This window comes from Brevundimonas kwangchunensis, assembly GCF_039523815.1.
GTDB classification, from domain to species: domain Bacteria; phylum Pseudomonadota; class Alphaproteobacteria; order Caulobacterales; family Caulobacteraceae; genus Brevundimonas; species Brevundimonas kwangchunensis.
In genome coordinates this window covers 77999-131864 of sequence record NZ_BAAAGA010000002.1, presented here as the reverse complement: position 1 = coordinate 131864, position 53866 = coordinate 77999, and the positions used below count along the sequence as shown (strand labels likewise).

General features: G+C 68.3%; 48 protein-coding genes. 30 read left to right on the top strand and 18 right to left on the bottom strand.

The annotated features are described in order from the left end of the window. Positions 1–7 precede the first annotated feature (7 nt). Positions 8–580, bottom strand: a complete 573-nt coding sequence (locus ABDZ95_RS05510; protein ID WP_343791503.1) for an OmpA family protein — start codon at positions 578–580, stop codon at positions 8–10. Between the two features lie 218 nt (positions 581–798). Here ABDZ95_RS05510 and ABDZ95_RS05505 point away from each other — a divergent pair, with 218 nt between their 5' ends. The 4 genes from ABDZ95_RS05505 to ABDZ95_RS05490 all read left to right on the top strand — a co-directional run bounded on the left by ABDZ95_RS05505 (position 799) and on the right by ABDZ95_RS05490 (position 6446). Beyond that, a complete protein-coding gene (locus tag ABDZ95_RS05505) occupies positions 799–1617 on the top strand; it encodes a hypothetical protein (RefSeq protein ID WP_343791501.1) in 819 nt (272 codons plus the stop codon). Between the two features lie 43 nt (positions 1618–1660). Further along, entirely contained in the window at positions 1661–2017 is a 357-nt protein-coding gene (locus tag ABDZ95_RS05500) for a hypothetical protein (protein ID WP_343791499.1), read from the top strand. 116 nt (positions 2018–2133) lie between these two features. Then, positions 2134–3285, top strand: a complete 1152-nt coding sequence (locus tag ABDZ95_RS05495; protein ID WP_343791498.1) for an efflux RND transporter periplasmic adaptor subunit — start codon at positions 2134–2136, stop codon at positions 3283–3285. A gap of 2 nt (positions 3286–3287) precedes the next feature. Then, positions 3288–6446, top strand: a complete 3159-nt coding sequence (locus ABDZ95_RS05490; RefSeq protein WP_343791497.1) for an efflux RND transporter permease subunit — start codon at positions 3288–3290, stop codon at positions 6444–6446. Positions 6447–6513: 67 nt separating this feature from the next. Here the strand turns inward: ABDZ95_RS05490 and ABDZ95_RS05485 are convergent, their stop codons facing one another. Next, positions 6514–8352, bottom strand: coding sequence for a hypothetical protein (locus tag ABDZ95_RS05485; protein WP_343791496.1), 1839 nt, complete (start codon positions 8350–8352; stop codon positions 6514–6516). A 10-nt stretch (positions 8353–8362) separates the two neighbouring features. Then, positions 8363–9088, bottom strand: a complete 726-nt coding sequence (locus ABDZ95_RS05480; RefSeq protein WP_343791495.1) for a DUF305 domain-containing protein — start codon at positions 9086–9088, stop codon at positions 8363–8365. Between the two features lie 208 nt (positions 9089–9296). Between ABDZ95_RS05480 and ABDZ95_RS05475 the strand changes: the two genes are divergently transcribed. Continuing rightward, positions 9297–10391 (top strand): gluzincin family metallopeptidase, encoded by a 1095-nt coding sequence (locus tag ABDZ95_RS05475; RefSeq protein ID WP_343791494.1) that lies wholly within the window; start codon positions 9297–9299, stop codon positions 10389–10391. 15 nt (positions 10392–10406) lie between these two features. On the opposite strand, the gene ABDZ95_RS05470 is transcribed toward ABDZ95_RS05475, so the two are convergent. From ABDZ95_RS05470 to dcm, 3 genes are read right to left on the bottom strand one after another with little or no spacing between them, the layout of a single operon-like run. Then, positions 10407–11621: a type II restriction endonuclease gene (locus tag ABDZ95_RS05470; protein ID WP_343791492.1), complete on the bottom strand. Its 1215-nt coding sequence runs from the start codon at positions 11619–11621 to the stop codon at positions 10407–10409. Beyond that, the gene (locus tag ABDZ95_RS05465) at positions 11608–12072 is read right to left on the bottom strand and encodes a very short patch repair endonuclease (RefSeq protein WP_343791490.1); all 465 of its coding nucleotides are present in this window, start codon (positions 12070–12072) and stop codon (positions 11608–11610) included. The genes ABDZ95_RS05470 and ABDZ95_RS05465 overlap by 14 nt, the downstream gene beginning before the upstream one ends. After that, positions 12065–13258, bottom strand: a complete 1194-nt coding sequence (gene dcm, locus ABDZ95_RS05460) for a DNA (cytosine-5-)-methyltransferase (protein WP_343791488.1) — start codon at positions 13256–13258, stop codon at positions 12065–12067. The genes ABDZ95_RS05465 and dcm overlap by 8 nt, the downstream gene beginning before the upstream one ends. A gap of 162 nt (positions 13259–13420) precedes the next feature. Between dcm and lepA the strand changes: the two genes are divergently transcribed. The 3 genes from lepA to ABDZ95_RS05445 all read left to right on the top strand — a co-directional run bounded on the left by lepA (position 13421) and on the right by ABDZ95_RS05445 (position 19689). Then, positions 13421–15229, top strand: coding sequence for a translation elongation factor 4 (gene lepA / locus ABDZ95_RS05455; protein ID WP_343791486.1), 1809 nt, complete (start codon positions 13421–13423; stop codon positions 15227–15229). A 187-nt stretch (positions 15230–15416) separates the two neighbouring features. Then, the gene (locus ABDZ95_RS05450; RefSeq protein WP_343791484.1) at positions 15417–16571 is read left to right on the top strand and encodes an efflux RND transporter periplasmic adaptor subunit; all 1155 of its coding nucleotides are present in this window, start codon (positions 15417–15419) and stop codon (positions 16569–16571) included. A gap of 16 nt (positions 16572–16587) precedes the next feature. Beyond that, positions 16588–19689, top strand: coding sequence for an efflux RND transporter permease subunit (locus ABDZ95_RS05445; protein ID WP_343791482.1), 3102 nt, complete (start codon positions 16588–16590; stop codon positions 19687–19689). A gap of 60 nt (positions 19690–19749) precedes the next feature. On the opposite strand, the gene ABDZ95_RS05440 is transcribed toward ABDZ95_RS05445, so the two are convergent. The 4 genes from ABDZ95_RS05440 to ABDZ95_RS05425 all read right to left on the bottom strand — a co-directional run bounded on the left by ABDZ95_RS05440 (position 19750) and on the right by ABDZ95_RS05425 (position 27183). Then, entirely contained in the window at positions 19750–22356 is a 2607-nt protein-coding gene (locus ABDZ95_RS05440) for a TonB-dependent receptor (RefSeq protein WP_343791480.1), read from the bottom strand. Between the two features lie 306 nt (positions 22357–22662). Beyond that, a complete protein-coding gene (locus ABDZ95_RS05435; protein WP_343791478.1) occupies positions 22663–25299 on the bottom strand; it encodes a TonB-dependent receptor in 2637 nt (878 codons plus the stop codon). A 251-nt stretch (positions 25300–25550) separates the two neighbouring features. Beyond that, positions 25551–26738 carry a Na+/H+ antiporter NhaA gene (gene nhaA / locus ABDZ95_RS05430; protein WP_343791476.1) on the bottom strand — a complete coding sequence of 396 codons (1188 nt, stop codon included), beginning with the start codon at positions 26736–26738 and terminating at the stop codon, positions 25551–25553. Between the two features lie 112 nt (positions 26739–26850). After that, positions 26851–27183, bottom strand: a complete 333-nt coding sequence (locus ABDZ95_RS05425) for a hypothetical protein (RefSeq protein WP_343791474.1) — start codon at positions 27181–27183, stop codon at positions 26851–26853. A 59-nt stretch (positions 27184–27242) separates the two neighbouring features. Between ABDZ95_RS05425 and ABDZ95_RS05420 the strand changes: the two genes are divergently transcribed. The 16 genes from ABDZ95_RS05420 (at position 27243) to ABDZ95_RS05345 (ending at position 41948) form a co-directional block, all read left to right on the top strand. Further along, a complete protein-coding gene (locus ABDZ95_RS05420) occupies positions 27243–28697 on the top strand; it encodes a protein adenylyltransferase SelO (protein ID WP_343791472.1) in 1455 nt (484 codons plus the stop codon). A 289-nt stretch (positions 28698–28986) separates the two neighbouring features. Then, positions 28987–29409 (top strand): DoxX family protein, encoded by a 423-nt coding sequence (locus tag ABDZ95_RS05415; RefSeq protein WP_343791470.1) that lies wholly within the window; start codon positions 28987–28989, stop codon positions 29407–29409. A 117-nt stretch (positions 29410–29526) separates the two neighbouring features. Further along, positions 29527–30012, top strand: a complete 486-nt coding sequence (locus ABDZ95_RS05410; protein WP_343791468.1) for a MerR family transcriptional regulator — start codon at positions 29527–29529, stop codon at positions 30010–30012. A gap of 2 nt (positions 30013–30014) precedes the next feature. Further along, positions 30015–31799 (top strand): acyl-CoA dehydrogenase C-terminal domain-containing protein, encoded by a 1785-nt coding sequence (locus ABDZ95_RS05405; protein WP_343791466.1) that lies wholly within the window; start codon positions 30015–30017, stop codon positions 31797–31799. A 1-nt stretch (position 31800) separates the two neighbouring features. Next, positions 31801–32139: a hypothetical protein gene (locus ABDZ95_RS05400; protein WP_343791464.1), complete on the top strand. Its 339-nt coding sequence runs from the start codon at positions 31801–31803 to the stop codon at positions 32137–32139. Further along, a complete protein-coding gene (locus ABDZ95_RS05395) occupies positions 32136–33299 on the top strand; it encodes an acyl-CoA dehydrogenase family protein (RefSeq protein WP_343791462.1) in 1164 nt (387 codons plus the stop codon). The genes ABDZ95_RS05400 and ABDZ95_RS05395 overlap by 4 nt, the downstream gene beginning before the upstream one ends. Positions 33300–33366: 67 nt before the next feature. Further along, positions 33367–33651, top strand: coding sequence for a GIY-YIG nuclease family protein (locus ABDZ95_RS05390; RefSeq protein ID WP_343791460.1), 285 nt, complete (start codon positions 33367–33369; stop codon positions 33649–33651). 55 nt (positions 33652–33706) lie between these two features. Next, a complete protein-coding gene (locus tag ABDZ95_RS05385; protein ID WP_343791458.1) occupies positions 33707–34426 on the top strand; it encodes a 16S rRNA (uracil(1498)-N(3))-methyltransferase in 720 nt (239 codons plus the stop codon). Between the two features lie 75 nt (positions 34427–34501). Continuing rightward, the gene (locus ABDZ95_RS05380; RefSeq protein WP_343791456.1) at positions 34502–35863 is read left to right on the top strand and encodes a glutamate--cysteine ligase; all 1362 of its coding nucleotides are present in this window, start codon (positions 34502–34504) and stop codon (positions 35861–35863) included. Between the two features lie 26 nt (positions 35864–35889). Further along, on the top strand, positions 35890–36267 hold the full coding sequence (locus tag ABDZ95_RS05375) for a VOC family protein (RefSeq protein WP_343791454.1): 378 nt from the start codon (positions 35890–35892) through the stop codon (positions 36265–36267). A gap of 80 nt (positions 36268–36347) precedes the next feature. Then, a complete protein-coding gene (locus ABDZ95_RS05370; protein WP_343791452.1) occupies positions 36348–37946 on the top strand; it encodes a PAS domain-containing hybrid sensor histidine kinase/response regulator in 1599 nt (532 codons plus the stop codon). Then, complete coding sequence (locus ABDZ95_RS05365) at positions 37943–38389, top strand: hypothetical protein (RefSeq protein ID WP_343791450.1); 447 nt, start codon at positions 37943–37945, stop codon at positions 38387–38389. Before ABDZ95_RS05370 ends, ABDZ95_RS05365 begins: the two co-directional genes overlap by 4 nt. A gap of 13 nt (positions 38390–38402) precedes the next feature. Further along, positions 38403–39152 carry a DUF72 domain-containing protein gene (locus tag ABDZ95_RS05360; RefSeq protein WP_343791448.1) on the top strand — a complete coding sequence of 250 codons (750 nt, stop codon included), beginning with the start codon at positions 38403–38405 and terminating at the stop codon, positions 39150–39152. Positions 39153–39206: 54 nt separating this feature from the next. Then, positions 39207–40277, top strand: coding sequence for an NAD(P)-dependent alcohol dehydrogenase (locus ABDZ95_RS05355; RefSeq protein ID WP_343791446.1), 1071 nt, complete (start codon positions 39207–39209; stop codon positions 40275–40277). Between the two features lie 93 nt (positions 40278–40370). Beyond that, positions 40371–41096 (top strand): acetoacetyl-CoA reductase, encoded by a 726-nt coding sequence (gene phbB / locus ABDZ95_RS05350; protein WP_343791444.1) that lies wholly within the window; start codon positions 40371–40373, stop codon positions 41094–41096. Between the two features lie 99 nt (positions 41097–41195). Beyond that, a complete protein-coding gene (locus tag ABDZ95_RS05345; protein ID WP_343791442.1) occupies positions 41196–41948 on the top strand; it encodes a DUF4908 domain-containing protein in 753 nt (250 codons plus the stop codon). On the opposite strand, the gene gloB is transcribed toward ABDZ95_RS05345, so the two are convergent. Then, positions 41945–42667: a hydroxyacylglutathione hydrolase gene (gene gloB / locus ABDZ95_RS05340; protein WP_343791440.1), complete on the bottom strand. Its 723-nt coding sequence runs from the start codon at positions 42665–42667 to the stop codon at positions 41945–41947. The two genes, ABDZ95_RS05345 and gloB, sit on opposite strands and share 4 nt — an antisense overlap. Before the next feature lie 45 nt (positions 42668–42712). Between gloB and ABDZ95_RS05335 the strand changes: the two genes are divergently transcribed. The 5 genes from ABDZ95_RS05335 (at position 42713) to ABDZ95_RS05315 (ending at position 47385) form a co-directional block, all read left to right on the top strand. Next, on the top strand, positions 42713–43474 hold the full coding sequence (locus tag ABDZ95_RS05335; protein ID WP_343791438.1) for a methyltransferase domain-containing protein: 762 nt from the start codon (positions 42713–42715) through the stop codon (positions 43472–43474). 11 nt (positions 43475–43485) lie between these two features. Beyond that, positions 43486–43989, top strand: a complete 504-nt coding sequence (locus tag ABDZ95_RS05330) for a SixA phosphatase family protein (RefSeq protein ID WP_343791436.1) — start codon at positions 43486–43488, stop codon at positions 43987–43989. Next, on the top strand, positions 43986–44342 hold the full coding sequence (locus ABDZ95_RS05325) for a DUF952 domain-containing protein (RefSeq protein ID WP_343791434.1): 357 nt from the start codon (positions 43986–43988) through the stop codon (positions 44340–44342). Before ABDZ95_RS05330 ends, ABDZ95_RS05325 begins: the two co-directional genes overlap by 4 nt. Then, positions 44333–45370: a quinone-dependent dihydroorotate dehydrogenase gene (locus tag ABDZ95_RS05320; RefSeq protein ID WP_343791432.1), complete on the top strand. Its 1038-nt coding sequence runs from the start codon at positions 44333–44335 to the stop codon at positions 45368–45370. The genes ABDZ95_RS05325 and ABDZ95_RS05320 overlap by 10 nt, the downstream gene beginning before the upstream one ends. A gap of 68 nt (positions 45371–45438) precedes the next feature. Next, positions 45439–47385: an ATP-binding protein gene (locus tag ABDZ95_RS05315; protein ID WP_343791430.1), complete on the top strand. Its 1947-nt coding sequence runs from the start codon at positions 45439–45441 to the stop codon at positions 47383–47385. On the opposite strand, the gene ABDZ95_RS05310 is transcribed toward ABDZ95_RS05315, so the two are convergent. Beyond that, positions 47346–47795: a very short patch repair endonuclease gene (locus ABDZ95_RS05310; RefSeq protein WP_343791428.1), complete on the bottom strand. Its 450-nt coding sequence runs from the start codon at positions 47793–47795 to the stop codon at positions 47346–47348. The genes ABDZ95_RS05315 and ABDZ95_RS05310 overlap by 40 nt on opposite strands. Before the next feature lie 13 nt (positions 47796–47808). Next, complete coding sequence (locus tag ABDZ95_RS05305) at positions 47809–48294, bottom strand: peroxiredoxin (RefSeq protein ID WP_343791426.1); 486 nt, start codon at positions 48292–48294, stop codon at positions 47809–47811. Positions 48295–48424: 130 nt separating this feature from the next. Between ABDZ95_RS05305 and ABDZ95_RS05300 the strand changes: the two genes are divergently transcribed. Continuing rightward, the gene (locus ABDZ95_RS05300) at positions 48425–48994 is read left to right on the top strand and encodes a YqgE/AlgH family protein (protein WP_343791424.1); all 570 of its coding nucleotides are present in this window, start codon (positions 48425–48427) and stop codon (positions 48992–48994) included. Here the strand turns inward: ABDZ95_RS05300 and ABDZ95_RS05295 are convergent. From ABDZ95_RS05295 to ABDZ95_RS05275, 5 genes are all read right to left on the bottom strand, one after another. Continuing rightward, positions 48991–50658, bottom strand: a complete 1668-nt coding sequence (locus tag ABDZ95_RS05295) for a putative bifunctional diguanylate cyclase/phosphodiesterase (protein WP_343791422.1) — start codon at positions 50656–50658, stop codon at positions 48991–48993. The genes ABDZ95_RS05300 and ABDZ95_RS05295 overlap by 4 nt on opposite strands. A 32-nt stretch (positions 50659–50690) precedes the next feature. Next, positions 50691–51281 carry a GNAT family N-acetyltransferase gene (locus tag ABDZ95_RS05290; protein ID WP_343791420.1) on the bottom strand — a complete coding sequence of 197 codons (591 nt, stop codon included), beginning with the start codon at positions 51279–51281 and terminating at the stop codon, positions 50691–50693. 171 nt (positions 51282–51452) lie between these two features. Continuing rightward, complete coding sequence (locus ABDZ95_RS05285) at positions 51453–52664, bottom strand: M16 family metallopeptidase (protein WP_343791418.1); 1212 nt, start codon at positions 52662–52664, stop codon at positions 51453–51455. A 50-nt stretch (positions 52665–52714) separates the two neighbouring features. Next, the gene (locus tag ABDZ95_RS05280) at positions 52715–53440 is read right to left on the bottom strand and encodes an SURF1 family protein (RefSeq protein ID WP_343791417.1); all 726 of its coding nucleotides are present in this window, start codon (positions 53438–53440) and stop codon (positions 52715–52717) included. Continuing rightward, a partial coding sequence (locus ABDZ95_RS05275; RefSeq protein ID WP_343791415.1) for a DUF983 domain-containing protein occupies positions 53441–53866 on the bottom strand: 426 nt, incomplete at its 5' end. It lies immediately after the preceding gene.

Below are 53866 nucleotides of genomic sequence, written 5' to 3'. Positions count from 1 at the left end.
GGATGTCCTAGCTCAGGACGACGATGGCGACGCGACGATTCTGCGCGCGGCCCTCGCGGGTGTCGTTCGAGGCGACCGGAGCCTCCTCGCCGTACGAGATGGTGGCCATCCGGTTCAGGGCGACGCCCTGACGGCTCAGCGAGCGACGAACAGCCTCGGCGCGGGCGGCGCCCAGTTCCTCGTTGCCGGCGGTCGTACCGGTCGAGTCCGTATAGCCCTGGATCTCGAGATAGACGTTGCGGTTCTCGCTGCGCAGGCGCTGGGCCAGTTCGGCGAGGCGCTGTTCGGCTTCCGGCGACAGGGCGTGGCGGTTGGTCGGGAACTTCACCGAGTCGTCCGAAAGGACGACCTCGTAGAGGAACTTGCCTTCGGCGAGCTTGTGCGCGGCGTTGGCGCGCTCGAGGGCCTGCCCGGCGGTGCCTTCGACACCGGTCACGCGGGTGTCGACCTCGGTCACCCGCGCATCCACGATTGCGTTCTGGTCACGCACGAAGCGGTGGCTGGCGCAGCCGCTCGCCGCGACGCTGGCCGCAAGGATTACGCCGGTCAGGGCCGTCAGCCTGAGTTTCGATCGGTTCAAGGTCCGTCTCCATTCGTCATGGGGGCGCCCACCCCCCGGAAGTTTTCCCGATCCTGACAGCTACGGTGGGAGTCACGGCGACGTGATGACGCGATCAGGGCCAGATTCCGGCAGCTTGACCATTGTAATAGCCAAGCTTTTCAGCGCGACGGGCGCCTTTTTCCTGACGTTTCAGGCGCCCATCGTCCGCGACCTTCGAAGGACGGCGCGGAGACCGCATGACCGGGAAGAAGCCCAAGGCGAACCGATCCGGCGCGCGCTGGGCGGCGGGAGCGATCAGCGTCGGCCTGCACATGGGCGTGCCCCTGCTGCTGCTTCTGGTCCCCGCCGAACCGACGCCGAGGCCAGAACCGGCGGCCGAGCCGATCCTCGTCGATCTGTTCACCCCGCCGCCCCCGCCTCCGCCCCCGCCGGTTCCGGAGCCCGCGCCCGGCGAGGCGGCGCCCGAAGACGCCGGCGCCGCGTCAGGACCGCCGACGCCCGAACCGCCAGCGACGCCGCCTCCCCTGAGGCTGCGCGAAGCGCCGCCGACGCGGCAGGTTCCGCCGGTTCCCATCGCGCCCTCCACCGCGCCGCCCGCTCCAGTGCCCATGGCCTCTCTCAGCGCCGCCCAGCTTTCGGGCGCGGCGCGCGCAGGCTCGGGTTCCGGTCTCTCGGGTGGCGGCTCGGGCGGCGGCAACGGGAACGGCTCCGGTGGAGGCGGGGCCTGCGACATGGTCAAGCGATTGCAGGATGCGCTGCGCGACGACGACGATCTGCGCGTCGCGGTGGCTCAGGCCCATGGCGACCTCGCCTCCAGCAGCCGTGCCCTGCTGATCTGGGACGGCGACTGGATCCAGAACCCCGGTCAGGAGGGCAAGGGGCTGGCAGGACTGCGTCAGGCCATCGCCGCCGAGGTCGCCTTCTCCCCGCGCGAATGCCGGACCCAGGCCGTGCGCGGGCTGGTGCTGCTAACCCTGGCCGATGCGCCGGGCGCGCCGAAGGTGGCGCTGGGCACCGGGTCATGGCGCTGGAGCGACCTGACCGGCGCGCGCTAGTCGGTCGCAAGACAGCGGTCCCACGTCATGCTAGATCGCCCCCATGCCCGCCTCGCGCGACATCTTCCGACGCTATGGCTTCATCGGCGCCCTGCTGGTGATGCTGTTCGCCGTCGCTCAGCCCGTCTGGGCCGCGCCGTGCGAGCCTGCGCCGGTTGTTGCGGGCATCGAACAGAGCATCGCCACGGCCTCGACCACCGCCGATCCTTGCGCCGATGACTGTCAGGACTGCGCGCTCGCCTGCGCCCACGGCTGCTGCCATCCGCACGCCGCAGCGCTGATCGGAACGGCCTTCCCGCCCGTGCCCGCTGTCCGCTTCGCCCTGAGCGAAGGCTGGACCAATGCCGTGCCCGCGCCCCAGGGCCGGATCGCCGGCCCCGACCGACCTCCACGCGCCTGATCCCCGGCCGCGCCTCGCGCCCGGCCGACTGAACCCAGACCGCTGCGTACGCCTTCGCGTGCGCGGCTCCCTGCGACCTCAGGCCGATCCCGCGCGGATCGGCGGGACAGACGAGCATGAAGATCGAGAAACACTGGCTCATGACCGGAGCCGCCGTGGTGGCGGCGCTCGGCGTGGGCTTCGCGGCGGCCCGCATGCTGCCTGCGACCACCGCCTCGCCCGCCGCGGCGGAAGAAGGGCATAGCGAAGGGGAAGAGGGCGGCGGCCCCGTCGTCGCCCTGACACCCGAGGCCGCGGCGCAGGCCGGGGTCACCGTCATTGCCCTGCAGCGCGGCGGCGGGACCGAGCTGAAACTGCCCGGCCGCGTCGCCTTCGCGCCCGGAGCCGAGGCCTCCGTCGACGCCCCGTTGGCCGGGGCCGTCACGCGGGTCCACGTTGGCCTGGGCGACCGGGTGTCCATCGGTTCGCCGCTGGTCACCTTGCGCAGTCCCGAAGGCGCCGCGTCGCGCGCCACGGCCGACGCAGCGCAGGCCTCGGTCGACGCCGCCCGCGCCGCCGAGCGCCGCGACCGCACTCTGTTCGAACAGGGCTGGGTCTCGCAGGCGCGGCTGGACGTCACCGCCGCCGAGGCCCGCCGGGCTGAGGCCGAGCTGCGCGCCGCCCGCGCCCGCGTCGGCGCCTTCGGCGCCCCGGGCTCGAACGGCCTGACGGTCGTGCGCAGCCCCATCGCCGGAGTCGTCACCCGCCTCAGCGCCGCGCCCGGACAGGTGCTGCACGAGGAAGCCCTGCAGGTCGCCGCCGTCGCCGATCCGCGCCGGGTCGAGCTGGTGTTCGAAGCGCCGCCCTCGGCCGCCGACCTGATCCGCACCGGCGATACGCTGGAGAGCACCATCGCCGGATCGCAAGCCGTGACCGGCGTCGTCACCGCCGTCGCCCCGGCCAATGAGAACGGCGTCGTCATCGTCCGCGCCCGCGCAACCGGAGAGGTCCCGCCGGCCGGCTCGGTCGTGTCGGCCCGGGTCTCGGCCGGGACCGGGACGGGCGCCTGGTCCGTGCCGCTGGACGCCGTGCAGACGGTCGAGGGTGTCGCCTCGGTCTTCGTCGTCGAGGCCGACGGCTTCCGGGCCCGGCCTGTCGTCACGGGTCGGGCGTCTGATGGACGCATCGAAATCCTGTCCGGCCTGACCGGAACCGAGCACATCGCCGGCGCCGGCGCCTTCCTGCTCAAGGCCGAACTGGCCAAGGGCGAAGCGGACCACGGGCACTGACCATGCTGGACCGCATCATCGACGCCTCCGTCCGGTTCCGCTGGTTCGTCATCGCCATCGCCTTCGTGCTCGCCCTGCTGGGCGCGCGCGAACTGATGAAGCTGCCGATCGACGCCGTGCCGGACATCACCAACCGGCAGGTCCAGATCACCACCGTCGCCCCCGCGCTGGGGCCGGAGGAGGTGGAACGGCAGGTGACCTTCCCGCTGGAGACCGCGCTGGCCGGCCTGCCCGGCCTGACAGAGACCCGCTCCCTGTCCCGGCACGGCTTCTCGCAGATCACCGCCGTCTTCACCGACAGCGCCGACATCTATTTCGCCCGCAACCTGGTGAACGAGCGCCTGCAGGCTGCGCGCGAGGACCTGCCCGAGGGGCTGACGCCCTCGATGGGTCCAGTCGTGACCGGTCTGGGCGAGGTCTACATCTGGACGCTGGAGTTCACCGGCGCCGCCGCCCGGCCGGGCGTCGCCTATGTGATGCCCGAGGGCGAGCGGCTGGTCACCGATCAGGAGAAGGCGACCTACCTGCGCACCGTTCAGGACTGGATCGTCGCGCCCCAGCTGAGGACCGTGCCCGGCGTCGCCGGCGTGGACGTGCTGGGCGGCTATGTGAAGGAATACGCCATCCATCCCGACCCGGCGCGACTGGCCGCCTATGGCGTCGGTCTGGTGCAACTGGTCGAGGCGCTGGAGCATGCCAACCGCATCGCCGGCGCCGGCTACGTCAACCGCGCGGGCGAGGCCTACATCGTGCGCGCCGACGCCCGGGTGAAAAGCCTTCAGGAGCTGGCCCAGACCCCGATCCTGAACCGTGGCGGACAGGTCATCCGCGTGTCCGACGTGGCCACGGTCGAGATCGGACGCGCGCCTCGCCTCGGATCGGCCAGCGCCGACGGCCGCGAGACCGTCATCGGCACCGCCCTGATGCTGCAGGGCGAGAACTCCCGCACCGTGGCCGATCGCGTCGGCCGCAAGCTGGAGGAAATCGCGCCCAGCCTGCCGCCCGACGTCATCGTCCGCCCCGCTCTGGACCGAACCGAACTGGTCGAGGCGACGATCAAGACGGTCGAGCACAACCTGCTCGTCGGAGCCGGACTGGTCATCGCCGTGCTGTTCTTCGCCCTGGGCAATGTGCGCGCGGCGATCATCACGGCGCTGGTCATTCCACTGAGCTTCCTGTTCGCCGCCTCGGCGATGAACCGGTTCGGCATCAGCGCCAATCTGTTGAGCCTCGGGGCGCTCGACTTCGGCCTGATCGTCGACGGGGCCGTGGTGGTGATCGAGAACACCCTGCGCCGCCTCGGCCTGAAGCGGGAGGAGACCGGACGCGCCCTGACCGTGTCGGAGCGCCTGTCCGTCGCCGCCGCCTCGGCGCGCGAGATGGCCCGGCCCGCCGCCTTCGGTCAGGCGATCATCCTGCTGGTCTACGCCCCCCTGCTGATGTTCGAGGGCGTCGAGGGCAAGATGTTCGGCCCGATGGCGATCACGGTCATGCTGGCCCTCGCCGGCGCCTTCGTCCTCAGCTTCACCTTCGTGCCGGCCATGGCCGCCCTGTGGGTCAAGGAGCCGAAGGCGGACCACGAGGAGACCCGCCTGACCCGCGCGGCCAAGGCGCGCTACACGCCGATCCTTCGCGCCGCCGTCGCCCGTCCGAGGGCCGTGCTCGCCGGCGCCGGCGTGGCCCTGCTGGCGGGGCTGATGGCCTTCCTGATGCTGGGCCGCGAGTTCGTGCCGACGCTGGATGAGGGCGATGTGCTGGTGCAGGCCCTGCGCGTGCCCTCCACCTCGCTGGAGCAGAGTCAGGAGATGCAATTCCGCGTCGAGCGGACCCTGATGGCCCAGCCCGAGGTGTCGCATGTCTTCACCCGCACCGGCACGGCCGAGGTGGCGTCCGACCCCATGCCGCCGTCGATCTCGGACACCTTCGTCATGCTGAAGCCGCGCGCGGAATGGCCCGACCGCAGCGTGACCAAGGCCGAACTGGTCGCGCGCATGGAAACCGAGCTGCGCAAGCTGCTGGGCAATGAGTACGAGTTCACCCAGCCCATCGAGATGCGGTTTAACGAACTGATCGCGGGCGTCCGCTCGGACGTGGCGGTCAAGGTCTATGGCGACGACTTCGCCGCCATGAGCCGCACGGCCGAACAGGTCGCCGGCATCCTGCGCGGCATCGAGGGGGCGGCGGACGTGCGGGTCGAGCAGATCTCCGGCCAGCCGACCATCACCGCCACCGTCGACCGAACCGCAGCCGCAGCGCAGGGCGTCCACGCCAGTGATGCGGCCGACGCCCTGGCTATCGGTCTGGCGGGACGGCAGGCGGGTCAGGTCAACGAGGGCGACCGGCGCTTCGACGTCGTCGTGCGCTTGGCCGACGACCTGCGCAATGACCCGGTGATCATGACCCAGCTGCCAGTCATGCCCGAGGACGCAGCGGCCGGCGCGCCGGTCATCCCCCTGTCCTCCGTCGCCCGTTTCGACACGGCCGAGGGGCCGAACCAGATCAGCCGCGAGAACGGCAAGCGCCGCATTGTGGTGCAGGCCAACGTTCGCGGCCGCGATCTGGGCGGCTTCGTGCGCGAGGCCCAGGCGGCCGTGGCGAAGGACGTCCGTCCACCGGCCGGCGGCTGGCTTGACTGGGGCGGCCAGTTCGAGAACCTCGAACGGGCGTCGGCGCGACTGGCCCTGATCGTCCCCATCGTCTTCCTGACCATCGGAGCCCTGCTGGTCATGGCCTTGAGATCGTGGCGGGACGCGGCGCTGGTCTTCGCCGGGGTGCCTCTGGCCCTCGTCGGCGGCGCGCTGGCGCTGGCCGCGCGGGGCATGCCCCTGTCGATCAGCGCGGCGGTCGGCTTCATCGCCGTGTCCGGGGTCGCGACCCTGAACGGGCTGGTGCTGATGCAGGCCATCCGCCAGCGGCTGGACGCCGGCGCTCCGCCCCTCGAGGCCGCGGTCGAGGGCGCCACGGCGCGCCTGCGCGCGGTGATCACCACGGCGCTGGTAGCCGTCCTCGGCTTCGTGCCGATGGCCTTCGCCTGGGGCCCGGGCGCCGAGGTGCAGAAACCGCTGGCCACCGTCGTCATCGGCGGCCTGACCACGGCGACGGTGCTGACCCTTCTGGTCCTGCCGGTGCTGGCCTCGCTGGCCCGGCCTCAGCCGCGATAAGGCCCTCAAACGAAAACGGCGGGGCCGAGGCCCCGCCGTTCATCGTCGTTATCCGCTGACCCTCGGATCAGGCCGACAGTCGCTGGAACACCGCAGCGAGGGCGGTGATCCGGGCGCGGTTGACCGTAGTGGCCTTCTCGGCGGCGGCGGTCAGGCTGCTGGCCACGGCGGCGGCGTTCCGCTTGTTGGCGCGACCGTTGCGCCAACCGGTGATCGCCTCGCCGGCCTGACCGGCCAGTGCGCCCTCAAGTGCGTTGGAGCGGTTCAGCTGGTCCAGATAGGCCTGGGCCACATCCGGCGAGTCTTCCCAGTTGATGCGGGTCTGCAGCTGCGGGTTGATCTCCCCGGCCATGACGCTTTCGGCCACGGCGATCTCGGCGGCCGACAGCTGGTCGGTCGGCTCCAGCTTCAGCACGTCCAGACCGCGGGCGATCTCGCTGGAGTAGATCCGGCCGTTGAACCAGTAGGCCGACCACGAACCGCCGACGTACAGGCGCTCGCTGCTGATCGGGCCGCGGTCGAAGTAAGCGATCTCCATCGGACGCGCCGGATCGGTGAAGTCCATGATCGAGACGCCGCCCTGGTACCAGGCCTGCACCATCAGGTCGCGGCCGGGGACCGGGATCAGATTGCCGTTGTGGGCGACGCAGTTCTCGGTCGCGCCCTGCGCTGACGGCAGCTTGAAGAAACTGCGGCCGGTCAGGGTGCGGTTCTCGATCGTGGCGATCATGTTGGCGCCCCAGGTCGCCGGGTCCTCGGCCCGGCAGCGTGCGCCGATGCCGCCGCCCCACTCGTCGGTGAAGACGACCTTGTCGCCGGCGTTGTTGAACGTCGCCGAGTGCCAGTAGGCCATGTCCGGATCGAAGATGTCCGAGGTCCGGCGCGGGTTCTCGGGGTCCGAGATGTCCAGCAGGATGCCGTTGCCGCTGCAGGCGCCGCCGGCCAGACCGATCTCCGGATAGACGGTGATGTCGTGGCACTGGTTGGTCTGCGCGGTGTTCTGGCTGGCGATGCCGGCGCGGCCGCCGCGCCACAGGCCGGCGACGCGGCCCGTCGTTGCGTCGGCGAAGATGCGCGGGCGGTTGACGATCCGCGCGGCCGAAGGATTGTCCAGCTCGACCTTGATCACATCAATCGAGAACAGGGCCGTCTCGGGGTTCTGGTCCGGCTGGCCGTCGGTGCAGATGTCCAGCTCGGCGGTCTTGCGGACGTCGGCCGTGCCCTGACCGTAGACGTACAGGACGTTGGCGTCGGTCGGATGCGGCAGCAGGGTGTGGGTGTGCGAGCCGCGGCAGGTCTGGACCGCCGCGATCTGGCGCGGGGCGTTCAGGTCGCTGATGTCGAAGATGCGCACGCCGCGGAAGCGCTCGGCCAGCGTCTCGCCATCGGTCGTGGCCGTGCCGCAATCCAGACGGCCGCGGTTCTCCTCGACCGACATGAACAGCAGGTTGCCGTGCACCGACACGTCGCCCTGACCGCCGGGGCAGACCACCGACATCACCAGCCGGGGCTCGCCGCCCGAGATGTCATAGGCGTTGAAGCCGTTGAAGTTGCCGACGAACAGCTTGCCGTTCGACACGGCGAGGTCGGTGTTGGCCATGCCCAGCGGGCTGAAGCCCGGATTGCCGCGCGCCGACGCCATCATGGCCTCGCCCTCCTCGCGGTTGCGCGGCGGAGAGAACATGGTTTCCGAGGTGCTGAAGCCCGGCGCGTGCGGCAGGGCGTATTCCAGCGTCATCCCGCGCGTCGCCTGCGCGGCGTCGGTCAGCCCGGCCGACAGGGCCGAGCGCGCGTCGGCCTGGATGGTCTGGGCCTGTGGCGGGGCGGCCTGGGCGAGCGCGGCGCTCCCCGCGGCCAGAACGCTCAGCGCGGCGGCTGAGGAAAGCAGAAGGCTGCGAACGGTCATGGCCGGACTTTCAGTGATGATGATCGTGGGAATGGGAAGGGGCGGAAGGGTCGGCGGGTCCGAGGTCGGACAACAGGGACTGCATGCGCAGGATCTCGGCCGACTGGTCGGCGACGACGGCGGCGGAGAAGTCGCTCAGCATCGTGTCCTCGGCCGCGTCGGGGGTCGCCATCAGGTCGCGGACCATGTCGATGGCCCCCTGATGGTGCTGGATCATGCCCGTCAGGAACAGGCGGTCGAACTCGGCCCCGCTGGCGGCGGCCAGCGCGCGCATCTGGCGGGGCGTCAGCATGCCGGCCATGACCGGGGTGTCCTCCGGGCTGGGCGCACCATGGCCGGCGTGCGCGCCGTGGTCCATGCCGGCATGTCCGCCATGCGCGCCGTGATCCATGCCCGGCATCTCCAGCGGAAGTCCCCGCCCGGTCAGCCAGCCGCGCATCAGCTCCATCTCCGCCTCCTGGCTGAGAGCGATGCGGCGGCCCAGCAGGTTGACGCGGGCGTTCTCCCCGCGAGTCGTCTGCAGCGCCACCATCTCCACCGCCTGGGCGTGGTGGACGATCATGTGCTGCATGAAGGCGACGTCGGCGGGGGTGAAGGTCGAGCGCCCCAGCGCCCGCGCCTGCTCGGCGGTGATGACCCGCGACGGCGCGCCCGGCGCGCCGGGCTGGAAGATCGGCGGCGGCGTCTGCTGCCCCGCGATCACGCCCGCCAGAATGAGTCCCGCAACGCCGTACACCCACGCACCTCCCTGTCGCCCTCCCCCGAGGACGGGCGCAGACTAGGGGCCGACCTTCACCGGGGGCAAGGCCGTTAGTCCCGAGCCCGCATTACTTATTGGTCAGGCGCCCGCGTTTTCGCTCCCCATCCTGCGACCGAAGGCCGTCCTGCGCCGTCGAGCGGCGCCGCAACGGGCGCATGCTGCCCGCCCCGAACGGAGGCGCGCCATGCCGATCCGCCTGACCCATCCCGCCGCCGTCGCCGGCCTCGTTCTGGCCCTGACGCTCGCCGCCACAGCCCCGCCCGCCGCCCGCGCCGACACCTCCGCCGCCGCCAGACGCGTGGCCGATCTGCGCGCCAGCCTGACCGACGTCCGCACGATCGAGGCTCGCGGCCTGCAGCCCCTCGCCGCAGACCTTCAGGCCATCGCCGCCCTCGCCGACCGCACGGCGATCTCGGCCTGGCTGGGGGCGGAGATGCGGCTGGCCCGGCCCGACGCGGACGCCGAAGCCCCCGGCGACGCCCTCCCCGCCCTCGCCTTCGTCCCCGATCCGGACGGCGGCATCGCCCTGCTGCCCGAGCTGCACCCCGGCGGTCCGGCCCTGTGGGTGGAGGAGTTGCTGAGGGAGGGCGCCGTCAGCGCCGGCGTCCTGCACCGCTGGCACGCCACCCATATTCTGGAGCTGACCGGCCTCGACGCCCCCGCCGCCCGCGCCGACCGGGTGCTCGCTCTGGAGATCGCACTGGCCCGCTCACTGGCCCGCGCCCTCGCGGACGATGCGTCACCCCCGGAATCCCCCGCCTCCGTCGTCTGGACCCGGGCGGAGCTGGAGGCCCGCGCCCCCGGCATGGACTGGAGCGCCTTCCTGACCGCCGCCGGTCTGGCCGACAGCCCCCGCATCGCCGTGCGCCGGCCTCAGGCCCTCGCCGCCCTGTCCGCCCGTGTCGCCGACCAGCCCCCGGCCGTCTGGCGCGACTGGCTGACCTTCCATCACCTGAGGCGGCACGAGCCCGTCCTGCCCCTCGCCTTCCGGCAGGCCTTCGCCCAGGCCGAGGAGGGGCTGCTGTCCTCCGTCCTCGCGAGCCCGCCCCCACGCCGCGAGGTCGCCGACCGCGCCGTCGCCGCCCTGCTCCCCGCCGACCTCGACCGGCTGGAGCGCGACGGGCGGGACCCCGACCGCCTCCGCCCCCGCCTGCCCGTCACCGCCCCCGTCATCCGCCTCGACGAGGCCTACGCCAACATCCGCCGCGCCGACACCCACGCCCTGACCTGCACCCACCTCCGCGCCCGCTCGGGTTTGCCGCGGGGGAGGGCGTGTTGAGGGGCGTGGGTCATGTCAGGCGAGCGTGCGGACTTCGTAGATGAAACTGTCCAGCGTCATCAGCTCGGAGCGAATGTCCTGCGGGTACTTGTCGATCAACGCTGCCGGCACGACGAGTTGGACGTTCGCCGCTTTCATCTCTGCGAACTGGCTGGCCGAGACCCCCTCCTGCAGTGTGAGCAGGTGCTTGGTCTGAACCCTGTCCGCCTCATTCAGAATCTGGCGCCATCGATCACGCGCGGTCGTCTTGGCCGCGAGCATCCTGAGACGGTCCGCAGGAAAGGATGGGTCTGAGTAAGCCTGAGCCGAGGGAAACAGGAAATCCGGCTTCTTGCCGTTCTCAGACTGTCCGCCGTGGCTGAAGGAAAGCCCATCAACCAAGCCCTCCTCGATAAATATCTCCCGGGCCTGCAGCTCAAGTGATCGTCCTGATCGCGATTTTCGTCTCTGAAGGATGGTTTGCGCCAGCCCGAGGAACTGACCGAGGCCTGCGAAGCCCGCCGCGACCTTCGGCGCCTCGACCGCCTCCTCGACAGCCTTGAAAATCTCGAACTCGCAGTCGCGCCGACGCAGGAGCCGGACGTCCGGCTTCTCGCTTTGAAGAGGGCGCAACTCCACAGCCTTCCGGACGATATCCGCAGCCGACGGGAATCCCGTCAACCAGGAATCGGGCATCTGTGAAGGGCGTAGCTGGCATGATGCGAAGGCAGAGCCGGTCGAGAACAGATCAATCGGCTCCCCCGGCCGCCAGATCAGAAGCCGGCCAGGCTCTACTGGTCCGAGAACGTCTCCGAACACCTCATCCTCGTATCCGTCGCATACCCAGACATGCAGGGAACTGGCCGGACCTTCGGCGCCGTTCTCGAAAACGAAGACGGCCAGCGCGCCGGTACTGGCAGGATCGAGGACAGCTGAGTCTGCCCCACCCCATCCCGTGACCCGCGTCTCATTGCGCGTCTTCCCGAAGAGCTTCCCGTTGTACCAGATCGGCGTCACTGTCCGAACGTCAGGGTGGGAATCGATGAACGCCTCAAGGGCGACGCGAGGGTTCAGGACGCTCTCGTCGTGCAATGCCGGCAGCACGCGGAAGAGGAGATCCTTGGGGAAATAGGGGCCTGCCTGATGAGCCTTGGTTTGCAGGGTATCGTTGGCGGACAGGCGCTTCGCGAACCAGACATGCTCTGGCTGGGCGAACTGAGCGATCCAGTCAGGAAGGCTAGTCACCGGCATTGTCGTTCCCCCGAACCGATAGCGTCAGCACATCAGACACCAGCCAAGCCTGCAGAGTGTCCAGGACATCCGGCAGCTGCAGCCTGTGGCGCCCCTTGATCGCACATTCCCACACCGTCGCCACACGCCAGCCCTCGGCCACCAGCCGTTCTTCCGCCAGTCGGTCGACCTTCCGGTTCCGTGCGATCTTCGCCTGCCAGAACTCCGGGCGGGTCTTTGGCCATTTGAACAGATGGCAGTCATGGCCATGCCAGAAGCAGCCATGCACGAAGACTACCGCACGGTGCTTTGGCAGGCAGATATCCGGTTTGCCTGGCAGGTCGCAGTGCAGTCGGTAGCGGAAGCCGCGGGCGTGAAGCGCCTTGCGGATCAGCAATTCCGGCTTCGTGTTCTTGCCCCGGATGCCGGACATCATCCGGCTCCGGGTCGCCGGGTCGACGACGTCAGCCAACCGGAGCCTTCGGCGTCTTGCCCAGAGCGGCGAAGAGCGCGGGCTTCATATGTTCGGCCACCGCAGTGACAGCCGGCACGACGACCGAGTTGCCGAACTGACGATAGGCTTGGGTGTCCGACACCGGGATGACGAAGTCCGCCCCGCGGGGGCTGTCGAAACCCATCAAACGCGCGCATTCGCGCGGGGTCAGGCGGCGTGGCGCCGGCTTGTCGTCCTGCTTGATCAGGATTTCCGAGCCGTCCTTGTAATAGCGAGCCGACAGGGTGCGGGCGACGTCGTCCGGCCCGACCAGACCGAAACCGAAGCCGTTTCCGGCGGCTTGGTGCTTTTCCTTGTACCGCTGCAGATAGTTCCAGAGGTGATCGGTCAGGGTGTACTTATCCGCAACGCGGCCGGAGTTGCCGACCGTGTATTTTTGGTCCGGAATCTCGCTCTCGTCGCCTTCGCGATGGAGGATTTCAACCAACCTCGGCGCGGCGTCCGGCATCTTCATATCCGCGAAGCGGAAGCCCTGATCCTCGCGGAAGCCGACGATGAAAATCCGTTCGCGATGCTGTGGCGTCCAATGCCGGCCATCGATGACGCGGAAGTCGATCGTGTAGCCGAGCTCGTCCTTGAGGACTTCCTTGATCTTCTGGAATGTTCTGCCCTTGTCATGACCGACGAGGTTCCGGACGTTCTCGAGCAAAAAAGCCGTCGGTTTGTGATGCGCGATGATGCGCGCCACGTCGAAGAAGAGCGTGCCTTGGGTCGTATCCGCAAAGCCGTGCGCCCGACCCAGCGCATTCTTCTTCGACACCCCTGCGATGGAGAACGGCTGACAGGGAAACCCCGCCAGGAGCACGTCGTGGGCCGGGATGTCCGCGACATCGACCTTGGTGATATCGCCGTTGATCTCGTGATCGTCGTTGGGGAAGTTCGCCCGATAGGTCTGCTGGCTATACTTGTCCCACTCGGACGTGAAGACGCATTGCCCGCCGATGGCCTCGAACCCGCGACGCAGCCCGCCGATCCCGGCGAACAGATCGATGAAGGTGAAGTCCGCCTCGGTCTCGTCCCGATGCGGACGAACCAGCTCAAGCTTCGGCGCCGGCTTAGCGTCGCGCTCGATGAAGCCCAGCTTCACCGCCTTGTCCGCGACCGCCTGGCCAGCCTGCTTCACCATGAGGGCATACTCCGACACGGCAAACTCCGCGCTCTCTCAGCCTGCCAGACTGCCGGGATTCCGCCAGGAGAACAAGATGAGAACGTTGGCAGGAACACGTCACCTGTAGATATCCGCTGTCAGTTGGACTTCGCCTCCCCGCTCGCGCTTTTCCGTCCGGCGTGCTAGGCGCGCCGGACCATGACGACCCCTCCGATCGAACGCATCCGCAACTTCTCCGTCGTTGCGCACATCGACCACGGCAAATCGACACTGTCGGACCGGCTGATCCAGGTCACCGGCGGCCTGACCGCGCGCGAAATGTCCGCTCAGGTCCTCGACAACATGGACATCGAGAAGGAGCGCGGGATCACCATCAAGGCGCAGACCGTGCGCCTGACGTACAAGGCCAAGGACGGGCTCGAGTATGTGCTGAACCTGATGGACACGCCGGGGCACGTCGACTTCGCCTATGAAGTCTCGCGCTCGCTGGCGGCGTGCGAGGGCTCGCTGCTGGTGGTGGACGCCTCGCAGGGGGTGGAGGCCCAGACGCTGGCCAACGTCTATCAGGCCATCGACAACAACCACGAGATCGTGCCGGTCCTGAACAAGATCGACCTGCCGGCCGCCGAGCCCGAGCGGGTGCGCGCCCAGATCGAGGACGTGATCGGCATCGACGCCTCGGACGCCGTCATGGCCTCGGCCAAGTCGGGCATCGGCATCGAAGAGGTGCTGGAGGCCATCGTCACCCGGCTGCCGGCGCCCAAGGGCGATGTGAACGCGCCGCTGAAGGCGATGCTGGTGGACGCCTGGTACGACCCGTACCTCGGCGTCGTGCTGCTGGTCCGCGTGTTCGACGGGGTGCTGAAGGCCGGGCAGAGGGTCAAGTTCATGCAGAACGGCTCGACCCATCTGGTCGACCGCGTCGGCGTCTTCCTGCCCAAGAACACCCCGGTCGAGAGCCTCGGGCCGGGCGAGGTCGGCTTCATCACCGCCCAGATCAAGGAAGTGGCCCACGCCGCCGTCGGCGACACCATCACCGACGAGAAACGCCCCACGGCCGAGCCGCTGAAGGGCTTCAAGGACGTGCAGTCGGTGGTGTTCTGCGGTCTGTTCCCGGTGGACGCGGCCGACTTCGAGGACCTGCGCGCGGCCATCGCCCGCCTGCGGCTGAACGACGCCAGCTTCACCTATGAGATGGAGAGCTCGGCGGCGCTGGGCTTCGGCTTCCGCTGCGGTTTCCTGGGCCTGCTGCACCTGGAGATCATTCAGGAGCGGCTGAGCCGCGAGTTCAACCTCGACCTGATCGCGACGGCGCCGTCGGTGGTCTACAAGATCAACCAGCGCGACGGCACGACCATCGACCTGCACAATCCGGCCGACCTGCCGGACGTGATGCAGATCCTCGAGATCGAGGAGCCGTGGATCAAGGCCGTGATCATGACGCCGGAGGAATACCTCGGCGGCGTCATCAAGCTGTGTCAGGACCGCCGCGGCGAGCAGAAGGAGCTGACCTGGGTCGGCACGCGCGCCATGGTCGTCTACGAACTGCCGCTGAACGAGGTGGTGTTCGACTTCTACGACCGGCTGAAGTCGATCTCGAAGGGCTATGCCTCGTTCGACTACGAGCTGACCGACTACAAGGCCGGCGATCTGGTCAAGATGAACATCCTCGTCAACGCCGAGCCGGTCGACGCCCTGTCGATGCTGGTGCACCGCGGTCGGGCCGAGACCCGCGGCCGCGGCATGGTCGAGAAGATGAAGGAGCTGATCCCTCCGCACATGTTCCAGATCCCGATCCAGGCCGCCATCGGCGGCAAGATCATCGCCCGCGAGACCGTCCGCGCCCTGCGCAAGGACGTGACCTCCAAATGCTACGGCGGCGACGCCACCCGGAAGAAGAAGCTTCTGGAGAAGCAGAAGGAAGGCAAGAAGCGGATGCGCCAGTTCGGCAAGGTCGAGATCCCGCAGGAAGCCTTCATCGCCGCGCTCAAGATGGACGAGGATTGATCGCGTTCCCCGCGACGTCCGCCACTGATTTCGTTACGGATTACTTCTTCTTAAGGCGTCGCTTTGCCCGTTTCGCGGGCGGGCGGAAATCTGTATTCAACGGCGGATGACAACCGGACGCCGTGATGCGGCGTTCCTCACGCATGGGCGGCGGGCTCCCTCCCCGTCGGCTTCAAGGGGATTCCACGTGTCGATCCGTATCCGTACCCGCTGGGCCGGCGCCGCCGTGGCGCTCATGACCGCAACCGTCGCGCTGGCCGCCTGTGGCGGGCATGGCGGGGAAGAAAAGGAGAAGGCTCCGGCAGGGACCCAGACGGTCAGCGTGCAGGTCGCCGCGACCGAGAACCTGCCGCGCTCGGTGACCGCCTCGGGCACGGTGTCCGCTTGGGAAGAGGTGCCGGTGGGCGCCGAGACCGGCGGGCTGGTCGCCACCGCCGTGCTGGTCGACGAGGGCGCCTATGTGCGGCAGGGCCAGCCTCTGGTGCAGATGAACACCGCCCTGCTGGACGCCCAGGTGCGCCAGCAGCAGGCCGCCGTGCAGACGGCCGAAGCCAATGCGGCGCGCGACGACGCGGCGCTGGGCCGGGCGCAGGAACTGAAGGAGCGCGGCTTCCTCAGCCAGGCGTCGCTGGACACGGCGCTGGCGAACCAGCGGGCGTCGCAGGCCAATCTGGCCGCCGCGCGCGCCTCGCTGGGCGAGACCCGCACCCGCCTGTCGCAGGCCACCATCCGCGCGCCCGTCTCGGGCCAGATCATCAGCCGCAGCGTGACCCGCGGCCAGATCATCGCCGCCGGGACCGAGCTGTTCCGCATGGTGCGCGACGGCCGGCTGGAGCTGGACGCCCAGGTGCCGGAGACGGAGCTGGCGCTGATCCGCTCGGGCCAGAGCGCCGAGATCACCTCCAGCCAGGCCGCGCCGACGACGGGCACCGTCCGCATCGTGACGCCCGAGGTGAACGCCGAGACCCGGCTGGGTCTGGCCCGCATCTCTCTGGCCCCCGGTTCGCAGCTGAAGCCCGGCATGTTCGCCCGCGCCCGCATCGACGCCGGCAGCGCCCCGGCCACGGTCGTGCCGACCGCGGCGGTCCTGTACCGCAACAACCGCGCGGGCGTGTTCGTCATGCAGAACGCCAACACCGTGCACTTCCAGCCGGTGACCGTGGTGAACCGCCAGCAGACGCGCACCGCCGTCTCGGGCCTGAACCCCGGCGCGCGGGTGGTGGTCGAGGGGGCGGGCTTCCTGAACGAGGGAGATCGCGTCCGGGTCGCCACGGCGGCTCCGGCGGCGCGTCAGCCGGCCGCAGCGGCCGCGCCGGCCGCCGCCCGCCCCGCAGCCAACTGATCGGAGGGAGAGCGTCATGAACCAGATCTCCTCCTGGTCCATCCGGAACCCGATCCCGATCATCCTGCTGTTCGTCCTGCTGACGCTGGGCGGGATGGTCGGCTTCATGGGGATGCGGATCAACAACAACCCCGACATCGACTTCCCGCTGGTGTCGGTCACGGCAGCCCGGCCGGGCGCCGCGCCGGCCGAGATGGAGGTGCAGGTCACCCGGCTGATCGAGGACTCGATCGCGGGCCTGTCCGGGGTGCGCCACATCTATTCGAACGTGTCGGACGGCGTGTCCTCGACGACCATCGAGTTCGAGCTGGGCACCGACACCGAGCGGGCGACCAACGACGTCCGCAACGCCATGAGCGGCGTGCGCGCCTCCCTGCCGCAGGACATGCAGGAGCCGACAGTCCAGCGCATCGACATCACCGGCGACGCCCTGATCACCTATGTGGTCCGCTCGCCGACGATGACGCCGGAAGAGATCAGCTGGTTCGTCGACAACGAGGTCAGCCGCGCCCTGCTGGCGCTGGGCGGCGTCGGCGAGGTGAACCGGTCGGGCGGCGTGGATCGTGAGATCCGGGTCGAGCTGGATCCCCAGCGCCTGTCCGCCTACAGCGTGACGGCCGCGGAGGTCAGCCAGGCGCTGACCAACGTCAACAACAACCTGCCCGGCGGCCGCGTGACCGTGGCCGGCTCGGAGCGGGCGGTGCGCACCATCGGCGCGGCGACCTCGGTCGAGCAGCTGCGCGAGACCCTGGTGCCGCTGGGCGACGGCAAGACCATTCGCCTGGGCAACCTCGGAACCGTCGAGGACAAGTGGAGCGAGCCGCGACGGATCGCCCGCTACGACGGTCAGGAAGCCGTGACCTTCAACTTCCTGCGCTCGCGCACGGCAAGCGAGGTCACCGTCTCGGCCAAGGTTCGCGACGAGGTGGCCAAGATCGACGAGGCGCACCCGGAGCTGACCATCGAGGAAGTCACCTCGAGCGTGAAGTACATCGAGGAGAGCTATCTCGCCTCGCTTGAAGCGCTGGGGCTGGGCGCCCTGCTGGCTGTGATCGTGGTGTTCATCTTCCTGCGCGACTGGCGGGCGACCCTGATCGCGGCGACGGCCATGCCGATGTCGCTGATCCCGACGTTCGCGATCATCGGGCCGATGGACCAGTCGCTGAACGTGGTGACCCTGCTGGCCCTTTCGCTGACCATCGGCATTCTGGTCGACGACGCCATCGTGGAGATCGAGAACATCGTCCGGCACATGCGGGACGGAAAGGCGCCCTATGACGCCTCGATCGAGGCGGCGGACGAGATCGGTCTGGCCGTCGTGGCGACGACCGGCACCATCATCGCCGTGTTCGCCCCGGTCGGCTTCATGCCAGGCATCATCGGCCAGTTCTTCAAGGCCTTCGCGCTGGCGGCCTGCATCTCGGTCTTCTTCTCACTGGTGGTGGCGCGGACGCTGACGCCGCTGATGGCCGCCTATCTGCTGCGCCACACCAAGCACGAGGACCGCGATCCGCCGTGGATGAACGGCTATCTGCGCAGCCTTCGCTGGTCGCTGGCCAACCGCTGGAAGGTCTTCTTCCTCGGCATCATCTTCCTGGTCGGCTCGGTCGCCCTGTCGGTCGCGGCGAAGATGTCGTTCGAGTTCATGTCGCCCGCCGACGAAGGCCGCGCGGCCTTCCAGGTGGAGACTCCGCCCGGATCGACCCTGGCCCAGACCGACGCCATCGTGCAGCAGGTCACCGAACGGCTGGAAGCGCGCCCTGAGGTGACGTCCGTCTATGCGGCCGTCGGCGGTCAGGACGTCAATCAGGCCAACATCTATGCGGACATGGTGCCCAAGGGTAAGCGCGAGCTGAGCCAGCAGGCCTTCGCCCGCGAAATGGTCGACGAGCTGAAAGCCATCCCCGGAGCCCGGATCCGGGCCGGCATCGCCCAGCAGGGCGGCGGACCGGGCGACGGCACCAGCTACACCTTCTCCATCCTGGGCGATAACCCGGCTACCCTCGAGGAGGCCGCCCGCAAGGTGGAAGAAGAGATGCGCGGGGTTCCGGGTCTGGCCAATGTGGTCAACACGGCCGCCATCGCGCGACCGGAGATCGTGGTCACGCCTCGCACGGACGAGGCCGCACTGGCCGGCGTGTCGGCAGCCTCGATCTCGCAGGCGGTGCGCGTGGCCACCATCGGGGACATCGACCAGAACCTGCCGAAGTACAATCTGGGCGACCGGCAGATCCCGATCCGCCTGCAACTGACGGAAGCGGCCCGCGAGGATCTGACGATCATCGAAAACCTGCGCGTGCCGGCCGCCGGCGGCGGACAGGTGCCGCTCAGCGCGGTCGCCGACGTCGCCTTCGGCGCCGGTCCGGCCACGGTCAGCCGTCAGGATCGTTCGCGGATCGCCTCGATCACCGCCGAACTGGACGGCATCACCACGGGCGCCGCCGGTCAGGCCGTGCAGCGCCTGCCCTCGGTGCAGAACCTGCCCGCGGGCGTGCGCCAGGTGCCGGCCGGCGATGCGGAGTTCATCCAGGAGATGGTCACCGGCTTCGCCATCGCCTTCCTGTCGGGCATCCTGCTGATGTACGCCGTGCTGACGCTCCTCTTTAAGAGCTTCGCCTATCCGGTGACCATCATGGCGGCGCTGCCTCTGGCCATCGGCGGGGCGTTCATCGCCCTGGTCATCGGGGGCAAGAGCTTCTCCATGTCCGCCCTGATCGGGGTGCTGATGCTGATGGGGATCGCGGCCAAGAACTCCATCCTGCTGGTCGACTATGTGATCATGGCCGAGAAGGACGGGATGAACCGGCACGAGGCCATCATGGACGCCGCCCACAAGCGGGCCCGTCCGATCCTGATGACCACCTTCGCCATGGGCGCGGGCATGGTGCCGATCGCCATCGGCATCGGCGCCGACGTCGAGTTCCGCTCACCCATGGCGGTGGCGGTGCTGGGCGGCCTGATCTCGTCGACCTTCCTGTCCCTGCTCTACATCCCGGCGATCTTCACCATCGTCGACGACATCGCGGGCTGGATGCGGCGTCAGGGCGGCAAGCTCTTCGCCGGTCAGCGCACCGTGCCGGGGCCGAAGGAGCCGAAGCCCGCCGATCTGAACGGCTGACAATAAAAGCCGGCCGGGGATCGCTCCCCGGCCGGTTCTGCTTTGAGCGCCCTGGTCGCCCTAGTAGCGGACGCGCAGGGTCAGCCCGTAGGTCCTCGGGTGAGCCAGGAAGGCGTTGTAGGTCAGGGTGTCCAGCGCCGGATTGTAGAAGGTGCCGTTCGGCTGCACCGTCGAGGCGAAGGCGTTGCCCTGGATGAAGCCGTTGTAGACGACCTGATAGTACTCCTCGTCCGTCAGGTTCTGGACCCAGAGCTCGCCGGTCCAGCGTTCGTCCTCGGTGCCCAGCGAGATCCGGCCGTTCAGGACCGTGTAGGCGTCCTGCATCTTGAACGGCAGCAGGTCCGAGCCTGTGTTGTACTCGCTGGTGTATTTGGCCGCGAGGCTGAAGCCGGCGCGCATGCCGTTGCCCACCGGCCGATCGAAGTTGATCGAGGCCGTGCCCGACACCTCAGGCGCGAACGAAGCGCGGTTCCCCGGCAGCAGCGAAAGCTGCGGGAAGTTGCCCGGGTTGGCCATGTCGGCGGCGGTGAACTCGCCGTACTTCGCATCGATGAAGGTCATGCCGCCCTGCAGGCTCAGCCCCTCGATCGGGGTGAACCACAGGAAGTCCATGTCCACGCCGCGCGACGTCAGCTCGGGGATCGACTCCACCACGAAGGAGGTGCCGAGGAAGGTGTTGAGCTGGAAGTCGGTAAACGTCTGGTCGAAGTAAGAGGCGTTCAGCAGAAGGGTGCGATCCAGCAGCGTCATCTTCACGCCGGCCTCGTAGCTGTCGACGACCTCCGACGGGAAGAACAGCGAACTGGTCGGGGTGATGCCCGACTGGACCCGGTCGAGGTTGTAGCCGAACGACTTGTAGCCGCGGGCGTACGACAGATAGGTCATGACCGACGGGTTGAACCGGTAAGACGCCTTGACCGTCCCGCTCAGCTGGTTGCCGTCGCGGGTCTCGTCGATGTCGCGGTTCTGGAAGGCCGAGTTGGTCCACGGCAGGCAGAAGCGGCCGAGGATGGCCGAGGTGTTGGCGCCCAGAACCGCGCCGATGGCTGCTGCGTTGGCCAGCGCGCCGTTACAGGCATTCTCGTTGCCCGGCGTGTTGCGCTGCGTGCCTTCGACGCTCTTGTCGTCCATCGTGTAGCGCAGGCCGAACGTGAGATCGAAGGCGTCGGTCACATGCCAGGTGTTGTTCGTGAAGACGGCGAACGAGGAGGAATCCTGGCTGTAGTCGTCCTCATATGCTCGGCCGATGGTGAAGCCGGGGCCGGTCGGCGCATTCGCCCCCGTACCTGTGCCGCCCGAGGTCAGGCAGCCCTGGAAGCCGGCCGCCGTCTGTCCCGCGCGCGTGAAGCAGCCGATGGTTCCGGGGCTCATCGGGATCGCCGGATTGATCTGATTGAGCTGGGACGTGATCAGCAGCGACATCATCGCCGTGTAGTCGGCGCCCATGTAGAAGGTGTCGCCCCGCTCGATGCTCTCGGCCGTGGCGAAAACGCCGAACAGCCAGTCGAGCTTGTCCGTACGGCCCGCCAGACGGATTTCCTGGCTGAGGTTATCGACGTCGTAGCCGAAGTTGCCGTCGTTGATCCGGTAGGCCAGATCCGCGCCGGTGTAGTCCGACTCCTGGCCGTTCGACGACGTCCAGCGGCGAATGGCGCTGATGGAGGTCAGCTGCGAGCCGCCGAACAGATCCGGCAAGTCGACGTTGGCCTCGATCGAGATGCCGCTGTCCTCGATCACCTGATCGCTGGCGCGGTTGGCGTAGGCCTGACGCGAATAGGGCAGCTTGCCGAAGCCGGCGGCCGGCGGACGCTGGCCCAGGCCGTTCGAAAGCGCATCAATGAACGGATAGGTCGGGCCGGTGCGAACCTGGACGCCCGTACAGCAGTACTCGTCGCGCGAGGAATAGTCGGCGATGACGCGAACCGAGGCGTTGTCGCTTGGCGTCCACAGCAACTGGCCGCGGACGGTCCAGAAGTCCTGGTTGTTGTCGTCGGTCTCGGTGCGCGGACCATCGCCGGTGTCGACATTGTAGAAGCCGTCGCGAACGCGGCGGCCGGCGTACAGGCGCATGGCCATCTGGTCGTTGATCGGCCCGGTGACGGAGCCGGCCGCGCCCATGGCGCCGTAGTTTCCGATGGTCAGCTCGGCGTTGTAGCCGGGCGTGAAGGACGGCGACTCGGTGATGATGTTGATGACGCCGGCCGAGGTGTTCTTGCCGAACAGGGTGCCCTGCGGTCCTTTCAGAACCTCGATGCGGCTGAGCTCGCCCAGATCGCCGAAGCCGACCGAGTTGCGCGAGCGATAGACGCCGTCGATCACGACGCCGACCGAGCTTTCCAGACCGGGGTTATCGCCCACGGTGCCGACGCCGCGAATACGGGCGGTCGTGGCGGCCTCGGACGAGTTGGAGGTCACCACCAGGCCCGGGGTGACGATCTGCAGGTCCTTGATGTCGCGGACGCCGGCGTCCTCGAGCATCTCTCCCGACAGGCTGGTGACCACGATCGGCACGTCCTGAAGGCTCTGCTCGCGCTTCTGGGCGGTGACAATGATGTCGTCGATGGTGGTGGGCCCGTCCTGGGCCGCGGCGGTTCCGGCCAGGCCGAAGGCGCAGGCGCCCACGACGGCGCCCGAAACGGTGGCGCGAAGAAGATTGATCAGACGCATGGCAGCTCCCCGGCATGGGGCGTCGTCATGACGGCGGCCCCGGCGTTTCCCTGTTCGCCGGCCACGCCTTGTTCTGGTTGCGTGCATGGATCCGGACGAACGCCATCCTCACGCGCCTCCAAACCGTTCGGCGCGCTGAACACCGCCTTCGTCCGAAAGCTGACCACCCGGCGCTGCCGGATAGTCATTCACCGCAATCCTTGCAGGGTGTGTCGTCCCAATTGCCCTTGGGGAAACTCCTCAAAACAAAACCGGCCGGGGATCGCTCCCCGGCCGGTCGAACGCTCCGCCGTGCGGCGAAGGCGATCAGTACTTGAAGCGCAGGCTCACACCCCAGGTGCGCGGCGCGCCCAAGAAGGCGTCGTAGGTCTGGGTGTCCAGATTGCCGTTGTAGAAGGTGCCCGGGTTGGTGCCGCCCGTCTGCAGGGTGCTCTGGAAGGCAGTGCCTTGCAGCGGACCGTTGTAGGCCACCTGGATGTATTCCTCGTCGGTCAGGTTCTGGGCCCACAGGTCGACAGTCCAGCTGTCATCCTCGGCGCCCAGCGAGATCCGGCCGTTCAGGGTGGTGAAGGCGTCCTGCATCTTCCAGGGCAGCAGATCCGAGCCGGTGTTGTACTCGCTCATGTACTTGCCCGACAGGCTGAAGCCCGTGCGCAGGCCGTTGCCGATGCTGCGGTCGTAGTTGACCGAGGCCGACAGCGACCATTCCGGAGCGAACGAGGCGCGGGCGCCCGGCAGCAGCGACAGCTGCGGGAAGTTGCCCGGGTTCGTCAGATCAGCGGCGGTGAAGTTGCCGTATTCGGTGTTGGTGTAGGTCACGCCGCCCGACAGGCTCAGGCCGTCGATCGGGGTGAACCACAGCATGTCCGCATCGACGCCGCGCGAGGTCAGCTCGGGGATCGACTCCACCACGAAGGCGGTGCCGAGGAAGGTGTTGAGCTGGAAGTCGTTGAACGTCTGGTCGAAGTAGGTGGCGTTCAGCAGCAGGGTGCGGTTCACCAGCGTCATCTTCACGCCGGCTTCGTAGCTGTCCACGACTTCCGACGGGAACAGCAGCGAGGCCACCGGGGTGATGCCGGTCTGCACGCGGTCCAGGTTGTAGCCGAACGACTTGTAGCCGCGGGCGTACGAGGCGTAGGCCATGACCGAGTCGTTCAGGCGGTAGGACGCCTTGATCGTGCCGCTCAGCTCGCCGTCATCGAAGCTTTCCTCGATGTTGCGGTTGGTGAAGGCGGCGTTGGCCCACGGCAGGCAGGCGTTGCCGATGATGGTCGGCGCGGCGGCTGCACCCAGGGCGCCGGCGATGGCGGCGGCGTTGGCGCCGAAGGCGGCGCAGGTCGCGCCGTTGCCGTTGACGTTACGCTGCTGGGCGCTGAGGGACTTGTCGTCCATCGTGTAGCGCAGGCCCAGGGTCAGATCGAACTGGTCGGTGACGTGCCAGGTGTTGTTCGTGAAGATCGCGAACGAGGTCGAGTCCTGGTCGTAGTGGTCGGCCACGCCCTGGCCGACGACGAAGCCCGGGCCCGAGGCCGGCGACAGCGGCGAGCCGTACAGGCAGCCCTGCAGGCCGGCTGCGGTCTGGCCGGCGGCGGTGAAGCAGCCGACGCGGCCCGGGTTGACCGGGATCGGTCCCGGAGGGGTCGGCAGACCGGCCGTCGCGGCGTTCAGCTGGGCCGTCAGCAGCAGCGACAGGAACGGACCGTAGTCGGCGCCGAAGTAGTAGGTGTCGCCGCGGCCGATGCGCTCACGCGTGGCGAAGACGCCGACCAGCCAGTCGAGGTTGTCGGTCGCGCCGGCCAGGCGGAATTCCTGGGTCAGGTTGTCGACCGAGTAGCCGTACTGGCCGTTCTGCTCGCGATAGAGGATGTCCGCGCCGGTGTAGTCGATATCCATGCCGATATCGCCGTTCCAGTCGCGCCACGAGGTGATCGAGGTCAGGGTCGCGCCGCCGAACAGGCCCGGCATGTCGACGTTGGCCTCGACCGAGACGCCCATGTCCTCGACAGCCTGGCCGGTGCCGCGGTTGGCATAGGCGTGACGCGAGAACGGCAGGGCGCCGAAGCCGGTGGCCGGCGGACGCTGGCCGGTGCCGACCGCGAGGGCGTCGACGAACGGATAGGTCGGGCCGGTGCGGATCTGCACGCCCGTGCAGCAGTATTCGTCACGCGTGGTGTAGTCGGCGATGACGCGGACCGAGGTGTTGTCGTTCGGCAGCCACAGCAGCTGGCCGCGGAAGGTCGAGAAGTCCTGGTTCTGGTCGTCGGTCTCGAAGCGCGGACCGTCTCCGCGCTCGACGTAGTAGAAGCCGTCACGCTCGCGGTGACCGGCGTACAGGCGGAAGGCCAGTTGGTCGGTGATCGGGCCGGTGACCGAGGCCGAGACGCCGACGGCGCCGTAGTTGCCGACGGTCAGCTCGCCGCTGGCGCCCGGCGTGAACGACGGAGCTTCGGTGAGGATGTTGATGACGCCGGCCGAGGTGTTCTTGCCGAACAGGGTGCCTTGCGGACCCTTCAGGATCTCGATGCGGCTCATTTCGCCCAGGTCGCCGAAGCCGACCGAGTTGCGCGAGCGATAGACGCCGTCGATCACGACGCCGACCGAGCTTTCCAGACCGGGGTTGTCGCCGACGGTGCCGACGCCGCGGATGCGGGCGGTCGTCGAGGCTTCCGACTGGGTCGAGGTGACGGTCATGCCCGGGGTCAGGATCTGGAGATCCTTGATGTCGCGCACGCCGGCGTTCTGCAGGGCCTCAGCCGGAAGGCTGGTGACCACGATCGGCACGTCCTGCAGGTTCTGCTCGCGCTTCTGGGCGGTGACGATGATGTCGTCGATGGTCGTGGGGCCATCCTGCGACTGGGCCGCGGCGGTTCCGGCCAGGCCGAACGCACAGGCGCCGACGACGGCGGCCGAAACGGTAGTCCGAAGAAGATTGGTAAGGCGCATGCACGGCTCCCGACGTAGGCCGGGACCGCTTGTCGCGGCGCCTCGGCGTTTCCTGATCCCTTGGCCCGCCCTCTGCGTGGAGAGCCGGATTCCAAGTAATTTGGGTAACTCAGGGCCGGGAAGGCGACAAGGAGTGCGACACCTCAGGAACGCATTTGAAACAGCGGTTGACGTAAGTGTGACGCAAAAGCGACGCAAACCGCTGACCCTAGGTCAATATTTGCGCTGTCCTTGCGAGGATTGGTACCGCGTTAGGCGAAATTCTTGCGACGCCTTGCCGCAACGCCAAGAATCGCCCCCGCAGCCAGGGCGGAGAGCAGCGAGCCGCCGAGGACGCCCAGCTTGACCTCGACCTGTTCCGGAGAGTCGATCGCGCCGGGGAAGGCCAGCACGCCGATGAACAGGCTCATGGTGAAGCCGATGCCGCACAGCAGGCTGACGCCGTAGAGCTCCAGCCAGGTCGAACCGGAGGGCTTGTTGCCGATCTTGAGCGCCGAGGCCAGCCAGGCCGCGCCGAAGACGCCGATCTGCTTGCCGAGGAAGAGGCCCAGCGCGATGCCGATGACCAGCGGCGCGGTCGCCTGCTCCAACGACAGACCGGCGAAGCTGACGCCCGCCTTGGCGAAGGCGAACAGCGGCAGGACCAGCCACGAGACGTAAGGGTGCAGGTCGTGCATCGCCTCCTTCAGCGGGCTCTGGCCGTCTTCCTTGCGGGGATTCACGGGTACGATGGCCGCGAAGGCGACCGCGGTCAGGGAGGTCGAGAGACCGGCCTGCACCGTCAGCCACCAGACCCCGGCGAAGCCGAGCACCCAGAACGGCGCCGGGACCTTGCGGAAGCGGGCGGCGACGCCTCCGGCGATCAGCAGGCCGGCGACGCCGAGCAACGGCATCAACTGGACGCCGCTGGAGAAGAGGACGGCGATCAGGGCGATGGCGCCGAGGTCGTCGACGATGGCAAGGGTCAGCAGGAAGACCCGCAGCGACGAGGGCAGGTTGCGCGCCACGACGGCGAAGACGGCCAGGGCGAAGGCGATGTCGGTCGCCAGAGGAATGGGCCAGCCCTGATGCGGCCCGCCGAGCGCGCCGGAGATGCCCAGATAGACCAGGGCCGGGGCGATCATGCCCCCTGCCGCGGCGATCACCGGCGTGGCCAGCTTCTTCGGATCGCTGAGCTCGCCGCGCAGGATCTCGTATTTGATCTCCAGACCGACGACGAGGAAGAAGACCGCCATCAGGCCTTCCTTGATCCATTCGGAGATCGTCATCTCGAGCATCAGCGGCCCGAGCTGCAGCAAGTGCTCGCTCTTGAGCCAGGCGAAATAGGCTGGGCCGAGCGCGGAGTTGGCGACGATCAGGGCGGCAAGGGCCGCGACGCCAAGCGCACCGCCCGAGGCGGCTTCAGTCTTCAGGAAATCGAGTGTGAATTTACGGGCCACGGCGTCCTCCGGAAACGGATTGGGTCGTGGCGTCAGGTTATCGACGGACGCCGGACCGGATTCGCGAAAAGGCGCCGGCCTGGCCGGGGCGAGCCCGACCTGATGTCTGTCATCAGGATACCTTCCTTGCCCGGGCGATCAAGGCAATCAGGACCATATTCAGCGCCGAGGCAACCACCGCCAGCACCAGCATGACCGACGGCGCGCCAACAGTGACGACCTGCGTCGCGGCGGCGACGGTGAAGATGCCGAGCGCGTAGGCGTTGGCGCCGGTGAGCAGAATCCGCGCGCCCTTGTCCGGCAGCAGGGCACCGACCACCAGTAGAAGGGCCAGAAGGATGTCCGGAATGACGAAGGCCGGGTCGGCCATGGCGCCCGTGATGATCGGGATCACCGTTCCCACGGCGACGGCGAGGGACGAGCCCCGCAGGACGAGCATCAGCATGGCGATCTCCTGTGCGGCCGGACCTTGCGAAATGAGGCGGCGACGCGCAACTGCACCGAATGCCGCTGTCCCCCGATTATCGCCCCGTGCCCCGCTTCGCCCTGCTGGGCGATGAGTATGGAGATGCTGTCGAGGCGGCGAAGTTCCCCGAGACCATCCTGCGCTTCCGCAACGATCGTGCAGCGGCGACGGTCGGTCTCGACACGCTGACGGACGACGAGTGGATCGCCCACTTCGGCCGCTTCGATCCCCTGCCCGGCCAGCCGGGGCCGGTGGCCATGCGCTATCACGGGCATCAGTTCCGGACCTACAATCCGGACCTGGGCGACGGGCGCGGCTTCCTCGCGGCGCAGCTTCGGGAACGCGCTCAAGCAGCGAGCGGCCGCGTCGCGAGCGATAGCGCAGAAGGACGGCTGCTTGACCTCGGCACCAAGGGCTCGGGCACGACGCCGTGGTCGCGAACGGCCGACGGCCGGCTGACTCTGAAGGGCGGGGTGCGCGAGGTGCTGGCGGCGGAGATGCTGGAGGCGCTGGGCGTGCCGACCAGTCGAGCCTTCAGCCTGATCGAGACGGGCGAGGCGCTGGAGCGGGGCGACGAACCCTCCCCCACCCGCTCGGCGGTGCTGGTGCGGCTGTCGCACAGCCATATCCGCTTCGGCACCTTCCAGCGCGCCGCCTACTTCCGTCGCGCCGACATGGTGGAGACGCTGGTCGAGCATGCGCGCGCCCTCTACCACCCCGAGGTGGCGGCCGGAGACGTCCCCGGCTTCCTGACCGCCGTCGTCGAGGCCTCGGCCCGGCTGACCGCCCGCTGGGTCGCCGCCGGCTTCGTCCACGGGGTGCTGAACACCGACAATCTGAACGTCACCGGCGAGAGCTTCGACTACGGCCCGTGGCGGTTCCTGCCGTCCTATGAGCCCGGCTTCACGGCCGCCTATTTCGACCAGACCGGCCTGTACGCCTTCGCCCGCCAGCCCGAGGCCGTGTTCTGGGCCCTTACACAGCTGGGCGGAGCGCTGAAGCTGGTCGCCGACGCCCAGCCGCTGACGGATGCGCTGAACGGTTTCGGCCCGGCCTACATCCGCCATCTGCGCGCGGCCTTCCTGAACCGGCTGGGTGTTAAGAGCCTAGGCGAGGCGGCCGATCAGCGTCTGCTGGATTCGACCCTCGCCCTTCTGCGAGAAGGCGGCGAGGCGATGCGCTGGGAGCCGCTGTTCTTCGACTGGTTCACGGGCTTCGCCTCCTCGGCCCGCGCCCTGTCGGGGCCGCGCGCCGCGCTCTATCAGAGCAAGACCTTCGCCGACTTCCGCTTCGCCCTGTTCGATCACGAACCGGACCGGCCCGAGCGGCTGGAAGCGCCGATGTTCGCGGCGTCCGAACCCGAGGAAATGCTGATCGACGAGGTCGAGACGATCTGGGCCGCCATCGCCGCCGGTGACGACTGGAGCGTGTTCGAGCGCAAGGTCGAACGGCTTCGCGCGGCCGGTTCGGCTTGGTCGCTGCAAGGCTGCTGACATCAGGTTGGCAGCAGCGTGGCGGTAGAGCTGACGACATCGGGGCGGTCGCTCCGGCGTCGATCAGGAGAGTCCCGCCATGCCGTGCCCGACCGCGCTTAACGCCCCCGCAAGGCCTGCTGCATTACAGCGATTTATGAATACGGCCACGCTTGGGTCGAAGTCGCCTGTCACAGTTAAGTCACGGATGGTTACAGCCGCGCTTGCCCCCCTTGCGAAGCGCGATCCTGAAACCGATCTCGCCACTGTTACCAATAACAAGAGCGTTCCTCTCCGGGCGTCGTCGAAAATGGCTTCTCACACCTTCACCCCGGCCCGCTCGCGGCTGAATGCGAGCTACCTGAACCTCACCCTGTGGACCCTGCAGGGCTGGCTGACGATGTTCTTCGTCGCCGCCGGTTACGCCAAGCTGACCGAGCCGTTCGCCAATCTGGTGGACCTGATGCGCTGGCCGGCCCTCGTTGCCGAAAACTTCGTGCGCGGCCTCGGCGTCGCCGAGATCGTGCTGGCGATCCTTCTGCTGGCTCCGCTGGCGTCGTGGAAGCACGGCCGCCCGCTGCTGGTCATGGCCGCATCTGGCCTGCTGGCGCTGGAAAGCGTCATGCTGCTGGTTCACCTGACCGGCCTGGACGTCGGCCCGGCGATCACCAATGCGATCCTGATCGCGATGACCGCTCCGGTGCTGTGGTTCCGGGCGCGCGAGGTCCGCTAGGTTCCGCCGACAATCGATCGGACGACGGCCGCAGGGTTTCGCCCGGCGGCCGTTTTCGTATGCGCGTCGGAAAACCTTCCCTTTACGTCCGCGTCAACTTCGACATAGAGTGCGGTCATGGCGACCGCCGACGATCACCGCACCTATTCGATCCGCCAGCTCTGCCGCGAGTTCGGAGCGACGGCCCGCGCCTTGCGCTTCTACGAGGACAAGGGTCTGCTTAATCCGGCGCGGAAGGGTCAGACCCGCGTCTATGACGCGCGCGACCGCGCCCGGCTGAAGCTGATCCTGAGAGGCCGCCGCATCGGCTTCAGCCTGCAGGAGATCCAGTCGATGCTGGATCTGTACGATCGCAAGGATCACAACGCCCACCAGATGGCGGTGGCGCTGCGCCAGCACCGCGCCCAGATCGCCGCGCTGAAACAGCAGCTCGAGGACATCGAGGGCGCCATCGAAACGGCCGAGGAGGCCTGCCGCTGGATGGAGGAGAAGCTGGGCGAGCACCGCCCCGACCTGCTCCCCGGCGCCGAGGAATATGCGAGCCTGATGAAGGCCCGCCTCAACACCGACCACCACTACCAGCCCTTCAAAGCGAGAGCCTGACCATGGCCTACAAGGCGCCCGTCCGCGACCTGACGTTCATCCTGAGCGAAGTGCTGGAGATCGATCGTTACACCAATCAGCCCGGCTTCCAGGACGTGTCGTCCGAGCTGGCCCAGCAGATCCTCGAGGAAGCCGGACGCTTCGCCGAGGAGGTCATCGCCCCGATCAACAACCCGGGCGACAAGGAAGGCTGTCACTGGGCCGAGGGCGGCGTGGTGACGACGCCGAAGGGCTGGAAGGAAGCCTATCATCAGATGGTAGAGGCCGGCTGGCCCTCGCTGATGATGGACACGGCCTACGGCGGCCAGGGCATGCCCTCGGTCATCGGCTCGGCCGTCGGCCAGTTCACCGCCGGCGCCTCGGCGGCCTTCTCCATGTATCCTGGCCTGACCGCCGGCGCCTGGGCCGGCATTCACGCCAACGCCTCGGAAGAGATCAAGCAGAAGTATCTGCCGAAGATGTCGACCGGCGAGTGGACCGGCACGATGAACCTGACCGAGCCGCACTGCGGCACCGATCTGGGCATGGTCCGCACCAAGGCCGTGCCGAACGGCGACGGCAGCTATTCGATCACCGGCCAGAAGATCTGGATCTCGGCCGGCGAGCACGACTTCGCCGACAACATCATCCACACCGTGCTGGCCCGCGTCGAAGGCGCGGTGCCGGGCATCAAGGGCTTGTCCCTGTTCGTGGTGCCGAAATTCCTCGTCAACGAGGACGGCTCGGTCGGCGAGCGCAACAGCCTCGAATGCGCCGGCCTCGAGCACAAGATGGGCATCCACGGCAACGCCACGGCCGTCATGCAGTACGACGGCGCCAAGGGGTGGCTGATCGGCGAGGAAGGCCGGGGCATGAACAACATGTTCGTGGTCATGAACGAGGCCCGCCTCGGCACCGGCCTGCAGGGCCTGGCCATCGGCGCCGCCGCCTATCAGGCCGCCGTGGAGTTCGCCAATGATCGCCTGCAGGGCCGCTCGCTGACCGGGCCGAAAAACCCGGACGGCCCGGCCGATCCGATCATCGTCCACCCGGACGTGCGCCGCATGCTTCTGGAGGCCCGCGCCTTCGTCGAGGGCGGTCAGGCCTTCATCCTGTGGACCGCGCTGCAGGCCGATCTGGAGAAGTCCGAGGACGAGGCCGTCGCCACCAGGGCCAAGGACTACATGGGCCTGCTGACGCCGGTGCTGAAGGCCTATCTGACCGACAAGGGCTTCCACGTCGCGTCGCTGGCCATGCAGGTGCACGGCGGCTCGGGCTACACCGAACACTTCCCGGCCTCGCAGTATCTGCGCGATGCGCGGATCACCATGATCTACGAGGGCACCAACGGGATCCAGGCGCTGGACCTCGTCGGCCGCAAGCTGCCGGCCCAGGGCGGTCGCGCCATCATGAGCTGGTTCGCCGAGATCGACGCCTTCGTGTCGGAGAACGGCCAGAACGAAAGTCTGAAGCCCTTCGTCGACGGCCTGGCCGACGCGAAGAAGAAGCTGCAGGATGGCACCATGTGGATGATGCAGAACGGCATGGCCAATCCGGACAACGCGGGCGCGGCCTCGACCGACTATCTGAACATCTTCGGCATCACCGCCCTGGCCTATATGTGGGCGCAGATGGCCAAGGTGGCGCAGGCGCAGGTGGACGGCGGTTCGACCGATCCGTTCTACGCCAACAAGCTGATGACCGGCCGCTACTTCGTCGAGCGCATCCTGCCCGACGCGGGCGCCCATCTGGCCAAGCTGAAGACCGGCGCGGATGTGCTGATGGCCATGCCGGCGGATCAGTTCTGATATGGATGAGATGCGCTGGCCGGCAGTCGGGATTGGCCTGCTGATCGCGGCTGGCGCGATCATCGTTGGAACAATCCGTTCGCGGAGCGTCAACAAGGCCGATCCCTTGCAGGCACGGCTGGCGGGCCATCTCGATACCTACGCTCGCTCCCCCAAGGACGATGCCGCCTTTGATCAGCTGAAAGCCGGGCTGACGGCTGAGCTGAAAGGTCGCTCGGTTCCAAAGGATGAGTGGGACTTCAGGGTCTCCAGCGCGTCAGGCCTTGTTGACCCCGCACTAAGCCGCCAGCACCTCCAGTCTCTCGTAGACGCCATCACTCGTTTGAATTGGTCCCGATGAACGTCCTCAACGTCCCCGAACCCGATTTTATGCAGGACGAGGAGATCACCCTCTTCTCGGACAGCGTCGCCAAATGGATCGACGAACACGCGCCGCCGGAGAAGATGCAGCAGTGGATCGCCGACTCGTCGGTGCCGCGCCAGCTGTGGAACGACGCCGGGGCTGCGGGCCTGCTGGGCCTGTCGCAGCCGGAAGAGGACGGCGGCTTCGGCGGCGACTACCGCCACGAGGTGGTGCTGATGCGCCAGCTGGGCTGGAAGGGCGCGGACCACTTCGGCATCTCGCTGCACAATGCGATCGTCATGCCCTACGTCTGGCACTACGGCACCGAGGAGCAGAAGGCGCGCTGGCTGCCCCGCCTGCAGTCGGGCGAACTGGTCGGCGCCATCGCCATGACCGAGCCGGGCGCAGGCTCGGACCTGCAGGGCGTGAAGACCACCGCGATCAAGCAGGGCGACCACTACGTCCTGAACGGCTCCAAGACCTTCATCACCAATGGCCAACTGGCCAACTTCATCATCGTGGTGGCCAAGACCGATCCGGCTGAGGGCGCGAAGGGCACCAGCCTGATCGTGCTGGAGACCGACGGCGCGGCCGGCTTCGAGCGCGGCCGGAACCTGCACAAGATCGGCATGGAGGCGAACGACACCTCCGAGCTGTTCTTCAACGACGTGAAGGTGCCGCTGGAGAACGTCATCGGCGGCGGCGAGGGCCAGGGCTTCATCCAGCTGATGCAGCAGCTGCCGCAGGAGCGGCTGAACATCGCCATTCAGGGCGTCGCGGCGGCGGAGCGCGGGCTGGAGTCGACGCTGGCCTACGTCAAGGACCGCAAGGCCTTCGGCAAGCGGATCATCGACTTCCAGAACACTCAGTTCAAACTGGCGGAGGTGAAGACCAAGCTGACCGTCGCCAAGGTGTTCGTGGACCACTGCATGGGCCTGCACCTCAAGGGCCAGCTGGATGCCGCGACCGCCTCGATGGCCAAATACTGGGTCACCGACATCCAGGGCGAGGTCATCGACGAGATGCTGCAGCTGCACGGCGGCTACGGCTACATGAACGAGTTCCCGATCGCCCAGCTGTACAAGGACGCCCGCGTCCAGCGCATCTACGGCGGCACGAACGAGATCATGAAGGTCTTGATCGCGCGGACGCTCTAGTCGATATACAACCTATCCGCTCATCCCCGCGAAAGCGGGGACCCAGTTCTGTTGGGAGGCGCGGAGGTTGGACTTCTTCACATACATCGTTGCGAGCCAGCGCAACGGCACGCTCTACACCGGTTCCACGGACGCGGTGCTGGTCCGCACGCGACAACATCAGAACAAGCGTTTCGGCGGCTTCACCTCGCGTTATGGCTGCAGCATCCTCGTGTGTTACGAGCGGCACCCTACGCGTCATGCCGCCTTCGTCCGCGAGCGGCAGATCAAGAAATGGAATCGCGTCTGGAAGCTCGAACTGATCGAACGGACAAACCCGGGCTGGCGCGATCTCTTCGAAGACTTCACATGAGGCTCTCACTGGGTCCCCGCTTTCGCGGGGATGAGCGGAAATAGTGGTTCCCCCCATGGTCAGATTGCACATTCCCCAGCCCCTCTCTTCCGGCGCCGCCTTGGCGCCGACGCTCGATCAGTCGCGGTATCTGACGCAGGTGATGCGGCTGAAGGCCGGGGATGAGCTGGCGGTGTTCAACGGCAGGGACGGCGAGTGGCGGTGCGTCGTCGCCGAGGTGCTGAAGAAGGGCGTGGTGCTGCGGGCGGAGGAACAGGTCCGCGGGCAGGTCACGCCGCCGGACGTGCATCTGCTGATCGCCACGGTGAAAAAGGCCGCGCTGGAGTTCGCGGTGGAGAAGGCGACCGAGCTGGGCGCGGCGCGGATCCGGCTGGTGACCACCGCCCGGACCCAGCCGCAGCACCTGCGCCTCGACCGGCTGGACGCCATCGCCGAGGAAAGCGCCGAGCAGACCGGGCGGATGGATGTGCCGGCCGTCGACAAGCCCGAGAAGCTGGACACCCTGCTGGACGGCTGGAATGCGTCACGGCGGCTGATGTTCTGCGACGAGACCGGCGGGGCGCCGGCGATCGGCGCGGTGCAGGCGGCGGGCGGCGGATCGTGGGGCATCCTGATCGGGCCGGAGGGCGGGTTCACGCCCGAGGAGCGCGACCGGCTGCGCGCCCTGCCCTTCACCACCGCCGTGTCGCTGGGGCCACGGGTGCTGCGCGCCGACACGGCCGCGACGACGGCGCTGACGCTGTGGCAGGCGGCGGTCGGCGACTGGGATCGCTGACGGAAAGAAACATACCCCTTGAGCGGCGCCCCTCCGTCGCCCATCTAGCCGCCACACGAGGGGCGAAAAACGCACATGGCCGACTACGAGCCGCTGACCCGGGACCAACTGATCGGCGCCATGTCGAAGGGCATGAAGCCGCGCGATCAGTGGCGCATCGGCGCCGAGCACGAGAAATTCGGCTTCGACCGTTCGACCCTGCGTCGCCCCGCATATGACGGCGACAACGGCATCCTCGCCATGCTGACGGGCTTGCAGCGCTTCGGTTGGAGCCCGGTGGAGGAAGCCGGTCATGTGATCGCCCTGGAGCGGACCAATGGCGACGGCCTGACCTCGTCGATCAGCCTGGAGCCGGGCGGACAGTTCGAGCTTTCGGGCGCGCCGCTGAAGGACGTCCACGAGATCTGCAACGAGACCGGCCAGCACCTGATGGAGGTCAAGTCGGTGGCCGACCAGCTGAACCTGGGCTTCCTCGGGACCGGCTTCGATCCGATGTGGAAGCGCGAGGACGTGCCGGTCATGCCCAAGGGCCGCTACGTCATCATGCGGGCCTATATGCCGAAGAAGGGCTCGCTGGGCCTCGACATGATGCTGCGCACCTGCACCATCCAGTCGAACCTGGACTTCGAGTCCGAGGCCGACATGGTGGCCAAGTTCCGGGTGTCGCTGGCGCTGCAGCCGATCGCCACCGCCCTGTTCGCCAACTCGCCCTTCACCGAGGGCAGGCCGAACGGCTTCCTGACCGCCCGCGCAAACGTCTGGACCGACACCGATCCGGATCGCACGGGCATGCTGGACTTCGTCTTCCAGGACGGCTTCGGCTTCGAACGCTACGCCGACTATGCGCTGGACGTGCCGATGTATTTCGCCAAACGCGGCGAGACCTATGTCGATCTGTCGGGGCAGTCGTTCCGCAGCTTCATGACCGACGGGCTGGACGCCCTGCCGGGCGACCGGGCCACGCTGAAGGACTGGGGCGATCACCTGACGACCCTGTTCCCCGAGGTGCGTCTGAAGCAGTACCTCGAGATGCGCGGCGCCGACGGCGGCCCTTGGAGCCGCATCTGCGCGCTGCAGGCCCTGTGGGCCGGCGTGCTGTACGACGCCCCGTCGCAGGCGGCGGCCTGGGACCTGGTCAAGGACTGGGCCGTCGAGGACCACGAGCGCCTGCGCCGCGACGTGACCCGTCTGGGCCTCAAGGCCGAGGTCGCGGGCCGCACCGTGCAGGACATCGCCGTGGATCTGGTCGAGATCGCCAAACAGGGCCTGAAGAACCGCGCCCGCTTCTCGGGCGGCATGGTCGACGAGCGGGGCTATCTGTCCGAGCTGGAAGACATCGCCGACAGCGGCATCACTCCGGCCGAGCGCCTGCTGGAGCTCTACCACGGCGACTGGCAGGGCGACCTGACACGCCTGTACCGCGACTTCGCCTACTGAAATCCGGAAAGGGCAGGGAGACCGCCATGACGACCACCCTGACCGCCATGCTGCACGTTCCGGATGTCGAGCCGACGGCGGCTTGGTACGCCCGCCTCGGCTTCACGATCGACGGAACCGCCTCGGATGGGGATGAGACCATCTGGGCGCGTCTGACCCTCGGAGATCAGGCGATCATGCTGAACTGCGGCGGCCGACCGCCGGAGCACGACCGCCGCGACGTGGACCTCTACATCGGCGTGGACGACATCGACGCCCGACGCGCAGAGCTGCCCGAGGAGATCGAGGTTATTCGTGACCTCTATCTGGCCTATCACGGCACGCGCGAGTTCATCATTCGCGATCCGAACGGCTTCTGGATCACCTTCGGCCAATGGGTCGGAGAGCCCGAAGCGTCCGACTGACGCGCAGCCGACTTATGTCGGCAATGCGACCTTAACGGTAACGTCCTAGACATTCCCCTCTGAGTGCGTCGGGGATCGTCATGAGTTGCGCCGTTCTGGAGGATCCCGCCGTCGAGGCATTCCGGGAAGCCGGCGCCGATGACGAACTCCACGCCTTCTTCGATGTCTCCCTCGACCTCCTGATCATCCGAGACATCGAGGGCTTCATCCTGCGCGTCAGCCGCTCGTGGGAACGCGCCCTGGGCTATGCGCCCGAGGAGATGCTGGGCAAGCGGGTGCTCAGCTTCGTCCACCCTGACGACATGCCCGGCACCCTGCACAGCGTGGTCGAGGTCGAGCATCGTCGGAACGGCGATCCGGTGCTGGGCCACATCAACCGCTACCGACACAAGGACGGTCACTACATCACGGTCGAGTGGCGGGCGCAGCGGCTGGGCGACCGGATCTACGCCGTGGCCCGCGACGTCACCGACCGCGTCGCCGCCGATCAGGCTCTGCGCGAGGCCAAGGCCGCCGCCGAGGCCGCCAATCAGGCCAAGAGCGACTTCCTCGCCAATATGAGCCACGAGATCCGCACGCCCCTGAACGGGGTGATCGGCATCGTCGACGCCCTGTCACGCACTGCGCTGTCGCCCGAACAGGCCGAGATGGTCGGCCTGATCCGCAGTTCGGGCGTGACGCTGGAGCGGCTGGTCTCGGACATTCTCGACGTCTCCAAGATCGAGGCCGGCCAGCTGGATCTGGAATCCCGCGCCTTCGATCTGGACGAGGCGCTGGAGCCGCTGGACGTCATGGGCGCCCGCGCCGGCGACAAGGGGCTAGCCTTCGAGGTCAAGCGCTCGCCCGACGCCCGCGGCGTCTTCGTCGGCGACAGCACCCGCATCCGTCAGGTGCTGGGCAATCTGCTGTCCAATGCGGTCAAGTTCACCGCCGAGGGGACCATAACGGTCCGCATCGAAACCTGGTCCGAGGACCCCGAGGGTCTGGGCGACGCGCACCATCTGGCCATCACGGTCGAGGACACCGGCATCGGCTTCGATTCCGGCCACGCCCTGCGTCTGTTCGAACGGTTCAACCAGGCCGACGGGACGATCACACGGCGGTTCGGCGGGACCGGTCTGGGCCTGTCGATCTGCCGCTCGCTGGTCGAGATGATGGGCGGACGGATCGAGGCGCGGTCGACGCCGGGCGTCGGCAGCCGCTTCCACTTCGTCCTGCCGCTGAACCGCGCCGGCAGCCTAGCGGACTACGACGCCCGCGACGTGGACGCCCCGCCCCTGCCCGCGCCCGACGCCGACCGGCCGCTGCGGGTTCTGCTGGCCGAGGATCACCCGACCAATCAGCGCGTGGTGCAACTGATCCTGGGCGGCGCCGGCATCGAACTGGTCATAGCCGAAAACGGGGCCGAGGCGGTCGCCGCCTTCGAGGGCGCGACCTTCGACATCGTGCTGATGGACATGCAGATGCCGGTGATGGACGGCTTGACCGCCACCCGCGCCCTGCGCGACATCGAGGCCGCCTCGCCCGGCCGCGTGCGCACCCCCATCGTCATGCTGAGCGCCAACGCCATGGCCGAGCATCGCGCCCAGGGCGCCGAAGCCGGCGCAGACCACCATGTCGCCAAGCCTGTCACCGCCGCCAGCCTGATGGCCGGGATGCAGGCGGTGCTGGAAGGGTGAGAGACTTCAACGCCGACATCGTGACCTGGGCAGCCGGTTCGGTGATCGCCCTGATCGTCGGCCTGACCCTGTTCGGACTGGAGATGACGGCCTCGAAGATCGTCGCGGAAAAGGCGATCCGGGAGGCCTTGAACGACCCGGACATCCCGCTGCGGAGCGTCACTCTGGAGCGGGGACCGAGCCACCGCACCGGCCTCGTCTGCGGCGTGATCGACGGGGACGCGTCACGCCGGTTCGCCGTCGTCCTGAGGCCCGGTCAGGGAGACTACGCCTCCCTCGCCTTTCTCACCGGCACGCTCAGAGCTCGCCGGGTGATCGTTCCCGAGCTCGCCGCGCCGCGCCAGTACCTCGATCTCGAAGCCCTCCGGCTGTGCGACAGGGCAGCCCGACAGGTCCGACTTCCGCTTGCCGGGTCGCGGCGGGCGGCCTACCTCCTTTGGTGACAGGGAGGATCTCATGACCGGAACCATTCGCGTCGGCATCGGCGGCTGGACCTTCGAGCCGTGGCGCGGGACCTTTTATCCGGACAAGCTGAGCCAGAAGAAGGAACTCGCTTACGCCAGCGAGAAGCTGACCTCGATCGAGATCAACGGCACCTACTATTCCGGCTTCAAGATCGACACGTGGATGAAGTGGCGCGACGAGACGCCGGACGACTTCGTCTTCGCTGTGAAGGCCAGCCGGTTCTGCACCAATCGCAAGGTGCTGTCGGAGGGCAACGAGAGCCTTGAGCGCTTCCTCGATCAGGGCCTGACGGCGCTGGGTGACAAGCTGGGGCCGATCAACTGGCAGTTTATGGCCACCAAGAAGTTCGACCCGGTCGATTTCGAGGGCTTCCTGAAGCTGTTGCCGAAGGAGAAGGACGGCGTGCGTCTGCGCCATGCACTGGAGGTCCGCAGCCCGACCTTCGACACGCAGCAGTTCTACGATCTGGCGGCGAAGTACGGCTGCGCCATCGTGTTCGCCGAGGACGACGAAGCGCCGGAATGGCCGAGGATCGACCAGCCGACCGCCGACTTCACCTACGCCCGAATGATGTCCTCGAAGCCGGACGAACCGACCGGCATGACCTCAGCCGAGCTTGACGGGATCGCTAAACAGACCCGCGACTGGGCGGAACGCGGCGACGTCTTCGCCTATTTCATCGCCGGGGCGAAGGTGCGTAACCCGGCCGCAGCGATGGCTCTGATCGAAAAGCTGGGCTGAGGCGTTGCCTCTGCGCTTCCTCCCCCTACCTGTAGCGCCACAGGAGACCTGACCATGCCCATCGCCACCCGCGCCTTCGCCGCCGTCGCTTCCGACAAGCCGCTGGAGCCTTACAGCTTCGACCGTCGCGATCCGGGCCCGGACGATGTGGCGATCGAGATCCAGTTCGCCGGCATCTGCCACTCCGACCTGCACATCGTGAAGAACGATCTGGGCAATACCCGCTATCCGATCGTGCCCGGCCACGAGATCGCGGGCGTGGTCACGGCGGTCGGCGCCAATGTTTCGAAGTTCAAGGTCGGTGACCGCGTCGGCGTGGGCTGTATGGTCGACAGCTGCCGCACCTGCGCTTCGTGTCAGGAAGGCGAGGAGCAGTACTGCGTGCCGGGCATGACCCAGACCTATGGCTCGCCAGATCCCAAGGGCGCCGAGGTCGGCCAGAAGATCACCCAGGGCGGCTACTCCGACGCTATCGTGGTGGACCAGAATTATGTGCTGTCGGTCCCGGACAGCATTCCGCTGGACGCCGCCGCGCCTCTGCTGTGCGCCGGCATCACCACCTATTCGCCGCTGAAGCACTGGAAGGTCGGACCCGGCTCGAAGGTCGCCGTCATCGGTCTGGGCGGTCTGGGTCACATGGCGGTCAAACAGGCGGCGGCTCTCGGCGCGGAAGTCACCGTCGTGTCGACCTCGGATCGCAAGAAGGCCGACGCCGAGCGGATGGGCGCGAAGCATTTCCTGATCAACTCGGACAAGGCCGCCATGCAGGCCGCCGCCGAGAAGTTCGACCTGATCATCAACACCGTCTCGGCCACCCACGAGATCGCCAGCCACGTGCAGTTACTGGCGCGCGACGGCACCATGGTGATGCTGGGCCTGACCACCGAAGGCCTGCCGGTCTATGCGATGGGCCTGCTGTGGCGTCGCCGCTCGGTCGCCGGCTCGCTGATCGGCGGCATCCGCGAGACGCAGGAGATGCTCGACTTCTGCGCCGAGCACGGCATCGCCTCGGACATCGAGGTGATCGGGCCGGACCAGATCAACGAAGCCTATGAACGTCTGGAGAAGTCCGACGTGCGCTATCGCTTCGTCATCGACATGACCCGTCTGGCGAAAGCGGCATAACACCGACTTCCCGCGCAACGTGTCGCGAGCTAAAGCGTATGCCTAGCAGGCGGCCCGCTCGAGAGGCCGCCGCGTCAGGACAAGGAAGCGCTCATGGCTCGCGTCGCACTGGTGACGGGTGGTACCCGCGGTATCGGCAAGGCGATCGTCCAGCGGATGAAGGAAGACGGCCTTCTGGTCGCCGCCGGCTACTCGGGCAATACCGAGGCCGCCGAGGCGACCGCCCGCGAGTTGGGCGTTATGGTGGTGAAGGGCAACGTCGGCTCTTATGAGGACTGCGCCCGCGCCGTCGCAGACGTCGAGGCCGAACTGGGCCCGATCGACGTGCTGGTGAACAACGCCGGCATCACCCGCGACGGCTTCTTCCACAAGATGAGCGCCGACCAGTGGTCCGACGTGATCCGGGTCAACATGGACAGCGTGTTCAACATGACACGCCAGGTGATCAACGGCATGCGCGACCGCGGCCACGGCCGCATCATCAACATCTCCTCGATCAACGGCCAGAAGGGCCAGATCGGCCAGACCAACTATTCGGCCGCCAAGGCCGGCATGATCGGCTTCACCAAGGCGCTGGCGCTGGAAAACGCGCGCAAGGGCGTGACCGTGAACTGCATCGCGCCGGGCTATATCGACACCGAGATGGTGGGGGCGATGGACGAGAAGGTTCTGGCGGGAATCGTGGCCCAGATCCCGGTCGGAAGGCTCGGAAAAGGCGAGGAAATCGCCGACATGGTGTCCTGGCTGGCCGGCGAGCGTGCCGGATATGTCACAGGGTGTACCCTGTCACTGAACGGCGGTCAGTATCTCGTCGGCTAGACCCGCCCCGCCCAAAATCCGCCGCGTGTCGATTCCACCTGTCTGTCCATGGAGTTGACGGCAAAGGTCAGAACGGCGCTGAGGCCGCTTCCGACCACGATGGCGATCGCCGTCGTGGCCGTCGCCCTGTCGTTCGCGTCCGGCGTCGTCGCCCAGGAGCGCGGCAATGCCCAGGCCGAGCAGAGCCGTGATCTTCGCCTCCGCGGCGGGGTGTCTCCGGTGCTGCCGGCCGCGGGACGTTACGTTTCCGATTCCGGCGAAGGCTTCACCCTGGATCGTTCGGGTCAGCGTCCGCTGCTGCGGTTCGATCGCCGGGACGAAACCTGGGTGCTGCGCCCCACGGCGGCGCCGCGCGGGGACATCATCTATCGCAACGACGCCGGCCAGCAGATTCTGCGCGTGACGCCCGGCGGCGGCATGACGGTCTATACGACCCGCACTCCCGGCGGTTCGCCTGTCTCGTTCGCCGGCGAGGGCGAGAACCTGGCGCCGCCGACGCTCGGTCCCGCCCAGCTGTTCCAGCTGATGACCCGCCGCAGCGCCATGCTCAGCAGCGCGCTGGGCCGCCTGATCGAGATCAATATCGACACCGGACAGGACGCCGAGGGACTGACCGTGGAGGCGTTGATCCTGTCGACGGACGCCGTGCTGCGGATCGCCCGCTCACCGACCAGCCGGTCGACGCTGACCCAACTGCGCCGCATCGTGATCGTCGAGGGTTCGCGCCCGTCGGTGGCCTACTCCCGGGGCGACCTGCGCATCGTCGTGGCCCCGGATCAGGGCGTGGCGGGCCGTCCGTCGTCGGCCCGCGTGATCCGCGCCTTCCTCGTGCAGGAAGCGCCCCGGCGCTAGAAACTGTCCTTGCCGGCCCTGAGGGCGGCGAAGGTTTCGGCGTCCCTCGCCCGGACGAACGGGTTGAACCGCTTTTCGGAACCTATGGTCGTCGGCACGGTCGGCTCGCCGCGGTCGCGCATCGCGAAGATCTCCGCCGCGCGCGCCGCTGTCTCCTCGCGATCGTCGACGCTGAGCGTGAAGCGGGCGTTGGAGGCGGTGTATTCGTGGGCGCACCAGATGACCGTCTGGTCCGGCCATGAGGCGAGGGTCTGGAGGCTGGTCCACATCTGCTCCGGCGCACCCTCGAACAGGCGACCGCAGCCCAGAACGAACATCACGTCGCCGACGAAGGCCTGGGCGTCTGCGACCGAGCGATAGACGATATGGCCCAGGGTGTGGCCCGGCGCGTCGGTGATCTCGAACGCGGTCTCGCCCAGAATGACGGTGTCACCGCCCTTCACCACGCGATCCAGCGGCGCGGCGCGACGGACCTCCTCGGGTCCGACGATCTCGCAGCCATGCGTGGCCTTCAGGGCGGCGTTCCCTTGCGTGTGATCCGGGTGCCAGTGGGTGTTCAGGATCAGATCCAGCCGCCCCCAGCCCGACTGCGCCAGATCAGCGAGAATGGCGTCGGCGTCGGGTGTGTCGACAGCCGCGACCATGCCGGTCGCGCCATCGCGGATCAGCAGGCCATAGTTGTCGCTCAGGCAGGGAAAGAGGCGGACGTCGAGGGTCATGCCAGCATTCTGGCAGCGGCGTCCCGCGGGGTCTATGCTGGCGCCATGCGCCGCAGCATCGATGACCTGAGGATTTTCTACGGCGAGCCCGCGGGAGCGACCGCGCGGCGAATGCTGGCGCGTCGGCTGGAGGATGCCTGGGGCGAGGCCCCGAACTGCGACGTGCTGGGCCTCGGCTACGCCACACCGTGGCTGGAAGCCTTTGTGGGCGCCCGCCGCATCGTCGCCGCCATGCCGGGCGGACAGGGTGTCGAACAGTGGCCTCTCGTGGGCCGGAATCGGACCTTGCTGGTGGACGATCGCCGCCTGCCCTTCGCCGCCGGATCGTTCGACCGCATCCTGCTGGTCCACGCGCTGGAGGAGGCGGACGACGCCCAGGCGCTGATGACCGAGGCAGTGCGCGCCCTCGCCCCGGCCGGGCGGATCATCCTCGTGGCGGCCGCGCGTGGCGGACTGTGGTCGCGGTCCGAGAACACGCCCTTCGGCCATGGTCGCCCCTTCACCCGTCGCCAGCTCGAACAGCTGGTGCGCGAGGCGGGGCTCGAGCCGACGGCATGGAGCCAGACGCTCTATGTGCCGCCGTGGGGGCCGATGCTGCCGATGGCCGATGGACTGGAGCAGGTCGGCCGCCGGCTCATGCCGGGCGCGGCGGGCGTGATCCTGCTGGAGGCCACGCGACAGGCCTATGCGCGCATCCAGGGAGGAGCCGCCGCCACGGTGCAGGTCCTGTCGCCACTGCCCGCGTTGAAGCCTCAACCTGCCGGTCGTGTCGGTGGTGATCTGGCCAGTCGGCGCGAACGCCCCTAAAGCAGCGGGCCATGCAGCGACTGATCCTGATGCGCCATGCCGAGGCCGAGCGCGCGGCTTCCTCCGGCCGTGACCGGGACCGCGTCCTGTCCGCCCGGGGCCGCGACGACGCTGCCCTGATGGGCCGTGCGCTGGCGAAGCGAGGCCTGCGTCCAGACCACGCCGTCGTCTCCCCCGCCGCCCGCACCAGCGAGACCTGGGAGCTGGTGCACGAGGCCATGGGCGACGTGCAGGTGACCCAGCCGGACGCGACCTACAACGGCTCGGCCGACACCCTGCGCCGCTATGTCGAGGACAAGGCCGACGAGGCGGGCTGCCTGATCGTCGTTGCCCATAATCCGGGCGTCCATCAGCTGGCGGTCGAATACCTGATCGAGGGCGCGGCCTCGCCCGCCATCGTCGACCGGATGACCGGGGGCTTCCCGCCCGGCGCGGCGGCTATCTTCTCGGTCGATGTAGCCGAGCGGCTGACATTCGAGGGCTTCCTGCAGCCTGCCGACCTGACCGCCGAATGAGCGAGGTCGCCTGGAAGCTGGCGGACGTCGCCGAGTGGGAGGCCGCGCGGGCATCGGGCGCCTATGCCGGGTCGGCGCTCGATCTGGCCGACGGCTTCATCCATCTGTCGACCGGCGCGCAACTGGCCGAGACGGCGCGCAAACACTACGCGGGTCGCCGGGATCTGGTGCTGGTCGAGGTGGCGCTGGCCGACCTCGGCGACACGCTGAAGTTCGAGCCGTCGCGCGGCGGCGACCTGTTCCCGCACATCTATGGCGCCCTGCCCTTCAGCGCAGTCCGCGGCGAGCGACGGCTGCATGTTGACGAAGCAGGCGTGATGCAGTTCGACGATGGAGCGACCGGATGGGGCTGACCGACCTGGGCGCCGCCCTGCTGCGGACGCTGGAGCCCGAGACGGCCCACAATCTGTCGATCCGCGCCTTGCAGTGGACGCCTCTTCCACCGGCGCCGGCTGACGATCCGATCCTTGCGACGACGGTGGCCGGTTTGCGCCTGCCCAACCCGGTCGGGCTGGCCGCCGGTCTGGACAAGAACGGGGTCGCCCTGCACGGCCTCGCGCGTCTGGGCTTCGGCTTCGTGGAGTGCGGCTCGGTCACACCGAAGGCCCAACCGGGCAATCCGAAACCGCGCCTGTTTCGCCTGTCCGAAGACCGGGCGATCATCAACCGGATGGGATTCAACAACGCCGGTCTGGACGCCTTCGCCGACCAGTTGGCCCGCCGTCCGCGCCACGCCGTGGTCGGGGCCAATCTGGGGGCCAACAAGGATACCGAGGACAAGGCCGCGGACTACGTCGCCGGTCTGGTGCGGGTGAAGGGGCTGGCGGACTACGTCACCGTCAACGTGTCCTCGCCCAACACGCCTGGCCTGCGCGCGCTGCAGGGTCGGGCGCAACTTGATGACCTGCTGGGCCGTCTGGCCGAAGCCCGCGGCGGCGACGCCACGCCGGTCTTCCTGAAGGTGGCTCCTGACCTAGAGGACGGCGAGATGGCCATGATCGTCGAGGCGGCGATCGATCACCGGATCGACGCCCTGATCGTGTCCAACACCACGCTGGATCGCCCGGCCTCGCTGCGCTCCGCGGACAAGGGCCAAAGCGGTGGCCTGTCGGGCGCGCCGTTGAAGAGCCGGGCGTCGCTGGCGCTGCGTTCGGCGGCCGAGGCATCGGGGGGACGACTGCCACTGATCGCCGTCGGCGGCATCGAGTCCGGCGCCGACGCCTGGGACCGGATCCGGGCGGGCGCCTCGGCGATCCAGATCTATTCGGCCCTGATCTACGAGGGCCCCGGACTGGTCGGACGCATCAAGCGCGATCTGGCCGCGCGCGCCCGCGCCGAGAGCTTCTCCACCATCGCCGAAGCCGTCGCAACCGCCCGTTGACGGAGCGTTAGGGCAACCTCGGGATACTGACGGGAAGGGCGAACCATGCCCACTCTCCGGGGAGCCGTATGGCGATCGCCACGACCGACACGCCGACGCCAGAGCCCGGCCTCTGGGCCAGCGCCATCCGCGAGCGACGCAAGGCGTTGCTGCTGCGGCTCGGCATGGCGGCCGCCAGCGCGCTGGTCTTCAGCCCCCTGATCGGCTGGGACGTCAGTGCGGTCTGGGTGCTCGGTTACTTCGTCATCCAGGCGCTGGACATGTGGGTGTTCTCGCCCATCGTCAGCGGCAAGGCCGAACGTCTGCATGGCCTGCGCAAGGTCGCAGGCGGCGCCATGCTGCTGATCAACGCCGCCTATTTCGGCAGTCTGTCGGTGCCCCTGTGGTGGGTCGGCGGGCCGATGGGGGGCGTCTGCGCCGCGATGCTGCTGTCGGCCGGCGCCATCTATTCGACGGTCAACGCGCCGCGGTCGCGCGCCGTCCTGTGGCTGACGGTGACGCCGCAGTTCCTGTATCTGGTGTCGATCCCGCTGTTCATGTGGCTGTTCGAGGCCTCGCCGGCCTTCGTGACGGCGGCCGGCATTTCGGTCGGCGTCTTCATCACCTACTGCCTGTCGACCTGGTCGCGCATGAACGACGCGCGCACCGCCGAGAGCAAGGCGCGGCTGGAGGCGGATCAGAAGCGTCTGGACGCCGAGCGCATCATGGCGGGCCGTAGCGCCTTCCTTGCCGCCGTCGGCCACGACCTGCGCACCCCGATCAGCGCCATCCTGACCGGCGCCGGCGAACTGGAGCACAATGCGACGGACGGCTCGGCCCGCGCGCAGGCCCGGTTGATCAGCGACGCCGGCTTCATGATGAAGGCCCTGCTGGACGACCTGCTGGACCACGCCAAGCTGGAAGCCGGCCACATGACGGTCGACAGCGTCGACTTCAATCTGCGTGATCTGCTGAACCAGACCGCGCGCCTGTGGCGCGGCCCGGCGCGGGCCAAGGGCCTGAAGCTTCGCGTCGAGGGCGCCGCCCGTATTCCGGACTCGGTGCGCGGCGATCCGATGCGCCTGCGTCAGGTGCTGAACAACCTTGTCTCGAACGCGATGAAGTTCACCGAGACTGGCTCCATCACCCTGCGCCTGGACGCCTGGGCCGAAGAGCCTGCCGGCTACAACATCCTGATCGAGGTCGCCGATACCGGCCCCGGCATGACCCCGGCCCAGCTCGCGCGTCTGTTCACGCCGTTCGACCAGACCGAGGACGGCGTCAGCGCCCGCCACGGCGGCACCGGCCTGGGCCTGGCCATCAGCCGCCAGTTCGCCCAGCTGATGGGCGGTCGCCTGACCGCCCGCAGCCGCCCCGGCGAGGGCGCCAACTTCACCCTGGCCCTGCGCCTGCAGCCCGGCGAGGCCGTCGTCGTTGCGTCCCCGTCGACGGCGCTGAGCCAGGAAAGCCGCGACGCCGTCGCCCGTGTGCTGGGCTCGCGCCCCACGACCGCTGCAGAGCCCCAGGCTCTCGAGGATGCGCCGCTGCCCGCGCTCGTCGTCGAACGCGCGCCCGTCGCGGTCGCCGAGGAGCCCGCCGAGTACGACGCCGGGGAAGAGGAAGACCGCCCGATGCGGGTCCTCGTCGTTGACGACCACGACATCAACCGCCGCGCCATCCAGCTGATCCTCCAACCGCTGGGCTGCGATATCGATACGGCCGCCGACGGCATGGCCGCGCTGAAGATCTGCGACGCCAAGGCCTTCGACCTGATCTTCATGGACGTGCGCATGCCGGAACTCGACGGTCGCGAAACGACGAAGCGCATCCGCGCCGGGGGCGGAGCCAACGCCCATGTGCCGATCATCGCGGTGACGGCCGACACTGCGCCGGAAGACATCGCCGCCTGCAACGCCGCGGGCATGACCTATTTCGTGCCCAAGCCGATCACCCCGCCGATGCTGCTGGGCGCCATCACCCATGTGATGACCATGGCTCAGTCGGACGAGGAAGAGATCGAGACGGCCGCCGCCTGATCCCGCACGACCGCAAGCAGGCGGTCGGGAAAGCCAGGCGCTTTCATTGCGCACTCCCAGACGGTGATCACCCGCCAGCCGGAGGCGGCGAGCGCGGCGGCGTTGGCCGCGTCACGCGTGCGGTTCCGCCCGATCTTCGATGTCCAGTAGTCTGCATTGGCCTTGGGCTGTCGCGCGCCGCGCGGGCAGTCGTGGCCGTGCCAGAAACAGCCGTGGACGAAGACGGCGATCCGCCTCCCCTTCATCACGATGTCCGGTTTGCCGGGGAGCCCCTGCCCGCCCAGCCTGTAGCCGATCCCGGCCGCGCGCAGGATCCCGCGCACGGCCAGTTCCGGTTTGGTGTCCTTCCCCTTCACGCGGGCCATGACGGCGCTGCGCTTCTGGGGAGTGAAGACGTCCGATCCGCTCATCGAGCGGATCGGATCAGAGCTGCGTCAGCAGGTGCTCGGCCGACGAGACCTTGAACTCGCCCGGCTGCTCGATGTTCAGCTGGGTCACGACGCCGTCCTTGACGATCATCGAGTAGCGCTGCGAGCGCTCGCCCATGCCGAAGCCCTTGGCGTCCATCGACAGGCCCAGCTGACGGGTGAAGTCGCCGTTGCCGTCGCCCAGCATCAGGATGTCCGACTTGCCGATGCCCTGGCTGTCCGCCCAGGCGCCCATGACGAAGGCGTCGTTGACCGAGACGCAGGCGACGCTGTCGACGCCCTTGGCGGTCAGGTCGCCGCGGCTGTCCTTGAAGCCCGGCAGATGGCGGGCCGAACAGGTCGGGGTGAAGGCGCCCGGAACGGCGAACAGGGCCACGGTCTTGCCGGCGAAGATGTCGTCGGTGGTGACGGGCTTGGGCCCGTCGTCGGTCGCCTGGGTCAGGGTGGCCGAGGGGATGCGATCGCCGATCTGGACGGTCATGGTCAAGGCTCCGATGGGGTGTGAGATTCAAACTCTCCGACCAGATAGGCGTTGCACGTTCGCTCGCCAACAGCCCAGGTGCGTCCATGCCGCCCTTGCGCGACGAACTCCGGCTTCCGATGATAGGACCATGGACGACTTCCAGAACCTGACCGGCCGGCTGCTCGTGGCCATGCCGGGCATCGAGGACGAGCGGTTCGAGCATGCGGTGATCCTGATCTGCGCGCACGAGCCGGATCACGCCATGGGTCTGCGCCTCGACCGGCCCGCGCCGGGCGTCGATCTGAAGGCCGTTCTCGTCAGTCTGAAGACCGAAGCGCCGGACGACGCCGCCGATCGTGCGGTGCTGGTCGGCGGACCGGTGGAGCGCGAGCGGGGCTTCGTCCTGCACACCGACGACTGGATGTCCGAGGACGGCTCGCTGGCCTTTGGCGAGGGCATGGCCATCACAGGAACGCGCGAGGCGCTGGCGGCCATGGTCGACCCAGTCTCGGGCCCGCGGAAGTCCGTCCTGATGCTGGGCTATGCCGGCTGGGGCGACGGACAGCTGGAGGACGAGCTGGGCGAGAATGTCTGGCTGACCGCCGACGCCGATCCGGCGCTGATCTTCGACACCGACTACGCCGAGAAATGGGGCAAGGCCGTCGCCAAGCTGGGCGTCGATCCGGCCCAGCTGTCGGGCCAAAGCGGGCGGGCCTAGGCGGAGCGCGCCTTCAGCGGCGCCACGCCATCCGCCAGCGACTCGTTCAGATAGACCTCGGCGCCCTGGGCCGGCAAGGCCTGTGCGTAGCCGAAGCCCTGACCGTAGTGGCAGCTGGCGTCGAGCAGAAGCTTGGCGAGGCCGGCGTTCTCCACGCCCTCGGCGACGACTTCCAGCGACAGGTCGCGACCGAGGTTGACGACCGACTTGACGATCTTCGCCGAGCCCTCGTCCTTGTCCATGGTCAGAACGAAGTAGCGGTCGATCTTCAGCGTATCGAACGGCAGCTTGGCCAGATAGCTGAGCGAAGAGAAGCCGGTGCCGAAGTCGTCCAGCGCCAGCGAGGCGCCGGCGTCGCGCAGGCGGCGCAGCGTCTCGGCCGCGCGCGTCGTATCGCGCATGATGTCGCCTTCGGTGACCTCCAGCTTCAGGGCGCCACGCGGCAAGCCGGCGTCCTGAATGATCTGGGTGACGTCCTCGACCAGATTGACGCGCTCGATCTCGCCGACCGACAGGTTGACGCTGCAGAACAGCTTTCCGGCTGCGGGGTGACGCTGCAGCCACTCGGCCAGCTGGCGCGCGGACTGGCGCATCATCAGCAGCCCCAGCTCGTGCATCAGGCCCATCTCGTCGGCGAGGCCGAGGAACTCGTCCGGCGGGACCATGCCGCGCTGCGGATGCAGCCAGCGGGCGAGGGCCTCGAAGCCGGCCACCGCTCCCGTCTGCAGGTTCACGATGGGCTGGTAGAAGGGCACGATCTCGCCGCGCACGAAGGCGTTGCGCAGGTCCGCTTCCAGAGCCAGCCGGGACAGGCTGTCGCTCTCCAGCGCGCGCCCATAGGCGGCGACGCCGCCACGGCCGGCGGTCTTGGCCTGCTCGACCGCCAGCTCGACCCGGCGCAGCAGTTCGGACGGATCGGCCGCGTCGGGGCCGCCCTCGATCGAGACGGCGCCGATGGAGACGGTCGGATAGATGTCAAAGCCCGCGACGCGCAGGGGCTGCTCCAGCGCCTCCCGCATGCGTTCGGCGGCCGGAATGGAGCCACGCGGCACGATCAGGGCGAACTCGTCCTCGCCGATGCGGGCGGCCGAGGCCTCATGGGCGAAGGCGGCGTTCAGGCGCGAGCCCAGCGCCGACAGCACCAGATCGGCCCGCTCGTGGCCCAGCGCCTCGTTCAGACGGCGAAGGCGGTCGACATCGGCTACGACCAGCTCGAACTCGCCGGTCTGGGTCAGCAGTTCGCCGGTGCGGGCGATGAAGGTGCGACGGTCCAGCAGGCCGGTCAGGTGGTCGCGGTGCGAGGCGGCGAACTTGGTCTCCAGCGCCACCACGCCGGCGGCGCGCAGGCCGTCTTCCAGCCAGACGCCGCGCCAGATGCAGGTCTCGGAATCGCGCATGCGCAGGCGGATGGCGACCTCGGTCCCCTCCTCCTGCGGCTTCAGAATCTTTTCAGCCAGCGCCCGGTCCTGCGGCACGGCGACGGCGACGAAGGCCGCGCCCGAGCATTCGGGGGCCAGCGGGCCGAGGCCCAGGGCGCGCGTCGCGCCGGTGAACCGCATCTGGTCTTCAGAAGGGGTCCAGATCCACAGCGCCGTGTCCGCCGCCGCGAGAGCCTCGATGGCGGTCGTCGCATCCCAGGCCAGACTTCTGGAGCGAGTATTCAAGGCGAGTGACCGGTCCTGTCAGGGGGCTGACGTCAGCCGCCGCGCCCGACCCCGTCATTGACGCAGCCGAACAGGAGATGATCTGCCCAACCGCCGTTAATTTTGAGATAAGCCCGGGCCTTCCCTTCCAGCTCGAAGCCCGATTTCTCCAGCACCCGGCGCGATCCGGTGTTGGAGGGCACGCAGGCGGCCTCGACCCGGTGCAGGTTCAGGCTGTCGAAGGCGTAGCCGATCATGGCGGTGACCGCAGCCGTGGCCAGTCCCCGCCCGGCGAACCGCTGGCCGATCCAGTAACCGAGGGTGCCGGTCTCCGAGACGCCGCGGCGAATGTTGGACAGGGTGATCGCCCCGACGAGTTGCCGATCCTGCTCCGCGAGGATGAAGAAGGGCCAGGCGTTCCCGGCTTCCATCTCGCGCTGATAGATGCCCAGCCGGCGCTTGAAGGCGGCGCGGGTCAGGTCGTCCTCGGGCCAGAGCGGCTCCCACGGCTGGAGATAGGCGTAGGACTCCTGCCGCAGCGCCGCCCAGTGTTCGTAATCGCTGGCGCGCGGCGGGCGCAGGACGACACCCTTGCCCTTCACCACAGGCCCCGCGGCCTCGCTGATCCAGTCCAGTAGCGCCATCGGGGGCCAGTTTATCTCTTCCCGCGAAGCGGAGAAATCCTTCGATTCCAGCGAAGGTTCATCACAATGAACACAACGAGGCACAGCGGTCACGACGGTACCGAGCGCGCTGTGTTCGTTGTGCCTCGCTGTGCTCGCCGTGATGAAACGGCTGCCCTTCGGGCGAGACGATCACCCGAACAGCGCCTCCCGGAACGCCGCACCGGCCGGAGCCGCCGCTTTCGGCCCGAGAACCGCCGTCGCCGTCAGACCAGCGGACAGGCAGCCTGCCGCGACCGCGCGCACGTCGTCGATCGTCTGCGCAGTCGTGCGCTCCGCCATGATGTCCGACGGGATCAGGCGGCCGAAGACCAGCACCTGCGCCGCCGCCCGGCCTGCGCGCGAGGCCGGGCTCTCGTCCGACATCCAGAGGCCGGCGTTCAGCACCGCCTTGGCCCGCGACAGCTCGGCGGCCGTGGGGCCATCCTTCGCAAGCGCCTTCAGCTCGGCCGCGCAGACGCGGGCCAGTTCCACGGCGCGATCCGCCGAGGCGCCGGAGTAGATGCCGAGAATGCCCGCATCCTCATAGGGCTCGTGATAGGCGTCGATGGCATAGGCCAGTCCGCGTTCCTCGCGGGCGCTCTGGAACAGGCGCGAGGCCATGCCGCCGCCGAGGATCTCGGTCATCAGACGGGCCGCCGGATAGGCCGCATCCGTGGCCGACGGGGCCGGCAACTGGAACACGATATTGGCCTGCTCGATGCGTCGGTTCAGGGCCGCGTCGCCGCCGGTGAAGCGGGGCACGTCGGGCGCCTCGGCCGGGGTCGCGGCCTCGCCGCCGAACCAGCGCTGCGCCAGCTCCAGCAGTTCCACCTCGTCCACCGCGCCGGAGGCCACGACCACCATCCGGTCGGGTGAGTACAGCCGGGCGCGCCAGGCGCCGATGGAGGTGCGGTCGATGGGCTTCAGGCTGGCGACGGAGCCGAGGATGGGCCGACCCAGCGGCTGGCCCGCGAAGGCGCGTGTCTGGGCCATCTCGAAGACGTGGTCGTCGGGCGTGTCGAAGGCCTCGGCGATCTCCTGCGCGACGACATCCTTCTCGCGCTCGATCTCGGCCGGATCGAGCGTGGGGCGGAAGACGAGGTCGGACACCACCTGCATGGCCAGCGGCAGGGAGCCCTGCAGCGCCCGCACCTCGAAGCTGGTGCGCTCATAGCCGGTGGCGGCGTTGATGGAGCCGCCCTCGGCCTCAATCCGCTCGACGATGTCACGCGCGCCCATGTCGCCGGCGCCCTTGAACACCAGATGCTCGAGGCAGTGCGACCAACCGGATGTCGCCTCGCTCTCCCACTTGGCCCCGCCGCGCACGGCGACGGTCAGGGCGAGGGTGCGCAGGCCCGGCATCGGATCGCAGACGACGCGGACGCCGTTCGGCAGGGTGTGGAGGGTGGCGGTCAGGTGGAGCTCTTTTCGGTCTCGCCGGAGGGCGTCGGGGCGCTCAACTTGCGCCGGAGCAAGGCGATGTAGAAACCGACCAGCGCGATCGCCAGCCCGAACCAGGTCATCGCATAGCCGAGATGGTTGTTGGAGAAGGCGGCAGGCGGCGCATGCGGGCGCAGCGCTTGCCAGTCCGGGTTGGACGAGGTTGTGGCGAAGATCATGGGCGAGGCCAGCCACTTGTCGGCGCCCAGCGCCCGTCCCATCGCCTGATGATCGCGGGCGTAGAAATGGTTGCCTTCCGGCGGCGGGGCGAACTGCGACGGCTCTGGCGGCATGCGGACCTGACCGACAATGCGCACAGGCGTCGTCGAGGGCTGTACAGGCGGCCGGGCCGACACGGTGTCGGGCACGAAGCCCCGGTCGACGAGGGTGACCATCGGCTCGGACGGCAGCGGACAGACGGAGATCAGGCGCACGCCGGCCTGACCGTCCTCGATGGTCTGCAACTCGACGAACGGCGCGGTCGCGAGGCCCGGGCAGTCGATGATGACCGACCGGAACTCGTCGGTCGGACGATAGGCCTGCATGACCGGAACGGGCGGCATGGCGGCGGCGGCCTCGGCGGCCGCGATCAGGCCCGACTTCCACTGCAGCCGCTGCACCTGCCAGACGCCGAGCGACAGCAGCAGGGCCAGCGCGAGGGCGCAGACGAGGGTCAGGATCCAGGGGAAACGGCGCATCTAGTCCTCCCCATTCAGGGGAGGGGGACCATGCGAAGCATGGTGGAGGGGCGATAGCGGCGCGCGCTGATGCGCCCCTCCACCGCCGCGCGGTCCCCCTCCCCCGTTGGGGGAGGAAGACATCTGCAGCGCGATCATCACGCCCTTTCCCGGGCGCATCAGGCCCAGCGACAGGGCGGCGACCAGAGGCAGGGCGACAGCCAGCATGGCCCAGATGGGCGGGCTGAAGGCGATCTGCACATAGAGGGCCGAGAAGACCACGATGCCGCCGGCGATCTGCATGATGAAGATCGCCGCGCCGTCGCCGGTGTTCAGGCGGCTGAAGTCGAAGCCGCAGGCAGCGCAGCGCTCGACGACCTTGAGGAAGCCCGCGAACAGGGCGCCCTGCCCGCAATGCGGACAGCGACAACGCAGACCGGCGCGGAT

Excerpts from the sequence above, each read along its gene's own strand:
- ABDZ95_RS05505 (WP_343791501.1), top strand. The coding sequence starts at position 799 with ATGACCGGGAAGAAGCCCAAGGCGAACCGATCCGGCGCGCGCTGGGCG.
- ABDZ95_RS05500 (WP_343791499.1), top strand. The coding sequence starts at position 1,661 with ATGCCCGCCTCGCGCGACATCTTCCGACGCTATGGCTTCATCGGCGCC.
- ABDZ95_RS05495 (WP_343791498.1), top strand. The coding sequence starts at position 2,134 with ATGAAGATCGAGAAACACTGGCTCATGACCGGAGCCGCCGTGGTGGCG.
- ABDZ95_RS05490 (WP_343791497.1), top strand. The coding sequence starts at position 3,288 with ATGCTGGACCGCATCATCGACGCCTCCGTCCGGTTCCGCTGGTTCGTC.
- ABDZ95_RS05485 (WP_343791496.1), bottom strand. The coding sequence starts at position 8,352 with ATGACCGTTCGCAGCCTTCTGCTTTCCTCAGCCGCCGCGCTGAGCGTT.
- ABDZ95_RS05475 (WP_343791494.1), top strand. The coding sequence starts at position 9,297 with ATGCCGATCCGCCTGACCCATCCCGCCGCCGTCGCCGGCCTCGTTCTG.
- ABDZ95_RS05470 (WP_343791492.1), bottom strand. The coding sequence starts at position 11,621 with ATGCCGGTGACTAGCCTTCCTGACTGGATCGCTCAGTTCGCCCAGCCA.
- lepA (WP_343791486.1), top strand. The coding sequence starts at position 13,421 with ATGACGACCCCTCCGATCGAACGCATCCGCAACTTCTCCGTCGTTGCG.
- ABDZ95_RS05445 (WP_343791482.1), top strand. The coding sequence starts at position 16,588 with ATGAACCAGATCTCCTCCTGGTCCATCCGGAACCCGATCCCGATCATC.
- ABDZ95_RS05440 (WP_343791480.1), bottom strand. The coding sequence starts at position 22,356 with ATGCGTCTGATCAATCTTCTTCGCGCCACCGTTTCGGGCGCCGTCGTG.
- ABDZ95_RS05435 (WP_343791478.1), bottom strand. The coding sequence starts at position 25,299 with ATGCGCCTTACCAATCTTCTTCGGACTACCGTTTCGGCCGCCGTCGTC.
- ABDZ95_RS05425 (WP_343791474.1), bottom strand. The coding sequence starts at position 27,183 with ATGCTGATGCTCGTCCTGCGGGGCTCGTCCCTCGCCGTCGCCGTGGGA.
- ABDZ95_RS05420 (WP_343791472.1), top strand. The coding sequence starts at position 27,243 with ATGCCGCTGTCCCCCGATTATCGCCCCGTGCCCCGCTTCGCCCTGCTG.
- ABDZ95_RS05415 (WP_343791470.1), top strand. The coding sequence starts at position 28,987 with ATGGCTTCTCACACCTTCACCCCGGCCCGCTCGCGGCTGAATGCGAGC.
- ABDZ95_RS05410 (WP_343791468.1), top strand. The coding sequence starts at position 29,527 with ATGGCGACCGCCGACGATCACCGCACCTATTCGATCCGCCAGCTCTGC.
- ABDZ95_RS05405 (WP_343791466.1), top strand. The coding sequence starts at position 30,015 with ATGGCCTACAAGGCGCCCGTCCGCGACCTGACGTTCATCCTGAGCGAA.
- ABDZ95_RS05400 (WP_343791464.1), top strand. The coding sequence starts at position 31,801 with ATGGATGAGATGCGCTGGCCGGCAGTCGGGATTGGCCTGCTGATCGCG.
- ABDZ95_RS05395 (WP_343791462.1), top strand. The coding sequence starts at position 32,136 with ATGAACGTCCTCAACGTCCCCGAACCCGATTTTATGCAGGACGAGGAG.
- ABDZ95_RS05385 (WP_343791458.1), top strand. The coding sequence starts at position 33,707 with ATGGTCAGATTGCACATTCCCCAGCCCCTCTCTTCCGGCGCCGCCTTG.
- ABDZ95_RS05380 (WP_343791456.1), top strand. The coding sequence starts at position 34,502 with ATGGCCGACTACGAGCCGCTGACCCGGGACCAACTGATCGGCGCCATG.
- ABDZ95_RS05375 (WP_343791454.1), top strand. The coding sequence starts at position 35,890 with ATGACGACCACCCTGACCGCCATGCTGCACGTTCCGGATGTCGAGCCG.
- ABDZ95_RS05370 (WP_343791452.1), top strand. The coding sequence starts at position 36,348 with ATGAGTTGCGCCGTTCTGGAGGATCCCGCCGTCGAGGCATTCCGGGAA.
- ABDZ95_RS05360 (WP_343791448.1), top strand. The coding sequence starts at position 38,403 with ATGACCGGAACCATTCGCGTCGGCATCGGCGGCTGGACCTTCGAGCCG.
- ABDZ95_RS05355 (WP_343791446.1), top strand. The coding sequence starts at position 39,207 with ATGCCCATCGCCACCCGCGCCTTCGCCGCCGTCGCTTCCGACAAGCCG.
- phbB (WP_343791444.1), top strand. The coding sequence starts at position 40,371 with ATGGCTCGCGTCGCACTGGTGACGGGTGGTACCCGCGGTATCGGCAAG.
- ABDZ95_RS05345 (WP_343791442.1), top strand. The coding sequence starts at position 41,196 with ATGGCGATCGCCGTCGTGGCCGTCGCCCTGTCGTTCGCGTCCGGCGTC.
- gloB (WP_343791440.1), bottom strand. The coding sequence starts at position 42,667 with ATGACCCTCGACGTCCGCCTCTTTCCCTGCCTGAGCGACAACTATGGC.
- ABDZ95_RS05335 (WP_343791438.1), top strand. The coding sequence starts at position 42,713 with ATGCGCCGCAGCATCGATGACCTGAGGATTTTCTACGGCGAGCCCGCG.
- ABDZ95_RS05330 (WP_343791436.1), top strand. The coding sequence starts at position 43,486 with ATGCAGCGACTGATCCTGATGCGCCATGCCGAGGCCGAGCGCGCGGCT.
- ABDZ95_RS05325 (WP_343791434.1), top strand. The coding sequence starts at position 43,986 with ATGAGCGAGGTCGCCTGGAAGCTGGCGGACGTCGCCGAGTGGGAGGCC.
- ABDZ95_RS05320 (WP_343791432.1), top strand. The coding sequence starts at position 44,333 with ATGGGGCTGACCGACCTGGGCGCCGCCCTGCTGCGGACGCTGGAGCCC.
- ABDZ95_RS05315 (WP_343791430.1), top strand. The coding sequence starts at position 45,439 with ATGGCGATCGCCACGACCGACACGCCGACGCCAGAGCCCGGCCTCTGG.
- ABDZ95_RS05310 (WP_343791428.1), bottom strand. The coding sequence starts at position 47,795 with ATGAGCGGATCGGACGTCTTCACTCCCCAGAAGCGCAGCGCCGTCATG.
- ABDZ95_RS05305 (WP_343791426.1), bottom strand. The coding sequence starts at position 48,294 with ATGACCGTCCAGATCGGCGATCGCATCCCCTCGGCCACCCTGACCCAG.
- ABDZ95_RS05300 (WP_343791424.1), top strand. The coding sequence starts at position 48,425 with ATGGACGACTTCCAGAACCTGACCGGCCGGCTGCTCGTGGCCATGCCG.
- ABDZ95_RS05290 (WP_343791420.1), bottom strand. The coding sequence starts at position 51,281 with ATGGCGCTACTGGACTGGATCAGCGAGGCCGCGGGGCCTGTGGTGAAG.
- ABDZ95_RS05285 (WP_343791418.1), bottom strand. The coding sequence starts at position 52,664 with ATGCCGGGCCTGCGCACCCTCGCCCTGACCGTCGCCGTGCGCGGCGGG.
- ABDZ95_RS05280 (WP_343791417.1), bottom strand. The coding sequence starts at position 53,440 with ATGCGCCGTTTCCCCTGGATCCTGACCCTCGTCTGCGCCCTCGCGCTG.